The organism is Seohaeicola zhoushanensis (assembly GCF_014656415.1).
Classification (GTDB): domain Bacteria; phylum Pseudomonadota; class Alphaproteobacteria; order Rhodobacterales; family Rhodobacteraceae; genus Seohaeicola_A; species Seohaeicola_A zhoushanensis.
Genome location: NZ_BNCJ01000008.1, coordinates 1 through 56,835, shown reverse-complemented (window position 1 = coordinate 56,835; position 56,835 = coordinate 1). Strand labels below are relative to the sequence as shown.

At 66.6% G+C, this 56,835-nt stretch carries 49 protein-coding genes, 2 tRNA genes and 1 pseudogene; 13 read left to right on the top strand and 39 right to left on the bottom strand.

All coding sequences use genetic code 11. The features are described from left to right. Window positions 1-67: 67 nt before the first annotated feature. Together purN and purM are read right to left on the bottom strand one after the other, a co-directional pair. A complete protein-coding gene (purN, locus tag IE266_RS14495; RefSeq protein ID WP_189680817.1) occupies window positions 68-664 on the bottom strand; it encodes a phosphoribosylglycinamide formyltransferase in 597 nt (198 codons plus the stop codon). Next, the gene (gene purM / locus IE266_RS14490; RefSeq protein ID WP_189680816.1) at window positions 661-1,707 is read right to left on the bottom strand and encodes a phosphoribosylformylglycinamidine cyclo-ligase; all 1,047 of its coding nucleotides are present in this window, start codon (window positions 1,705-1,707) and stop codon (window positions 661-663) included. Before purM ends, purN begins: the two co-directional genes overlap by 4 nt. 146 nt (window positions 1,708-1,853) lie before the next feature. Here purM and IE266_RS14485 point away from each other — a divergent pair. Further along, a tRNA-Ile gene (locus tag IE266_RS14485) sits at window positions 1,854-1,929 on the top strand. Window positions 1,930-2,060: 131 nt separating this feature from the next. Here IE266_RS14485 and IE266_RS14480 read toward each other — a convergent pair. Further along, a complete protein-coding gene (locus tag IE266_RS14480) occupies window positions 2,061-2,405 on the bottom strand; it encodes a hypothetical protein (RefSeq protein ID WP_189680815.1) in 345 nt (114 codons plus the stop codon). A gap of 184 nt (window positions 2,406-2,589) precedes the next feature. Further along, a complete protein-coding gene (locus tag IE266_RS14475; protein ID WP_189680814.1) occupies window positions 2,590-3,909 on the bottom strand; it encodes an ATP-binding protein in 1,320 nt (439 codons plus the stop codon). Between the two features lie 108 nt (window positions 3,910-4,017). Here IE266_RS14475 and IE266_RS14470 point away from each other — a divergent pair, with 108 nt between their 5' ends. Both IE266_RS14470 and IE266_RS14465 read left to right on the top strand, forming a co-directional pair. Continuing rightward, window positions 4,018-4,932 (top strand): MBL fold metallo-hydrolase, encoded by a 915-nt coding sequence (locus tag IE266_RS14470; protein WP_189680813.1) that lies wholly within the window; start codon window positions 4,018-4,020, stop codon window positions 4,930-4,932. A 78-nt stretch (window positions 4,933-5,010) separates the two neighbouring features. Further along, a tRNA-Asn gene (locus tag IE266_RS14465) sits at window positions 5,011-5,085 on the top strand. A 181-nt stretch (window positions 5,086-5,266) separates the two neighbouring features. On the opposite strand, the gene IE266_RS14460 is transcribed toward IE266_RS14465, so the two are convergent. The 8 genes from IE266_RS14460 to IE266_RS14425 form a co-directional block, all read right to left on the bottom strand. Further along, window positions 5,267-7,096 carry an ABC transporter ATP-binding protein gene (locus IE266_RS14460; RefSeq protein ID WP_189680812.1) on the bottom strand — a complete coding sequence of 610 codons (1,830 nt, stop codon included), beginning with the start codon at window positions 7,094-7,096 and terminating at the stop codon, window positions 5,267-5,269. Then, window positions 7,096-8,157, bottom strand: a complete 1,062-nt coding sequence (locus IE266_RS14455) for a threonine aldolase family protein (protein WP_189680811.1) — start codon at window positions 8,155-8,157, stop codon at window positions 7,096-7,098. Before IE266_RS14455 ends, IE266_RS14460 begins: the two co-directional genes overlap by 1 nt. After that, window positions 8,154-9,002 (bottom strand): ABC transporter permease, encoded by an 849-nt coding sequence (locus tag IE266_RS14450; protein WP_189680810.1) that lies wholly within the window; start codon window positions 9,000-9,002, stop codon window positions 8,154-8,156. The genes IE266_RS14455 and IE266_RS14450 overlap by 4 nt, the downstream gene beginning before the upstream one ends. After that, window positions 9,002-9,943, bottom strand: coding sequence for an ABC transporter permease (locus tag IE266_RS14445; RefSeq protein ID WP_189680809.1), 942 nt, complete (start codon window positions 9,941-9,943; stop codon window positions 9,002-9,004). Before IE266_RS14445 ends, IE266_RS14450 begins: the two co-directional genes overlap by 1 nt. Next, on the bottom strand, window positions 9,937-11,664 hold the full coding sequence (locus IE266_RS14440) for a GMC family oxidoreductase (protein WP_189680808.1): 1,728 nt from the start codon (window positions 11,662-11,664) through the stop codon (window positions 9,937-9,939). The genes IE266_RS14445 and IE266_RS14440 overlap by 7 nt, the downstream gene beginning before the upstream one ends. A 53-nt stretch (window positions 11,665-11,717) precedes the next feature. Beyond that, window positions 11,718-13,298 (bottom strand): ABC transporter substrate-binding protein, encoded by a 1,581-nt coding sequence (locus IE266_RS14435; protein ID WP_189680807.1) that lies wholly within the window; start codon window positions 13,296-13,298, stop codon window positions 11,718-11,720. A 48-nt stretch (window positions 13,299-13,346) separates the two neighbouring features. Beyond that, window positions 13,347-14,753: an aldehyde dehydrogenase family protein gene (locus IE266_RS14430; protein ID WP_189680806.1), complete on the bottom strand. Its 1,407-nt coding sequence runs from the start codon at window positions 14,751-14,753 to the stop codon at window positions 13,347-13,349. Window positions 14,754-14,940: 187 nt separating this feature from the next. Further along, the gene (locus tag IE266_RS14425) at window positions 14,941-16,119 is read right to left on the bottom strand and encodes an amidohydrolase (protein ID WP_229864129.1); all 1,179 of its coding nucleotides are present in this window, start codon (window positions 16,117-16,119) and stop codon (window positions 14,941-14,943) included. Between the two features lie 119 nt (window positions 16,120-16,238). On the opposite strand from IE266_RS14425, the gene IE266_RS14420 reads away from it, so the two are divergent. Continuing rightward, window positions 16,239-17,138: a LysR family transcriptional regulator gene (locus IE266_RS14420; protein ID WP_189680805.1), complete on the top strand. Its 900-nt coding sequence runs from the start codon at window positions 16,239-16,241 to the stop codon at window positions 17,136-17,138. 59 nt (window positions 17,139-17,197) lie between these two features. On the opposite strand, the gene IE266_RS14415 is transcribed toward IE266_RS14420, so the two are convergent. From IE266_RS14415 to IE266_RS14315, 21 genes are all read right to left on the bottom strand, one after another. Continuing rightward, on the bottom strand, window positions 17,198-18,475 hold the full coding sequence (locus tag IE266_RS14415; protein ID WP_189680804.1) for a flavin-containing monooxygenase: 1,278 nt from the start codon (window positions 18,473-18,475) through the stop codon (window positions 17,198-17,200). Window position 18,476: 1 nt separating this feature from the next. Further along, window positions 18,477-19,436 (bottom strand): NAD-dependent epimerase/dehydratase family protein, encoded by a 960-nt coding sequence (locus tag IE266_RS14410; protein ID WP_189680803.1) that lies wholly within the window; start codon window positions 19,434-19,436, stop codon window positions 18,477-18,479. 145 nt (window positions 19,437-19,581) lie between these two features. Further along, entirely contained in the window at window positions 19,582-20,562 is a 981-nt protein-coding gene (locus tag IE266_RS14405; protein WP_189680802.1) for a branched-chain amino acid ABC transporter permease, read from the bottom strand. Then, window positions 20,562-21,449, bottom strand: coding sequence for a branched-chain amino acid ABC transporter permease (locus tag IE266_RS14400; RefSeq protein ID WP_189680801.1), 888 nt, complete (start codon window positions 21,447-21,449; stop codon window positions 20,562-20,564). The genes IE266_RS14405 and IE266_RS14400 overlap by 1 nt, the downstream gene beginning before the upstream one ends. A gap of 61 nt (window positions 21,450-21,510) precedes the next feature. After that, a complete protein-coding gene (locus IE266_RS14395; RefSeq protein WP_444544513.1) occupies window positions 21,511-22,692 on the bottom strand; it encodes an ABC transporter substrate-binding protein in 1,182 nt (393 codons plus the stop codon). 67 nt (window positions 22,693-22,759) lie between these two features. Beyond that, entirely contained in the window at window positions 22,760-23,506 is a 747-nt protein-coding gene (locus IE266_RS14390; RefSeq protein WP_189680799.1) for an ABC transporter ATP-binding protein, read from the bottom strand. Then, window positions 23,499-24,248, bottom strand: a complete 750-nt coding sequence (locus IE266_RS14385; protein WP_189680798.1) for an ABC transporter ATP-binding protein — start codon at window positions 24,246-24,248, stop codon at window positions 23,499-23,501. The genes IE266_RS14390 and IE266_RS14385 overlap by 8 nt, the downstream gene beginning before the upstream one ends. Window positions 24,249-24,420: 172 nt before the next feature. Continuing rightward, window positions 24,421-25,029 (bottom strand): TetR/AcrR family transcriptional regulator, encoded by a 609-nt coding sequence (locus IE266_RS14380; protein ID WP_189680931.1) that lies wholly within the window; start codon window positions 25,027-25,029, stop codon window positions 24,421-24,423. A 41-nt stretch (window positions 25,030-25,070) separates the two neighbouring features. Continuing rightward, window positions 25,071-26,663, bottom strand: coding sequence for an AMP-binding protein (locus tag IE266_RS14375; RefSeq protein ID WP_189680797.1), 1,593 nt, complete (start codon window positions 26,661-26,663; stop codon window positions 25,071-25,073). Between the two features lie 326 nt (window positions 26,664-26,989). Then, complete coding sequence (locus tag IE266_RS14370; RefSeq protein WP_189680796.1) at window positions 26,990-28,510, bottom strand: zinc-binding dehydrogenase; 1,521 nt, start codon at window positions 28,508-28,510, stop codon at window positions 26,990-26,992. A 38-nt stretch (window positions 28,511-28,548) separates the two neighbouring features. Further along, window positions 28,549-28,989, bottom strand: a complete 441-nt coding sequence (locus tag IE266_RS14365) for an SRPBCC family protein (protein WP_189680795.1) — start codon at window positions 28,987-28,989, stop codon at window positions 28,549-28,551. Window positions 28,990-29,025: 36 nt separating this feature from the next. Next, complete coding sequence (locus IE266_RS14360; RefSeq protein WP_189680794.1) at window positions 29,026-31,218, bottom strand: flotillin family protein; 2,193 nt, start codon at window positions 31,216-31,218, stop codon at window positions 29,026-29,028. 40 nt (window positions 31,219-31,258) lie between these two features. After that, window positions 31,259-32,089, bottom strand: a complete 831-nt coding sequence (locus tag IE266_RS14355; protein ID WP_189680793.1) for a phosphoenolpyruvate hydrolase family protein — start codon at window positions 32,087-32,089, stop codon at window positions 31,259-31,261. Then, window positions 32,089-34,314, bottom strand: coding sequence for an ABC transporter permease (locus IE266_RS14350; protein ID WP_189680792.1), 2,226 nt, complete (start codon window positions 34,312-34,314; stop codon window positions 32,089-32,091). Before IE266_RS14350 ends, IE266_RS14355 begins: the two co-directional genes overlap by 1 nt. Next, window positions 34,307-35,092, bottom strand: coding sequence for an ABC transporter ATP-binding protein (locus IE266_RS14345; protein WP_189680791.1), 786 nt, complete (start codon window positions 35,090-35,092; stop codon window positions 34,307-34,309). Before IE266_RS14345 ends, IE266_RS14350 begins: the two co-directional genes overlap by 8 nt. A gap of 27 nt (window positions 35,093-35,119) precedes the next feature. Further along, window positions 35,120-36,367, bottom strand: a complete 1,248-nt coding sequence (locus IE266_RS14340) for an ABC transporter substrate-binding protein (protein ID WP_189680790.1) — start codon at window positions 36,365-36,367, stop codon at window positions 35,120-35,122. Next, a complete protein-coding gene (locus IE266_RS14335) occupies window positions 36,364-37,437 on the bottom strand; it encodes a branched-chain amino acid ABC transporter permease (RefSeq protein ID WP_229864128.1) in 1,074 nt (357 codons plus the stop codon). Before IE266_RS14335 ends, IE266_RS14340 begins: the two co-directional genes overlap by 4 nt. Beyond that, window positions 37,434-38,486 (bottom strand): branched-chain amino acid ABC transporter permease, encoded by a 1,053-nt coding sequence (locus IE266_RS14330; RefSeq protein ID WP_229864127.1) that lies wholly within the window; start codon window positions 38,484-38,486, stop codon window positions 37,434-37,436. Before IE266_RS14330 ends, IE266_RS14335 begins: the two co-directional genes overlap by 4 nt. Window positions 38,487-38,492: 6 nt before the next feature. Further along, window positions 38,493-39,815 carry a metal-dependent hydrolase family protein gene (locus IE266_RS14325; RefSeq protein ID WP_189680789.1) on the bottom strand — a complete coding sequence of 441 codons (1,323 nt, stop codon included), beginning with the start codon at window positions 39,813-39,815 and terminating at the stop codon, window positions 38,493-38,495. A gap of 61 nt (window positions 39,816-39,876) precedes the next feature. Continuing rightward, the gene (locus IE266_RS14320; protein ID WP_189680788.1) at window positions 39,877-40,650 is read right to left on the bottom strand and encodes an alpha/beta fold hydrolase; all 774 of its coding nucleotides are present in this window, start codon (window positions 40,648-40,650) and stop codon (window positions 39,877-39,879) included. Beyond that, window positions 40,647-41,483: a fumarylacetoacetate hydrolase family protein gene (locus IE266_RS14315; protein ID WP_229864125.1), complete on the bottom strand. Its 837-nt coding sequence runs from the start codon at window positions 41,481-41,483 to the stop codon at window positions 40,647-40,649. The genes IE266_RS14320 and IE266_RS14315 overlap by 4 nt, the downstream gene beginning before the upstream one ends. Before the next feature lie 218 nt (window positions 41,484-41,701). On the opposite strand from IE266_RS14315, the gene IE266_RS14310 reads away from it, so the two are divergent. Both IE266_RS14310 and IE266_RS14305 read left to right on the top strand, forming a co-directional pair. Continuing rightward, window positions 41,702-42,373 (top strand): FadR/GntR family transcriptional regulator, encoded by a 672-nt coding sequence (locus tag IE266_RS14310; RefSeq protein WP_189680786.1) that lies wholly within the window; start codon window positions 41,702-41,704, stop codon window positions 42,371-42,373. 22 nt (window positions 42,374-42,395) lie between these two features. Continuing rightward, the gene (locus tag IE266_RS14305; RefSeq protein ID WP_189680785.1) at window positions 42,396-42,899 is read left to right on the top strand and encodes a FadR/GntR family transcriptional regulator; all 504 of its coding nucleotides are present in this window, start codon (window positions 42,396-42,398) and stop codon (window positions 42,897-42,899) included. 243 nt (window positions 42,900-43,142) lie between these two features. On the opposite strand, the gene IE266_RS14300 is transcribed toward IE266_RS14305, so the two are convergent. The 5 genes from IE266_RS14300 to IE266_RS14280 form a co-directional block, all read right to left on the bottom strand. After that, complete coding sequence (locus IE266_RS14300; RefSeq protein WP_189680784.1) at window positions 43,143-44,492, bottom strand: acetyl-CoA carboxylase biotin carboxylase subunit; 1,350 nt, start codon at window positions 44,490-44,492, stop codon at window positions 43,143-43,145. 13 nt (window positions 44,493-44,505) lie between these two features. After that, window positions 44,506-45,090 (bottom strand): biotin transporter BioY, encoded by a 585-nt coding sequence (locus IE266_RS14295; RefSeq protein ID WP_189680783.1) that lies wholly within the window; start codon window positions 45,088-45,090, stop codon window positions 44,506-44,508. Window positions 45,091-45,118: 28 nt separating this feature from the next. Beyond that, the gene (locus IE266_RS14290) at window positions 45,119-45,838 is read right to left on the bottom strand and encodes a GntR family transcriptional regulator (RefSeq protein ID WP_189680782.1); all 720 of its coding nucleotides are present in this window, start codon (window positions 45,836-45,838) and stop codon (window positions 45,119-45,121) included. Window positions 45,839-45,906: 68 nt separating this feature from the next. Continuing rightward, window positions 45,907-46,134, bottom strand: coding sequence for an acyl-CoA carboxylase biotin carboxyl carrier protein subunit (locus IE266_RS14285; RefSeq protein WP_189680781.1), 228 nt, complete (start codon window positions 46,132-46,134; stop codon window positions 45,907-45,909). Window positions 46,135-46,155: 21 nt separating this feature from the next. Beyond that, complete coding sequence (locus IE266_RS14280) at window positions 46,156-47,685, bottom strand: acyl-CoA carboxylase subunit beta (RefSeq protein WP_189680780.1); 1,530 nt, start codon at window positions 47,683-47,685, stop codon at window positions 46,156-46,158. A 135-nt stretch (window positions 47,686-47,820) separates the two neighbouring features. On the opposite strand from IE266_RS14280, the gene IE266_RS14275 reads away from it, so the two are divergent. From IE266_RS14275 to IE266_RS14245, 7 genes are all read left to right on the top strand, one after another. Further along, window positions 47,821-49,371 carry an acyl-CoA carboxylase subunit beta gene (locus IE266_RS14275; RefSeq protein ID WP_189680779.1) on the top strand — a complete coding sequence of 517 codons (1,551 nt, stop codon included), beginning with the start codon at window positions 47,821-47,823 and terminating at the stop codon, window positions 49,369-49,371. Window positions 49,372-49,386: 15 nt separating this feature from the next. After that, window positions 49,387-50,973 carry an AMP-binding protein gene (locus tag IE266_RS14270; RefSeq protein ID WP_189680778.1) on the top strand — a complete coding sequence of 529 codons (1,587 nt, stop codon included), beginning with the start codon at window positions 49,387-49,389 and terminating at the stop codon, window positions 50,971-50,973. Between the two features lie 26 nt (window positions 50,974-50,999). Next, window positions 51,000-52,022 carry a TRAP transporter substrate-binding protein gene (locus IE266_RS14265; RefSeq protein WP_189680777.1) on the top strand — a complete coding sequence of 341 codons (1,023 nt, stop codon included), beginning with the start codon at window positions 51,000-51,002 and terminating at the stop codon, window positions 52,020-52,022. Window positions 52,023-52,143: 121 nt separating this feature from the next. Beyond that, on the top strand, window positions 52,144-52,680 hold the full coding sequence (locus IE266_RS14260) for a TRAP transporter small permease (protein ID WP_189680776.1): 537 nt from the start codon (window positions 52,144-52,146) through the stop codon (window positions 52,678-52,680). Beyond that, a complete protein-coding gene (locus IE266_RS14255) occupies window positions 52,677-53,942 on the top strand; it encodes a TRAP transporter large permease (RefSeq protein WP_189680775.1) in 1,266 nt (421 codons plus the stop codon). The genes IE266_RS14260 and IE266_RS14255 overlap by 4 nt, the downstream gene beginning before the upstream one ends. Beyond that, window positions 53,935-54,720: an enoyl-CoA hydratase/isomerase family protein gene (locus IE266_RS14250; RefSeq protein WP_189680774.1), complete on the top strand. Its 786-nt coding sequence runs from the start codon at window positions 53,935-53,937 to the stop codon at window positions 54,718-54,720. The genes IE266_RS14255 and IE266_RS14250 overlap by 8 nt, the downstream gene beginning before the upstream one ends. Window positions 54,721-54,723: 3 nt before the next feature. Beyond that, window positions 54,724-56,145 carry an FAD/NAD(P)-binding protein gene (locus IE266_RS14245; RefSeq protein WP_189680773.1) on the top strand — a complete coding sequence of 474 codons (1,422 nt, stop codon included), beginning with the start codon at window positions 54,724-54,726 and terminating at the stop codon, window positions 56,143-56,145. 84 nt (window positions 56,146-56,229) lie between these two features. On the opposite strand, the pseudogene IE266_RS14240 reads toward IE266_RS14245, so the two are convergent. Next, window positions 56,230-56,778 (bottom strand): annotated as a pseudogene (locus IE266_RS14240) (IS6 family transposase); the annotation flags it as partial. Window positions 56,779-56,835: the final 57 nt, after the last annotated feature.

Below are 56,835 nucleotides of genomic sequence, written 5' to 3'. Positions count from 1 at the left end.
GATGCCGTCTGCCCACGGTGAGGCGAATTCATACGCGAAAGACGGACAGATGCAAACCGATCGCGTGTCAGTCGAGCATGAGCGGGCGGCGGTCGCCTCCGGCGAAGCGGCGCAGTACGGCCGGATAGAGCCGGTGCTCCTGCACCAGGACCCGCGCGGCCAGCGAGTCGGGCGTGTCGCCCTCCATCACCGGCACCCGCGCCTGGCCGAGGATCGGGCCGTCGTCGAGCCGGGCGGTCACCTCGTGCACGGTGCAGCCGTGTTCGCTGTCACCGGCCTCCAGTGCACGCTGGTGGGTGTGCAGTCCCTTGTATTTCGGCAGCAGCGAGGGGTGGATGTTCAGCATCCGGCCCTGCCAGCGCGAGACGAAACCATCGGTCAGCACCCGCATGAAACCTGCAAGGCAGACGATGTCGGTGCCGGCCGCCAGCAGCGGCTTCATCAGCTCATCCTCGAAAGCCGAGCGGTTCTTGCCGAAGGGCCTGTGATCGACCACCGTCGTGGGCACGCCGCGCGCGGCCGCCTTGGCGAGCCCGCCGGCCCTGGCGTCGTTCGAGAGCACCAGGCAGGGTTCGGCCGGATGATCGGCCGTCATGCTGTCGAGCAGCGCCACCATGTTGGAGCCGCCGCCCGAGATCATGATCGCAACGCGTTTGCGGCTCACCCGAGCGTCCCGCGATAGCTGACGCCCTGCCCCTTGGTCACGGTGCCGATGGTGGAGACCGTCTCGCCCGCTTCGGCCAGCAGGGCCGCCAGCGCCTCGGCCCGGTCGGCGGCGACCACCAGGATCATGCCGATGCCGCAGTTGAAGGTCTTGAGCATCTCGGATTCGGCGATATTGCCGACGCCCGCCATCCAGCCGAAGACGCCCGGCAGGGTCCAGGAATCGAGGTCGATCTCGGCGCCCAGCCCTTCGGGCAGGACGCGCGGCAGGTTTTCGGTCAGGCCGCCGCCTGTGATATGGGCAAGGGCGTGCACGCCCCCTGCCCTGACGGCCGCCAGTGCCGGACGGACGTAGAGCTTGGTCGGGGTCAGCAGGTTCTCGCCCAGCGAGCCCTCGCCGAAGGGGCAAGGCGCATCCCAGCCGAGGCCGGAGATTCCGACCAGGCGGCGCACCAGCGAATAGCCGTTGGAATGCACGCCGGAGCTGGCGAGGCCGAGCAGCACGTCGCCTTCGGCCACGTCCCTGGGCAAGTCCGATCCGCGCTCCATCGCGCCGACGGCGAAACCGGCAAGGTCGAAGTCGCCGGCGGGATACATGCCCGGCATCTCGGCGGTCTCGCCGCCGATCAGGGCGCAGTTGGTCTGCACGCAGCCCTCGGCGATGCCCTCGATGATCTGTGCGGCGGTCTCGGTCTCGAGCTTGCCGGTGGCGAAGTAGTCGAGGAAAAACAGCGGCTCGGCGCCCTGGCAGACCAGGTCGTTCACGCACATGGCGACAAGGTCGATGCCGACGCTGCCGACATGGCCGGTGTCGATGGCGATGCGCAGCTTGGTGCCCACGCCGTCGGTCGCGGCGACCAGGATCGGGTCGGTGTAGCCCGCGCCCTTGAGATCGAACAGCGCGCCGAAGCCGCCGAGGCCGCTGACCGTGCCCGGCCGGTTGGTGCGCTTGGCGGCGGGCTTGATCCGCTCGACCAGGGCGTTGCCGGCATCGATATCGACGCCTGCGTCGGCATACGTGACGCCGTTCCTGCCTTCGCTCATCTCGGGGGATTCCTTCTGCCGCGGTGATCGCGCCTGCCTTAACGCAATCGCCCGTCGCCTTCCAGTGAGCAAAGCACGCTAATGCGTGCAGAGGCCGCGGCCCCGCTTGACCCCGCCGCCGCCGCTGCCGTATTGGTCGCCTTGGCGGGCCTGTAGCTCAACGGTTAGAGCAGAGCGCTCATAACGCTTTGGTTGCGGGTTCAAATCCTGCCGGGCCTACCAACTCCGCCGAATTATCCAATTATTTCAATGACCATGTGTCACACGGCGCCGGATCTGCTGTCACGCAGCCGCCGGCAAGGCACGGCAGAGAGGTCGCTGCAGATGCCAGAATGGACGAACGGCGAGCGCGATCACTTGATCTGATAGATCACAGGCCCGCGCACCCCGTCGATTGTCACGGTGCCATCGGCGTTCAGGACCGCCTTCTGGCATTCGGTTCCAACCAGGTGGGCCGGCAGTGCGAGCGTCCGGCAGAACTTGCCGTCCCGGACCGTCCACGCCCCTTCCACGGCAACCTTGAGGTCCTTTCCGACCGCGCCGCTCAGCTTGCCATTGCGGGCGAGCTTGAGCTGGGCGTTTGATGCCAGCAGGCTCTTGCCGGACAGGGCCTTCTTGAGGGCGTCATCCTGAGCGATCGCGGGGGTGACCGAAGCGACGCAAATCGCAGTGAAAAGACAGCGGATTACTACTTTCATGGTGGAATATCCCTTTTGCTGATGACTTGGCGAAACAACAATTGGTCTTGATAGGGTAGATCCCGGACCGGATCGGCACAACAGGTTTTGGTCGGGCGACGGGTTGAGACGCGCCAGAATCCGCCCGGTCCTGCGCGGCCGGCCGTCCGGGTTGCAGATGTCCGGCCCCAGGTCGGGCGCCCCCTCACCGCCCGATCACGATATCGGCGCGCAGCCCGCCCAGGGCTTCGCTCTCGGACAGGCGCAGCAGGCCGCCGTGGGCGCGGGCGATATCGCTGACGATGGCGAGGCCCAGGCCGACGCCGCCGCCCTTGTTCTGGTTGCGCGCGGGGTCGAGTCGCGAGAACGGCTTGACCGCCTCGGCGCGCAGTTCGGGCGGGATGCCGGGGCCGTCGTCCTCGACCCGGATGCGCAGCGACTTGTCGGTGAGCGCGACCGAGACCTCGGCCCGGTTGCCGTAGCGCAGCGCGTTGCCGACGAGGTTCTCGACCGCGCGGCGGATCGCCAGAGGGCGCAGCATGACGCTGCCCTCGCCGCTGGCCTCGACCAGGGTGACCGGCTGACCCGCCCGGGCGGCGTCGGCCACCACCTGACGCACCAGCTCCTTCGGGTCGGTCTTCTCGGGCTCGCCCTCGGCGGTGCCCTTGGCGAAATCGAGGAACTCGTCGATCAGGCGCTGCATCTCGTCGACGTCCTCGACCAGCGGCGCGGCGTCGTCGGGGTCGAGCATGGCGAGTTCGAGCTTCATCCGGGTGAGCGGCGTGCGCAGGTCGTGGCTGACCCCGGAGAGCATCAGGGTGCGCTGTTCGATCTGCCGCTCGATCCGGGCGCGCATGTCGAGGAAGGCGCCGCCGGCGGCGCGCACCTCGACCGCGCCGGCGGGGTGATAGGGCACCACCTGCCCGCGCCCGAAGGCCTGCGCCGCCGCCGCGAGCCGGGTAATCGGGCGCAGCTGGTTGCGCATGTAGAGGAAGGAGATCGCCGTCATCAGGGCGGCGAAGAAGAGCATGGTGACGATCAACTGGTGCGGCGCGGCGGCGGTGACGCGGCGGCGGTTGAAGACGTATTCGATCAGTTGCCCGTTCTCGCGCGCCACCACCGTCACCTCGCGGTTGTCCGGCAGGCGGATCGAGACGACGTCGAGCGCGGTGCCGCGCAGGGTCCGGCGCACGGCGCTGGCCGAGACATCGAACCAGCGCACCAGGTCGGGGGGCACGGTCTCGTCGGGCGGCAGCAGGCGGACCTTGATCTCGAAGACGTCGAGCTGCGGCGCGAGCGCGGCAAGCGCGGCCTCGGGATGGGGCGCACCGGCGACGGAATCGGCGATGTAGGTCATCTCGCGCAGCACCACCCGCGACATCTGCGTGGTGACGTCCTGCAGGTGGCGGTTGGAGAAGGCGATCGAGACCACCAGCAGCAGCACCAGCACCGGAAGCACGAGAATCAGCGTCGCCCGCCCGTAGAGGCTGCGCGGCATGTAGGTTTTGAGCCAGAAGAACGACATGGCCCGACCCTAGCCGCGCACCGGGGCGCGCGGAAAGCGATAGTTTTGTTGTGGAGCGGCGAGGAATGCCTGTAGACCTTGCCGCACAGGCAAGAAGGAGGCCCGCCGATGACCCCGCCCGACGATTTCGACCCGCCGGTAGGACCGGCCGTCACGCTGGAACCGGGGGTGCGGCGCATCGTGGCGCCCAATGCCTCGCCGATGACCTATCGCGGCACCAACACCTATCTCGTCGGCACCGGCGACCTGGCGGTGATCGACCCCGGCCCTGCCAGCCGTCCGCACCTGGAGGCGATCGTCGCGGCGATAGAGCCGGGGCAGAAGATCTCGCATATCATCGTGACCCATACCCATACCGACCATTCGCCGCTGGCCGCCGACCTCGCCGCGCGCACCGGTGCGCCGATCCTGGCCTTCGGCACCGCCCATGCCGGGCGCAGCCCGGTAATGTCGCGGCTTGCCGAGGCGGGCCTCGCCGGCGGCGGCGAAGGTATCGACCATGCCTTCCGCCCGGATGTCACCCTGGCCGACGGCGAGATCGTCGAGGGCGACGGCTGGACGCTCGAGGTGATTCACACGCCCGGCCATATCGGCAACCATATCGCGCTGGCGATGGGCGATCTCTGCTTTACCGCCGACCACGTGATGGGCTGGGCCTCGTCGCTGGTCTCGCCGCCCGATGGCGACCTGACCGACTTCATGGAATCCTGCCGTCGCCTGCGCGCGCGCGACTGGCGCGTCTTCCACTCCGGCCACGGCGCGCCGATAGAGGACCCCGCCGGGCGGGTCGACTGGCTGGTCGACCACCGCCTGGGCCGCGAGCGCCAGATTCTGGCCGCGCTGGAGGCCGGCGCCGCCACCCCCCGCGCCCTGGCCGAGCGAATCTATACCGAGACCCCCCCTTCCCTGATTCCCGCCGCCGAGCGCAATGTCTTCGCGCATCTCATTGATCTCACAGGAAGATCACTCGTCTCGCCCACCGCCGAACTTGCCGCGAACGCCACGTTTTCAAGGCTTTCCTGAAGCGGTGCGAAAATTTGAAAATAGTGGTCAAAAGCCTCTGGACGCCACATGACCCCCTTGCTATATCGCCCAGACCGTTCCGGCGTAGCTCAGCGGTAGAGCAGTTGACTGTTAATCAATTGGTCGTAGGTTCGATCCCTACCGCCGGAGCCAAAATCCCCAAGTAGATCAAAGATTTACGAGCCACCTCTGAGAGGTGGCTCGGGGATGTTTGGCATTGACGGGCTGCAAGCGGGGGCCGGTTTTGCCCTATCGGCAACGCGCGGGCCGGTTCGGCCGCAGGTGCCGGAAGGCACCCCGCCCCGCCCAGGACGAAGTGGCCCAGCCCGAGCCTTCAGAACTCGTCGATCCGCACGAGATGGTCCGGACCCGCCTTGCGATATGATCTCCGCGGCGGTTCGTAGCCCGGCGGTTTCACCGGGTTGCGGAGGTCGCCGAAGGCCGCGGGGGCGCGGTCGCGTGCGACGCCGGGATCGGCGACGGGCACGGCGGCGAGAAGTTGCCGGGTATAGGCATGTTGCGGCGACGAGAAGATGGCCGCGCGGCTGCCGATCTCGACGATCTCGCCCAGATACATCACTGCAACCCGGTGGCTCACCCGTTCGACCACGGCCATGTCGTGCGAGATGAACAGCATCGAGAGCCGATGCCGCGCCTGCAACTCCATCAGAAGGTTGACGATCTGAACCTTGATCGTGACGTCGAGCGCCGAGACGGCCTCGTCGGCGACGATGACCTTCGGACGCACCGCCAGGGCACGCGCGATGCAGATACGCTGACGTTGCCCGCCCGAGAATTCGTGCGGGAACCGACGGGCCATGTCACGGCTCAGCCCGACCTCCTCGAGCAGGTCGCCGACCCGCTGCCGGATCAGTTCACGATCCAGGCCTGCGACGATCATCGGTTCGGCGATCGAACTGCCGACCCGGCTGCGGGGATCCAGGCTCGCAAAGGGGTCCTGGAACACCATCTGGATATCCTGCCGAATCCGTCGCAGCGCGGAACGGCCCAGACCGACCATCTCCTGCCCGCCCAGCCGCACCGACCCGGCCTGGGGCGTGACCAGCCGCATGACCGAGCGGCCGGTGGTGGACTTGCCGCAGCCGGATTCGCCGACCAGCGACAGGGTCTCGCCGGGGCGGATGTCGAACGAGACGTTCTCGACTGCATGGACATTGCCGACCAGCCGCCCGAAGAGGCCGCGCCGGATCGGAAAGCGGGTGCGCAGCCCCTCGACCTCCAGCACCGGCGCCTCGTCGGGGCGCACGGGCGCGACGGTGAAGTCCGGGGTGCTCTGCACGGCGGTTTCGCGGTCGGTGACGTCGAAGGGTCGCGGCGCCGGGCTTTCGGCCATGGACCCCAGGCGCGGCACCGACGAGATCAGCGCGCGGGTATAGTTCTGCCGCGGGTTGGCGAAGATCTCGCGCGTGGGCGCGCATTCCACCATGTTCCCCTTGTACATCACCAGGGTGCGGTCGGCGACTTCGGCGACAACTCCCATGTCGTGGGTGATGAAGAGGATGCCCATGCCCTCCTCGCGCTGCAGCTCTTTCAGCAGGTCGATGATCTGGGCCTGCACCGTCACGTCGAGCGCCGTGGTCGGCTCGTCCGCCACCAGCACGCGCGGCCCGCAGGCCAGCGCCATGGCGATCATCACCCGTTGCCGCATCCCGCCCGAGAAGTTGTGCGGAAAGTCCGAGAGCCTTGCCCGAGCGGCGGGAATGCGGACACGCTCCAGCAGGCGCTCGGCCTCCTTCATCGCCTCGGCCTGGGTAATGCCCCGGTGCAGGCGGAGCGCTTCGCCCAGCTGGAAGCCGATGCTCAGAACCGGGTTGAGCGAGGTCATCGGCTCCTGGAAGATCATCGCGATATCGTTGCCGCGCACGCGCAACATCTGCTCTTCGCTGAGGTGCAGCAGGTCCTGCCCCTCGAACAGCACCTGGCCGCTGGTGCGGGTGCGACCGGCAGGGTTCAACCGCATGATCGACAGCGAGGTGACGCTCTTGCCCGAGCCGGATTCGCCGACAAGGGCCAGGGTCTCGCCGGCATGAAGGTCGAAGCTGATGTCGCGGATCACCTCGGTCCAGCCGGTGAGGCTCTTGAACGAGGTGCTGAGGTCGCGCACCGAAAGCAGGGGCTGCCCCGTATCCAGATCGAAGGCCATCAGCCGACCGCCTCCAGGAAAGCGTCGACATCCACCGGGTGTGTCGCCCAGGAACAGACCATCCGGCAGGCCGGCCGGCCCTCGCTGGTCCGCACGGTGCGCGAGTTATAGAACAGGGCGCCGCGGGCGCGCAGGCGGTCCTGCGCCGCCTCGGGGATGTCGGCGAAGACGATATTCCCGGTGCCCGCCGCCAGCAGCCGGTCGGGGCCGAGACCCTGGCGCATCCGCTCGGCCATCGCGTTGGCGTGCCGGCCGAGATCGAGCCAGAGGCCCTCGTCCAGCCAGCCATGGAACTGCGCCGCGTGAAAGCGCATCTTCGAGGTCAGCTGCCCTGCCCGCTTGCGGCGCAGCTCGAACTCGCGGGCCATGGCCGGGTCGAAGATCACCACCGCCTCGGCGTTCATCATGCCGCCCTTCGCGCCGCCGAGCGAGAGCACGTCGATCCCGGCCTTCCAGGTCATCTCGGCCGGGCTTGCCCCGCTGGCGGCCAGCGCGTTAGCCAGCCGGGAGCCGTCGAGGTGCACGCCCAGGCCCGCCGCCCTGGCGATCCCGGCCAGTGCCGCCACCTGGGCGGCCTCATAGGCTGTGCCGATTTCGGTCAGGTTGGTCAGGCTCAGGGCCGCGCCCTGGACCGTGTGAACCGAGGTCGACATTCCCGCCAGCGTAGCGCGCAGCGCGTCAGGGTCGATCCGGCCCTCCGCGCCGGGCACCGGCAGAAGCTTGGCGCCGGCGGTGAAGAACTCGGGCGCGCCGCATTCGTCGTTGTTGATATGCGCCAGCGGATGGCAATAGACGCCGCCCCAGGCTGGCGACAGCAGAGCCAGCGAGAGCGCGTTCGCCGCCGTGCCGGAACCGACGAAATGCACCGCGGCCTCGGGGGCCTCGAACAGGTCGCGGATCTGCCGGGCGGCGGCGGCGGTCAGCGGGTCGTTGCCGTAGGGCATCGCCATGCCGCGGTTGGCATCCGCCATCGCCTGCATCACCTTCGGATGGACCGGGGCGCCGTTGTCGGAGGCGAAGAAGAGGGTCGGTTCGGTGGTGACGGTATCTTGGAAGGTCATTTCATCTGCCTCGGGTCGAGCATGTCGCGCAGGCCGTCTCCGACCAGGTTCACGGCCAGGACGGTGATCGAAAGGAAAGCGGCGGGAAAGAAGATGATCTGCGGCAGGACCAGCCACAACGATCTGCCGTCGGCCATGATGTTGCCCCAGGAGGGGATGCTTGGCGGAATGCCCGCGCCCAGGAACGACAGGATCGATTCCACGATCATCGCACTGGCGCAGACATAGGAGGCCTGCACCAGCAGCGCGGGCAGCGTGTTGGGCAGAATATGCACCAGAATGATCCGCATCATGCTGGCCCCAACCGCGGTCGAGGCCTCGACATAGGGCAATTCGCGCAGCGACAGGACAGTGCCACGCACGACGCGCGCGATGCTGGGCGTCTCGGCCAGGGTGACGGCGACGATGACGCTGACCAGCGAGCCACGCCAGAGCGCGGTCAGCGCGATGGCCAGCAGCACCGGCGGGATCGACATCATCGCGTCGATCAGGCGCATAATCACCCCGTCGAGCTGCCGGATCGAGCCCGATACCAGGCCGATCGCAAGCCCCGCGAGCGCGCAGAGCGCGGCAACCGAGAGGCCGACGATCAGTGACACCCGCGCTCCGTAGATCACGCGCGAATAGAGATCGCGGCCGACCATGTCGGTGCCGAACCAGTGCTCGGCCGAAGGCGGCTTGAGCCGGTTGACCGGGTTGATCGCGGTGGGATCGACGGTGCCCAGAAGCGGCGCGAACAGGGCACAGATCACCATCGTGCCGAGCAGCGCGACACCAAGTGTCATCCCCTTGTCACGCCGCCAGACCGAGGGCGCGCGGAGCGCGGTTGCAGCAGGACCGCCCATCAGTAGCGGATCCGCGGGTCGATCAGGATATAGAGCAGATCCACGATCAGGTTCACGATCACGTAGCTAAAGGAAAACACCAGAACGACTCCCTGGATGATCGGATAGTCCCGCATCGCAATCGCATCGAGCGTCAGGCGACCAAGACCGGGAATGGCGAAGACGCTCTCGGTCACCACCGCCCCGCCGATCAGCAGGGCGACGCCAAGGCCGATCACGGTGATGATCGGCACGCCGGCGTTCTTCAGCGCGTGGACGAAGAGGATGGTGAACTGACCGGCCCCCTTGGCGCGGGCGGTGCGGATGTAGTCCTGTTCCAGAACGTCCAGCAGCGTTGCCCGCGTGATCCGGGCGATCAGCGCGACATAGAGCGTCGACAATGTCACCGAGGGCAGGATCAGGCTGCGCAGCCACGGCCAGAGGCCCTCGGAAAGCGGCTTGTAGCCCTGTACCGGCAGCCATTGCAGCTCGCGCGCGAAGATGAAGGCCAGGATATAGCCGAAGACGAAGACCGGCACCGAAAAGCCGATGACGGCCAGGCCGACGACCAGCTTGTCGGTCAGCCCCCCGGCCCGCCAGGCCGCGAGCACCCCCATCGGAACGGCGATGACAACCGAGAAGAGCATCGTCATCAGCATGACCGAGACCGTCGGCCCCACCCGGTCGAGGATCAGCTCGCTGACCGGGGTGCCGTGGAAGACCGAAAGCCCCAGGTCGCCCTGCATCACCCGCCAGAACCATTCGACGAAGCGCAGAAGGAAGGGCTTGTTCAGTCCCAGCGCCTCGCGCACCTGGGCGATCTCCTCGGCGCTGGCCCGGTCGCCGGCGATGACGACCGCCGGATCGCCCGGCGCCACGTAGAGGATCGAGAAGATGATGAGCCCGACCAGAACCAGCACGGGGACCGCGGCCAATACGCGGCGAACCACTAGTCCTAGCATGCGATTTTCGCCTCCATTCCGGCAGCGGCCTTGATGTCGTCGGAGATCTTCTCGGCGATCATCAGGACCGGAACATTGATGTTTGCGCAGGGAATGGTCGGCATCAGCGACGCATCGCAGACCCGCAGACCGGAAAGCCCCCGCACCCTCCCGTCCGACGTGGTCACCGCCATCGGGTCGTCGGCCCGCCCCATGCGCGCAGTGCCGCAGGGATGCCAGACGCCGCCGACATTGGCCTTGAGATAGGCCTCCAGCGCGGCGTCGTCGCGCATCAGATGTTCAAGCGAGGGCGCATCGCCCTGCGCCTGTTTCAGGACCAGGCGGCGCATGGCGGGCACGTGATCGACCAGCGGCGCGGCGATGGCGGTCAGAACGCCGTTGCGCCAGGTCGGAGCCAGGAACTTCTTGATGCGCGGCGAGTAGCTGGACGGCAGCGCGGCAAGCACCGTCCCCGCGAGTACCGGGTCCGTGAGCACCGAGGCCGACTGCCGCAATGCCATGCCAAGCCGTTCCAGATCGCGCGGATCGGACAGCATGTCGAAGCGAACCTCGGGCTCGGACATCGGATCGTCAGAGCGCAGTCTGACCCGCCCCGTCGAATAGGACTTGTTCACCCAGGAGAACAGGCTGGCCATCTGGTTGCCGATGGAATGCCAGCCCGCGCGGGCGACGATGGCCGTGTGCATGTCACCCACCGGCGTGTCGGGCCGGTTGGAGGACCAGCGGAGCACGCTTTGAATGTGGTAGTGGTCGCCAGGCGCCATGCGGGCCCCGCGGGCGATCAGTGCGGTGACGCCGATCGAGGGATGCTCCATCAGGTTGCCACCGACGCCGGGCAGGTCGGCTATCGGGGCGATGCCGAGGCCGGCGAGTTCTGCCGCCGGACCGATCCCCGAGCGCATCAGCAGCGCCGGGGTGTGCAGGGCGCCGGTGCAGACGATGACCTCGCGGGCGCGAAGCGTGAACGGGCCGCGCGGCCCCAGCAATTCTGCGCCCTGGGCCACTCCGTCGGAAACCATCAGGCGCAACGCGCGGGTATCGCACAGGATCGTCAGGTTGCGCCGCGCGCGCACGGCCGGGCGCAGGTAGGTCGTCGCCGCCGAAGCGCGCCGCCCGTGTTCGTCGAGGTTCACCGACGTGGGAAAGATCCCGTCCCGCCAGGGCCCGTTCTGGTCGGTCCCGGCGCGGAACTGGCGGGATTCGAGCGCCCCGTGGACGGCGCGCGTGAAGCCCGTGAAGCTCTCGCGGGGGATGCGGCGGACGGGCCATGGCCCGCTGGTGCCGTGAAGCCCGCTCTCGGCGCCCTCGCCCGCATCGGATTCCAGGCGGCGGAAATAGGGGAGCACATCAGGCCAGTCCCATCCCGCGGCGCCGGCGTCGTGCCATTCGCGGTAGTCCTGCGGCGAACCGCGGTTCGATCCGATGCCGTTGATGAGGCTGGTGCCGCCAAGCCCCCGCCCCTGTTCATAGGGAATTTCCGGGGCCGAGGGGGTCTCGCTCAGCCGGGCGCGCAACCCTTCCCAGGTCAGGCTGCGGTCGAAATAGGCGCGGCCGGGATAGGGCGAGGCGACCTGCGCGGGCATGTTTGCCTCGCTCAGGTCGCGCCCGGCCTCGACGAGGCAGACCGTCTTGCCCTCCATCTCGCTCAGGCGCGAGGCCATCACGCTGCCGGCAGAGCCGCCGCCGATGATCAGGTAGTCGTACGTGATGGTGTCGGGCATTGGATCGGTCCAGTGGGAAGGGGCGGCCCTGACGGGTCCGCCCCGGCCTTGGTTCACTTTTCGAGGTTCCAGAACACCGGCATCGGCGTGTCCAGGAAGCCGGAAATCTCGTTGCTGAAGGCAATCGGCGACGAGAACTTGCCAAGCGGTATGATCGGGAGCGACGCCGCCGACAGTTCCTGCATCTCCTCGACGAGCGCCTTCGCCTGTTCGGGCGTGGCGGCCTTGGCCCAGCCGTTGCGCGCATTGACGATGTCGGGGTTGCAGAACCAGCCAACGTAGCCCTCTTCGCAGGCCGCGTTCATGTAGAAATTGCCGATCGGATTGTCGAGTTCGAAGGTGAAGGACCACATCGGGAACATGTTCCAGCCGCCTTCGGCCGGGGTGCCGCGGTTCTGGCGGCGCGCCATCATCGAGGCGAAGTCGGACCATTGGACGTCGACGTTGAACCCGCCTTCCTTCAGTTCGGCCTCGAGAACGGTGGTGACGCCCTTCAGCACCTCGTTGTCGCTCGGGGCGATCAGCGCGATCGGAGTGCCGTCATACCCCGACTCGGCCAGCAGGCGCTTGGCTTCGGCGACGTTGCGCTCGCGGGCCCAGTCCATTCCGGCCTCGGTCTCGTTGCCGCCGCCGCAGGCGAAGAAGCTGAAGCATTCCTTCCAGTAGGTGCCGTCGGTTCCGGCGACGACCGACATGATCGCCTTCTGGTCCACCAGGAGCGCGGCGGCCTTGCGGGCCTCGACCTTGTCGAAGGGCGGCTGGGTGAAGTTGAAGCGCACGAAAGCCATCTGGCCCAGTGTCCCGAGCGGGCGCGCAACGATGTTGCCCTGCGCCTCGAGCACCGGCAGCAGGTCCATCGGCGGCGCTTCGTAGATGTCGGTCTCGCCCAGTTGCAGGGCCGAAACGGCGGTGGTGGCGTCGGGCATGATCAGCCATTCGACCTTGTCGATCTTCACGACCTTGCCGCCTGACAGGAAGCTCGGCGCCTCGGCGCGCGGCACGTAGTCCTCGTTCTTGACGTAGACCATCTTGGCGCCGGGCTTGTATTCGTCCTTCACGAACTTGAAGGGCCCCGAGCCGATGATCTCGGTAACCGGCGTGGTCGCGTCGTTCATCGCCTCCTTCTCGCGCATGATGAAGAGCGCGGCGGCGGTCGGCTTGGCGAAGCCCTGCAGCAGCAGTTCGGTCGGAATATCGGTGCTGACGGTGAAAGTCGTGTCGTCGACGGCCGCCAGCGTCATGCCCATGTCGTCCAGCCGCTTGCCGATCGTGTCACGGCTGGCCCAGCGGTTCACCGATGCGATGACGTCGTTGCTGGTCACTGGGCTGCCGTCATGGAACTTGAGGCCGGGGCGCAGGCTCATCGTGTAGGTCTTGCCGTCGGCGCTCACCGAATAGTCGCCCACCATCTGCGGCTGCGGCTTCATCTCCTCGTCCAGCGAGAACAGGGTGTCATAGACCATGTAGCCGTGCTGATGGGTGATCAGCAGCCAGTTGACCAGCGGGTCGAGCGTCTTGGGCTCGGCCGAGGGGGTATAGCGCACCACGGTCTCGGCCAGCGCGGGGATCGCCGTGCCGATCATCGCGGCGGCAATCGCCGGCGCCAGGAAGGTGGATCTCAGAAAATGCTTCATTGCCTTGTTTCCCTGTTGTGTGTGTGGGCGGTTTGATTGCAAGCGGGATCAGTTCGAGCAGAACGGGCTGGACCAGGCGCCGTACATCTGCACGGTCGTCTTGATGCGCATGTATTGGTCGATGGCCTCGAGCCCGTATTCGCTGCCCATGCCGCTGGTCTTGTGGCCGCTGACGGGGGTGCCGTAGGACAGCGTGTTGACGCAGTTGATCCAGACGACGCCGGCCTCGATGACGCGGCGGGCCGTCTCGGCGCGGGCGATCGAGCCGGTCCAGACCGAGGCGGCGAGACCGTATTCGGTCTGGTTGGCCAGCACATAGGCTTCGGCGTCCGAGCCGAAGTCCTGGATCGTCATGACCGGCCCGAAGACCTCATCCCGCAGGAACGGCGCGTTGCTGTCGGTGATGTCGATGATCATGGGGCGGAAATAGCACCCGCCCTCGACCGGCCGGAAGTTCGGCAGCTCGATCTGCCGGGGCGTCGCGGTCTCGGTCAGCCGGGTGATCCGCGCGACCTGCCCGGGCGAGACGATGGCCCCGATCTGGGTGTCGAGATCCATCGGGTCGCCGATCCGCAGCGCGGCCAGGCGCTCCTCGCACAGGCGGGTGAAGCGGTCGCGCACCGATGCGGCGACAAGCACACGGTTGCACGAGGTGCAGGTCTGACCTTCGTTCATGAAGGTGGTGAAGACGGCGGCGTCGGCGGCGCGGTCGAGATCGGCATCCTCGAAGACGATCAGCGGCGACTTGCCCCCGAGTTCGAGCACGCAGCCCTTCAGGTTCGCCGCAGCGGCCTGGGCGATCCTGCGGCCCGTGGCGGTCGAGCCGGTGAAGCTGACCTTGTCGATCCCCGGATGTGCCGCCAGAGCGGCGCCGGTGGCCCCGTCCCCGGTAAGGATGTTGACAACGCCCGCGGGCAGGCCAGCCTGGGCCATGAGATCGGCCAGCAGCAACGTGGTCAGCGGCGTCAGTTCCGCCGGTTTCAGCACAACGCAGTTGCCGCAGGCCAGGATCGGCGCCAGCTTGGTCACCGCATTGCCCAGCGGATAGTTCCAGGGCGTCACCGCGGCGATGACGCCGCAGGGTTCGTATTCGACCAGCGTGGTGCGCCCACCGGCAACCGGCACGGTCTTGCCCCGGATCTTGTCGGCCATCCCGGCGAAGAACTGGAACATCGCGGCGGCCCGCACCGCGCTGTGCTGGGTATCGCGACCGGCGCGGCCGGCGTCCAGCGTCTCGAGCACGGCGAAGTCGTCGGCCCTCTCGGCAACGGCCTCGGCCACCCGGCGCAGGATCGCCGCGCGGGCCGCGCCGTCCATGTCGCGCCATGCCGGGAACGCCTTGCGCGCGGCGGCCACGGCGCGGTCGACATCCTGCGCCCCGGCCAGGCCGAGATCGAACAGATGCGCCCCGTCGCGCGGCGAGACCGAAGTGAAACCGGCCCTGTCGGCCGCCATGTTCCAGCCCCCGTCGATCCACAGCGTGGCGCCGTTCCTGCAGCCTTCGGGCAACAGGGAAGCGATTGTCTCTGATGGCGCGGCCGGCCTGTGGCCGTTGGCCGGGACTGCGGGTTTGGGAAGATCGCGCATCGTGTTCTCTCGGGCAGATACCGGGCAAGCGGCTGGGTCAGCCTATAGGTTTCCCTTAAGGCCTTGCGGTATGGTTGACGGGTTGATTGTCGCGCAGTCCCTGCTTGGCCACTTCGTGCAGCCAACGCGCGGCGACCGGCAGGATATCGTCGTTGAAATCGTATCTCGGGCTGTGCAATTCGCGGCCGCCTTCGAGGGGGCCGTTGCCGATCCAGACCATCGCGCCGGGGATCCTTTCGAGGAGGAAGGCAAAATCCTCGCCGGCGAGGCTCGGGGGGGTTGCGGAATGCACGGTCGCGCCGATTACCTCTGCGGCGCGCGCGGCCAGCTGCGTCGCTTTCGGGTCGTTGACCGTGGCCGGCGCGCTGCGCCGCAGGTTGACCTCGGCCTTCATTCCGAAGGTGGCGGCGATGCCCTCGCTGATGCGGACGATCTCCTCCTCGACCCGGTCGCGGACCTCGGGCTTGAGCGTGCGCATGGTGCCGCCAAGGGTGACACGGTCCGCCACCTGGTTGAAGGCCAGTCCGGTCTGGAGCGTGGTGATGCTGACCACGGCCGCCTCGAGCGGGTCGACCATGCGCGAGGCGATGGATTGCAGGGCGGTCAGCAGATGCCCCGCCGCAAGCAGGGCATCGCGCGACCGGTGAGGCATGGCAGCATGGCTCGCCGTGCCCAGAAGCTTGATCCCGATACGGCCTCCGGCGGCCATGATCGGTCCGGGCACGGCGGAAATCTCGCCGGCCGGGAGGCCGGGCCAGTTGTGATAGGCAAAGATCGCATCCATCGGGAAACGCTCGAAGAAGCCGTCCTCGATCATCGCCCGAGCGCCGATCGCGCCCTCTTCCGCCGGCTGGAACACCAGCCGCACGGTTCCCGACCAGGAGGGATCGGCGGCGAGCAGGTTGGCGGCTCCGAGCAGCGAGGCCGTGTGACCGTCATGACCGCAGGCATGCATCACCCCGGCGGTCTGCGAGGCATGGGGCAGCCCGGTCTCCTCGTGGATCGGCAGGGCGTCCATGTCCGCGCGCAACCCGATGCAACGGGCCGATCCCGGCCGCGTCAGGGTAGCGACGATACCGTGCCCGCCGACCCCGCGTTCGAATTCGATCCCGAGCCCCGACAGCTCTGCCGCAACGAAATCGGCGGTGCGGGCCTCGGTCGTGGCAACTTCGGGATGTGCGTGCAGGTGGCGTCGCCAGGCGATCATCCGCGCATTCAGGTCTTCGTCGATCATATCGTTCCCGGTCTTCGCCGCGAGGGGTGCGGCCAGTGATCGAACTCAGCCCCGCTTTTGCCGTTTTGGCAAATATGGAGTCTTGCATATCCCATAGGGTAATCCTATGCGTTATCCCCATGCCCATGAACCTGCGCCAGATGGAAGTCTTCCGTGCCGTGATGCGCGAGGGCTCGATCACGGCGGCCGCGGCGAGCCTGAACGTGTCGCAGCCCTCGGTCAGCGAGATCATCAAGCACGCCGAAGTGCGATGCGGCCTCAAGCTCTTCGAACGCGAGAAAGGGCGCCTGCGCCCGACCCCTCACGCCCTGCGGCTGCGCGACGAGGTCGAGACCGTTTTCATGCAGGTGCAGAAGGTCAACCGCCTGATCGACGAGCTGAAATCACAGCGCGACCTGAACCTGCAGCTTGGCTGCGTCTACTCGCTGACGCTGGCGCTGGTGCCAAAGATCATCTCGCGGCTGCACATGGAGCAGCCCAACATCTTTCCCAGGGTCATCGTCGAACGGCGGGACGAGGTCGCGCGCAAGGTCAGCAACGGCCTGCTGGATGCCGCGCTGACCTTTCTCAGCGATACCTACCCCGGAACCGACCTTATCACCCTGAAGCGGGCGCCGCTGCGGTTCCTGTGCCTGCGGAGCCACCCCCTGGCCGACCGCCAGAGCGTGACCCTCGCCGAGCTCGCCGGCGAGACCTTCATCGGCTACCTTCCGCATCTGTCGGTGCAACGCCTGCTGGAACGCAGCTTCGCGCAGCAAGGTCACCGCTTTCGGCCCGTGTTTTCGGTCGAGCAGATGGTCCAGGCATGGGTCCTGGTGCAGGATGCCCAGGGCGTGGCCATCGTCGATCCCTTCAGTCAGCTGGAGACCTTCTTTCCCTCGCTTGCGTCGATCGAAATCAGCGACCTGCCCCTGCTGCCGCTGGAACTGGTGGTCAAGAAGGACGCCAAGCTCAGCCCGGCGCTGGAGACCCTGATCGCCCTCGTGACGCGGCAGGACGAACCGGGAGGCGGCAGATGACCAGTGGCCCGCGCCCTGCCCCGCCTCGGTCCAGGGCCTCCTGAAGGAGCGCCGAGGCGTCAGAGACGGGCGTCGGAGCGCATCTGGCTGGAATAGAGGCGAAAATCGACCTCGAGCGCGTAGCGGTCCGAGGCGAGGTAGGTGCGCCGCTTGTGGTCGAGATGTTCCGCGATCTCGCGCTCCATCTCTTTGCGGTCGGGCAGCGAGAATGCACCGGACAGCAGGCTGGCGATCCACTTGCCCTGGATCTCGACCAGCGGGATCGTGGGGCCGATCGGCTGGACCAGCCCTGCGAAGATCAAGCCGGGATGCGCGGGCGGCACCATGCGGCGGTAGAGGCGGCCGGCCTCCGTGGACGGGTCGAACAGGCTGGTTGCGAGGAACGGGAAGCTGATGCGATAGCCGGTGGCATAGATGATCGCGTCATAGGCGGCCTCGGTCCCGTCCGCGAAGGCCACCTTGTTGCCGCGCAGTTCCGCGACGTCGGGTTTCACGTCGATATAGCCATGCCCGATATAGGGCAGCAGTTCCTGGCTGAGCGTCGCGTGTTCGCGCCACATCGGGTGCTCGGGGCGCGGCACTCCGAAGCGGCGCTGGTCGCCGACGCCGAGGCGGATCAGGCGCGACATGATCCGGCGCGACCATGTGACCGGCAGGCGCAGGCGGCGCACCATGAAGCCCGTCCATTGGTCGATCGGCACGCCCATCAGGTATTTCGGCATGATCCAGGCGCTGCGCCGGGTCGAGACGGTGACATGCTCGGCCCGGCGCGCGATGTCGACGGCGATGTCGACTGCCGAATTGCCGAGGCCCACGACCAGCACGCGCTTGCCCTCGTAGGGCGCGGCGGTGCGGTAATGGTGGGAATGGATGACCTCGCCGTCGAACTGGCCCGGAAACCCGGGCATCCGCGGGTCGGAGAGGTGGCCGTTGGCGATGATGACATGGGCATAGCTGCGCACCTCGCCCGTGGACAGCGTGACGCGCCAGCGCGCGCCGTCCGGCGTCACCTCGTCGACGCGTGTGCGGAAGGTCACCCGCTCGCGGATGCCGTTGGCATCGGCATAGGCCTCGAGGTGGCGCAGAAACTGGGCGTGGCTCAGGAAATCCGGCAACGACGGGTCGATCGGGAAATCGGAATAGCCGAGGTTCGGCCGCGAGGTGTCGATATGCAGCGAGGCGTAACACGAACTCTGGCCGTTGTCGTTCTCGTAGCGCCACATGCCGCCGATATCGCTGCCCTTCTCGAAGATGTCGAAGGTCAGCCCCTTGTCCCGCAGCGCCTTGGCGACGGTCACGCCGGACGAGCCGGCCCCGATGATGCAGATCCCGGTCATGTCAGCCCCCGTTCGCAAGGTAGTCGGCGATGATCGCGTCGAAGCTGTCATCCGGCGCGATCCCGAGCGCGGAGGCCAGAGACGAGACGAAGCGCCGCGGCCAGCCTGCGACGATGTCGGACATCGCCCGATCCGGGTCAAAGGTGATCCGGCCGGTGCCGCCCATGCGGGCCACGGCCGCCTGCATCTCGGCTCCGGTCACGGTGAGGGCCGGGAGGTTCAGGGCGCGCTTGGGCGGAAGGCGGTCGGCCGGCGCCTCGTGCAGGCGGACCAGCCCCTCGACCACCCGTCCGACGGAGACCACCGGAATGGGCATGTCCGCCGGAAGCGGCGAGGCGATGTCCGCGCCGTTCATCGGTTCGCGCGCGATGGCGGCCACCCGGTCCGACACCGCCGGTTGCGGCGCGCCGGGGCGGATCAGCACGATGGGCAGACGCAGCGACCGGCCGTCGATCCGGCCGTGCCGCGAATAGTCGGCGATCAGCAGCTCGTTGATCGCCTTGTGGACGCCGTAGGTCGTGGTCGGGACCGGGTTCAGATCGTCGCCGACCTCCTCCGGCAGGGTGCCGCCGAAAATGGCGATGGACGAGGTGAAGACCACCTTGGGCCGGTTCGCCGCAGCGTCGATCAGGCGGCGCAGGGACTCGACGTTGACCGCATAGGCGCGCGCCGGGTCCTGTTCGGCTTGCAGGGTCAGGAAGGATGCGAGGTGGAAGATGCTGTCGAAGCCCTCGCCCGCCAACGCGGCGACAAATGCGGCGTCCGACAGATCGCCCTGTCGGCTTTCGACCCGCAGCGCGCCCGAGGCCGGCAAGGCGGCCGGAGCGATGTCGGCCAGGCAGATGCTCTCGATACGGCTGCGGCGGCCCTGGCTGTCGGTCAGCTCTCCGGACGCGATGAGCCTGCGGGCAAGGCGCTGGCCCAGGAACCCGGCGCCACCGGTGATCAGGACGCGGCTCACCCTGGCACGGCCAGGCTGTTGATGTTCATTTCGGTGTCTCCTCTTCCCTGAAAAACCATACCCTGCGGTATGTTTTTTCGTCAAGCACAAGAAAACCCGGCCAGGGTTGGCCGGGTTTCATGGTCTGTCTTCCGCAGGTGGTGCCTCAGAGCGGTTTCTTGAGGATCCGCGACAGGACGCCGATGATGCCTTCGCGGAACAGCAGCACGCCGATCACGAAGATGCAGCCCTGGATCACCGTGACCCAGGCCCCCAGCGAGGCCAGGTAGTTCTGCATCGTCACCACGATCGCCGCCCCCACGATCGGGCCAAGCACCGTGCCCATGCCGCCCAGCAGGGTCATCAGCACCACCTCGCCCGACATCGTCCAGTGCACGTCGGTCAGCGAGGCGAGATGGAAGACCTGGCTCTTGGTGGCCCCGGCCAGCCCGGCGAAGGTGGCCGACAGGACGAAGACCATCAGCTTGTAGCGGTTGACGCGGTAGCCGAGCGAGACCGCCCGAGGCTCGTTCTCGCGGATAGACTTCAGCACCTGGCCAAAGGGCGAATGGGTGATCCGGTAGATGAACAGGATGCCGCCATAGGTGATCGCCAGGACGAAGAAGTAGAAGGTCATGTCGTCGTTCATCGGGAAGATCCCGAGAAGATCGTTGCGCGGCACCGACTGGATGCCGTCCTCGCCCCCGGTGAACTTGGCCTGCAGGGCGAAGAAATAGACCATCTGCGCAAAGGCCAGGGTCACCATGGCGAAGTAGATCCCCTGCCGGCGGATGGCGAGAGAGCCGATCACGAGGCCCAGCACGGCAGAGGTGGCCGTACCGGCCAGGATCGCCAGTTCGGGCGTCAGCCCCCAGACCTTGGCGGCATGGGCGCAGACATAGCTCGCCATGCCGAAATAGGCGGCATGGCCGAAGCTCAGCAGCCCGCCGAAGCCCAGCAGCAGGTTGAAGGCGCAGGCGAAGAGCGCGAAGCACAGCACCTTCATGGCAAAGACGGGATAGACCACGAAGGGCAGCGCCAGCAGCACGGCCAGCAGGACGATGAAGATGATCTTCTGATGCCGCGGCATCCCGACCGTATGCGTCATGGCGGGAAGCGCGACCTTGGTGTTCTCGGATGTGGACATCAGGCGTTATTCCCAAACAGGCCTTCGGGCTTGATCATCAGCACGATGGCCATGATCACGAAGATGACGACGGCGGAGCCTTCGGGATAGAACACGCGGGTCAGCCCCTCGATGATCCCCAGGCCGAAGCCGGTCAGGATCGCTCCCATGATCGAGCCCATGCCGCCGATCACCACGACGGCGAAGACGACGATGATGAGATCGGCCCCCATGTTCGGGTTGACCGAGTAGATCGGCGCGGCCAGCACGCCCGCGAAGGCGGCAAGGCCCACGCCGAAGCCGTAGGTCAGCGTGATCATTCGCGGCACGTTGATGCCGAAGGCGCCGACCAGTTCCGGGTTCTCGGTCGCGGCACGCAGGTAGGAGCCGAGGCGCGTCTTCTCGATCATGAACCAGGTGCCGAAGCAGACGACGACCGAGGCGATGATGACCCAGCCGCGATAGTTCGGCAGGAACATGAAGCCCAGGTTCTGGCCGCCCTGCAGCGCCGGCGGGATGGCATAGGGCAGACCGCTCACGCCATAGTAGTTGCGGAACAGGCCCTGGATGATCAGCGCCAGACCGAAGGTCAGCAGCAGGCCATAGAGGTGATCGAGCTTGTAGAGCCTCGATATCATCGTCCGTTCAAGAGCGATCCCGATCGCGCCGACCACGATAGGCGACAGGATCAGGGCCGGCCAGTAGCCGATGCCGGTATAATTCAGCAGCATCCAGGCCCCGAAGGCCCCCATCATGTACTGCGCCCCATGGGCGAAGTTGATGATGTTGAGCAGGCCGAAGATCACGGCCAGTCCCAGCGACAGCACGGCGTAGAACGACCCGTTGATCAGGCCGATCAGCAGCTGCCCCATGAGGACCTGTGGCGGAATGCCCAGAAGTTCGAACATGCGTCTCCCCCTACGACGGATGGTCGGGGCGCGGCAGGCGGTCTGCCGCGCCCCTTGTCGGTTACTTGGCCAGCGCGAAGGCGCAGCCGCCGTCTTCCATCGGGAGGAAGGCGTCCTCGCCCGAGATCGTGGCGATCTGCTTGAGCAGATCCCATTCACCGGTCGATTCAGCCGGGGACTTCACTTCCATCAGGTACATGTCGTGGATCACACGGCCGTCCTTGCGGATATAGCCCTTGCCGAAGAGCGGATCGTCGGTCTCCATCTCCTTCATCTTGGCGACGATGGCGGCGGGGTCGTTGCTGCCGACGGCCTCGACGGCCTTCAGGTAGTGCAGCGTGCCGGCATAGACGCCGGCCTGGACCATCGACGGCGGTGCACCGGCTTCGGCCTGGAAGCGCTTGCTGAACTCGCGCGTGCCGTCGTTCATGTCCCAGTAGAAGGCCGTGGTCATCTGCAGACCCTGGGCCGTTTCGGCGCCCAGCGAATGGACGTTGTTGATGAAGAGCAGCAGCCCGGCCAGCTTCTGGCCCGCCTGGACGATGCCGAATTCGGCCGCCTGCTTGATCGAGTTGACGGTATCCGCGCCGGCGTTGGCCAGGCCGATCACCTTTGCACCCGAGCCCTGCGCCTGCAGCAGGAAGGACGAGAAGTCGGAGCCGGGGAACGGATGCTTGACCGAGCCCAGCACCTTGCCGCCATTGGCCTCGACCACCGCGGTGGTGTCACGCTCGAGCGCATGGCCGAAGGCATAGTCCGCGGTCAGGAAGAACCAGGTGTCGCCGCCCGACTCGGTCACGGCCTTGCCGGTGCCGTTGGCCAGGGCCGCGGTGTCATAGGTCCAGTGGATCGTCGTCGGCTGGCAGTTGGCCCGCGTCAGGTCCGAGGTGGCCGCGCCCGAGTTGATGAAGATCTTGCCGAATTCGGCCGTCACATCGGCCACGGCCAGCGCGGTCGACGAGGTCGGCACGTCGAGGATCACGTCCACGCCGTCCCGGTCATACCACTGGCGCGCGATGTTCGACGCGATGTCGGGCTTGTTCTGGTGGTCGGCCGAGATGATCTCGACGTTGATGCCCTTGCCGGCGGCGTCGAAGTCCTGAACCGCCATGCGGGCCGCCAGCACCGAACCCTGACCGGAAAGGTCGGCATAGACCCCGGACTGGTCGTTCAGCACGCCGAGCTTGACGTCGGTGGCCCAGGCCGGTGCGGTTGCAAGCGCCGTGGCCGCCACGGTCGTCAATGCTATTCTCTTAAACAATGTTATCTCCTCCCTAGGTAACGCGGCCCATATGCGCCGCTTCTGTTCGTCACACGCCCAGATAGGCGTGCAGCTTCTCGATATTGGCGTCGAGCGCGTGGTTCGGGATCATGTCCACCACCTTGCCCTGCTCGACGACATAGTGCCGATCCGCGACGGAGGCCGCGAAACGGAAGTTCTGCTCCACCAGCACGATGGTGAAGCCTTCCTTCTTCAGGGCCGATATCGTGCGGCCGATCTGCTGCACGATGACCGGAGCGAGGCCCTCGGTCGGCTCGTCGAGCAGCAGAAATTTCGATCCTGTGCGCAGGATGCGGGCGATGGCCAGCATCTGCTGTTCGCCGCCCGAGAGCTTGGTGCCCTGGCTGCGGCGGCGCTCCTTGAGGTTCGGAAACAACTCGTAGATCCGGTCGATGGACAGACCACCCTCGGCCAGCTTCGGCGGCAGGGTCAGGTTCTCCTCGACCGAGAGCGAGGCGAAGATGCCGCGTTCCTCGGGGCAGATCGCGATGCCCATCCGTGCGATGTGACGCGCCTGCAGCGAAATCGTCTCCTGGCCTGCCATCCTGACCGAGCCGCGCCGCTTGTCGAGCAGGCCCATGATCGCCTTGATCGTCGTGGTCTTGCCCGCGCCGTTGCGGCCCAGAAGCGTCACGACTTCACCCTGGTGCACGTTGAAGTCCACCCCGTGCAGGACGTGGCTCTCGCCGTACCAGCCCTCGAGTCCCCTGACTTCGAGCAGGGCGTTCGTCGACGCGGCCCCGGTCTCGGCCGCCATCGTTGTCGCGTCAGTCATGTCCGGCTCCGATGTAGGCGTCGATCACGTCGGGCGATTTCGACACGGTGGCATAGTCGCCCTCGGCGAGAACCTCGCCGCGGGCGAGAACCGTGATCCGGTCGGACAGGTCCGCGACCACGGAGAGGTTGTGTTCCACCATCAGGATCGTGCGGCCCACGCTGATCCGCTTGATCAGGGCCGAGATGCGTTCGACATCCGCCTGCGCCATGCCGGCCATCGGCTCGTCCAGCAGCAGCATGGCGGGTTCCAGCGCCAGCGTCGTGGCGATCTCGAGCGCACGTTTTCGGCCGTAGGAAAGCTCGGCCGCGCGGTGGTTCACGAACTCGGCCAGACCGACGCTTTCGATATAGCCGAGGGCCTCGTCGTTATACTCGGCCAGCACCACTTCGGAGCGCCAGAAATCGTAGGAATCCCCGCGCCGGCGCTGCATCGCGATCCGCACGTTTTCCAGTACCGTCAGGTCGTCGAACACCGCCGAGATCTGGAAGGACCGCACCAGCCCCAACCGGGCAATATCCGCCGCCGACATCGCCGTGATGTCGCGTCCGTCAAAGGTGATGCTGCCGCGCGTCGGTTGAAGAAACTTGGTCAACAGGTTGAAGCAAGTTGTCTTTCCGGCCCCGTTGGGGCCGATGAGCGCGTGGATGGTGCCGCGTTCGACCGTGAGATCGACATTGTTGACGGCGACGAAGCCCTTGAACTCTTTTGTCAGGCCGGACGCCTGAAGCATGGCCGTCATGCCCGAAGTCCGGGCACAATGCGTACGGGTCGTTCAAATGTCACGTTTCGACCTCCTCCCCAAGGGTCAAAAAGTATACTCGAGAGTATGTTATTCGGACGGTAGGCGCGGGTATTATCCTTGTCAACATGCCTTTCCTCAGGAGGTACCACGCCCCTGCACTGCCTGTCCATCACTGTCGCGGGCGCAGGCCTTCGACCAGTGGATCGACCAGTTTCCTGGCCAGCGCGGCACGGGTCCGGGCGGTGTCGCTGCCCTTCGGGCGATACCAGTAGATGGTCCACTGAAGGGCTCCGAGAATGACCTTGGCGGTCACATCGACATCCACCTCTCGCAGCGATCCATCGTCGATCGCGCGCCGGATTGCCTGCTTGAAATGCCCCTCGAAGCGGTCCCGGCTGTCGATCAGGGCCTGCACCGTCGCCTTGTGCTCGGGCGTCAATGTATCGAAGCGGTGCATGTGCACGCCCTGCGCCACCACGTTCTCGAAGGTGTGATGCTCCAGCATGGCCTCGGCATGGGCCAGGCACATCGCCTGGAGCACGGCCAGCCCGTCGCCTTTCGTCTCCATAGCCGGGGCCAGGGCCGAGAACAGACGATCCATCCCCTCGCGGTGGACGTCGAAGAAGAGGTCGGTCTTCGAGGCGTAGTGATGATAGATCCGCCCCTTGGTGCACTGCATCTGCGCGGCCACGTCGTCGACCGTCGTCGCCTGGTAACCGTGCCGCATGAAGCACTCGGCAGCGGCGGCGATGATCTCTCTCTTGCGCCAGCCCTTCATGCGCGACACGGGTGTTTCAGGCTTCGATGCCATCGCTTGGTTCAGCCGGCGTTGCGCAGTGCCGGGGCGCCGTCGAACGTGTCGGCGGTGATCCCTTCCGAGCGCATAACGTGCTTCTGCACCTTGCCCGAAGCGGTCTTGGGCAGCTCCGGCATCACGCGCAGGTACCGCGGCACCATGAACCTCGGCAACCGCCCGGACAGTTCGGCCAGCACGGCCGCCGGGTCGATCCGGTGCCCCTCGACAGGCGTGACGCAGATCAGCACCTCGTCCTCGCCATGTTCGCTGGGCACCGCCACGGCGGCGCATTCGCGGATGTCGGGATGCAGCAGCACTTCGCCTTCGAGCGCAAAGGACGAGATGTTCTCGCCCCGCCTGCGGATCACGTCCTTGAGGCGGTCGACGAAATAGAACCGGCCATCGGCATCCTGCCGGAAGCTGTCGCCGGTATGGAACCAGCCGTTGCGCATCGCCTCGGCGGTGGCGGCGGCGTTGTTGTGATAGCCCTTCATCAGCGCCCAGGGCCGCGAAGACCGCACGATCAGCTCGCCCACCTGCCCGCGCGGCAGCTCGATGTCGTTCTCGTCGACCACGCGGCATTCCCACCAGTCGCGCGGCCGCCCGGCCAGCCCCTTCTCGGTGATGCCGGGACCGGCGTGCATCGGGCTCGCGATCTCGGTCATGTTGTAGATGGTCCAGACCTCGGTTCCGAAACGCGCGGCAAAGGCGGGGCCGTCCTCGCCGAAGGGAACGATGAACACCTTGCGCAGCGGGTGGTCCCGGTCGCGCGGCGTGGCCGGCGCCTTGAGCAGGAAGCTCGCCATCACGCCCAGCAGCAGGCAATAGGTGCTGCCCGTCGCGCGCACCGCCTCCCAGAAGCGGTCGGTCTTGAACTCGGCCATCATCCCGATCGAGAAGCCGCGGGCCAGCATCGCATAGACATAAAGCGTCGATCCGCAGTGGAAGATCGGCCCGCAGATCATGCAGCGGTCGTCGTCGCGGACATCGTCGAAGGCGTCCGGCCCCATGGTATAAAGCTGGGTATAGGACGACAGGACCCCCTTCGCCTTTCCCGTGGTGCCCGAGGTATACATGATCGCCTGGGTGTCCCAGGGCTGGATCGGACGCGCCAGCGGCGGCAGCCCCCTGTCGTCGGGCGGGTCGCTCAGGCGACGGCAGGCCAGTCCCGGCAGCGCGGGCCATGGCCCCTCACCGCAGAGCAGGACGGTCTCGACCGATCCCGCGGGCACCTCGGCCAGCCGCGCCGCGAGATCGGGCCGCGCCACGATCACCCGCGCCCCGGCGTCATCCAGCACATGCGCCAGCGGGTTGCCGAGAAGCGCGGTGTTGAGCGGCACGTAGATCGCCCCGAGATAGTTGATCGCGAACCAGGTCACCAGCAGGTCCGGCCCGTTGCCCAGGAAGGTGAGCACCGGGTCGTCCTGACCGACCCCGGCCTCGGCCAGCGCCGCCGCGCGCCGCCGCACCCGGTCGCGCAGGTCGGCATAGGTCCAGGTCTCGCCGCCATCGAAGGCGACGAAGGACGCGTCGGGCCGCTCGGCGGCATAGCGGTCGAGAAGGTTGCGCAGGACGGCTCGATCCGGATCGAGCGCGGCGCTGGTGGCATCGGTCATCGTGTAGTTCCTCCCGCAGAACATACTGGCGGGAATGTTGAGTTCCGTCCAGTCACCTGGTGGGTGCCGGCAGGCAAATGCGAACCAGTCATGCACCAAGATTGAAACCGGACCACCCAATCGGGGCGGACCAGGCGACAACGGTCGTGGCATGATGTTCATGTCGGACCGCTGGTGCCGGTGCCGGGGGGAGTGTGAGAAGACGACGACCTGAATGGGCAAAATGATCGAACAGTTCTGGATTGGGAAGACCGGTTAGTCGCTACGAGCTTTGAACTCGAAAGTCAGATTTGGACCCGATCTGCTGATCACCACCTCGCCGAACCCTACGTGGCCAGCACCGTCGCGCCGATCGTCTGACCTGCTTCCAGATCTCGATGTACTCGGGACACTTCTTCAAGCCGAACCACGTTGGGCTCCGACAGCCTGACGAAACCGCGTTCGATTGCATCGAACAACCGGTCGGCCTGTGTCGTCATCATCCCGCGCCCTTCGATATAATGCCCGTAGTTCGGGCGCGACAATGTGAGCGACTTACTGGCCATCGGGCCGATCGGACGCGAACCGATGTCGCCCGAGGCCTGGCCAAAGGAGACCAGGTGACCGCGAAGAGCGAGCGCCTCGACCGAGATGTCGAAACTGTCGCGGCCGATAGCGTCGTAGACCACATCCGCTCCGCGCCCACCGGTGAGGCGCTGAACCGTCTCCACGAATTCCATCCCGCGGCCGATGACCACCGCCTGCGCGCCGCTGGCCCGGGCGACACGGGCCTTTTCGTCATCCGAGACGGTGGCGATCACCTGTGCGCCGAGTGCAGTTGCCCATTGCGTCAGCAGGGTGCCAACACCGCCGGCGGCAGCATGAACCACTACCCATTCGCCGCGCCGGACCGGGTGGACGTCATGCAACAGGAAGCCTGCGGTCACGCCCTTGAGCAGCGCAGCCGCGGCCTGCGGGGCTGGCAGCCATTCGGGCAGGCGCACGACGAGATCGGCGGACATGGTGCGCAGCGAGGCGTAGGCGCCGGTTGGCGGACAGGCATAGGCGACGCGGTCGCCGACGGAGAGGTGGGTGACGCCGGGGCCAAGACTTTCGACGACGCCGGCCGCCTCCATGCCGGGCACACCGGGCGGCTTCACGAGATCGAAGTAGCCGGTGCGGCAGTAGACATCGATGAAGTTCACACCGATGTGGCTTTGGCGGATGCGGACCTCACCGGCGCCCGGAGGCGGGACCGAGACGTCCTGAAGCGTCAGCACCTCGGGCCCGCCGTGGCGGGCCATCACGACCGCGCGGCCAGGCAGGTGGCCGGCGGAGGCCGCCTGCGGCGCATGTGCGGCGGCAGCGGGCGGTTCGGGATCCGGGGCGACATGGGCGCGGGCCACGCGGAGCGCGACGCCGGCCCCGGCGCGGGTGCGCAGATGGCGTTCAAGGGCGCGCATGCCGGTCCGGTAGATGCCTTCGGCGACCAGCGCCGAGAGTTCCGCGGCCCGCTCCGGCGGCGGCGAGAACTCGCTTTCCCATTGCCAGAAGGTGCGGTCGCTGTCGGTTACCGGCAGCAGGCGGATGGTGGCGACGTAGCCATAGAGCGGCAGCGGCGAGTCGAGCAGGCAGTAGGTCAGTTCGCGGGTTTCGTCGTCGAGGCTCAGCAGTTGCTCGCGCAGGACGCCGCCATCGGACAGCGAGAAGGCGCGGACGGCCCCGACCGTGTCGGCGGGCAGGCCGTTCTCGATGGTGCTTGCCGCGATGGCGGGATGCCATTCGGCATGGCTGTTGAAGTCGCGCAGAACGTGCCAGACCGCATCGACCGGCAGGTCGAGGATCGCGCTTTCACGGACGCGGGCCATGGCTGCCCTCCTGAAGGGTCACGGGGCGTACTCCATGGTCAGCGACCGCCGAAGGACTTTCCGAGCGCGGTGAATGCGGCCTGGAACACGTTCCGGCCGATCTGCTCGGTCAGGGCCTGCTCGCGCTCGGGCGGGCAGTCGAAATCGGCCTGCCATTGCGCGAATGTGACGTTGCCGTCGGTTACCGGGGTCAGCGTCAGTTTCGCCACGTAGTTCTCGACCCCCATCGGGCTTTCCAGGATCGAATAGGTGCAGCTCATGTCGTAGTCGGACAGGGCCAGCAGCTGCTCGCGGATGCGGCCGCCGTCGGACAGCACGAAGTTGCGGATGCAGCCAACCTTGTCGGAGGGCAGGTTCTGCTCGATCCGGCTCTCGGCCACGAAGGGCGTCCAGTCCGGCAGGGCGTTGAAGTCGCGCACGCGCCGCCAGACCGAGGCCGCCGGCGCGGGAATGACGCTGGAGACATAAACGCGGGTCATGGCAGGGCCTGCCCGCGTCCGGCGGCCCGTGCCAGATCAGCGATCACGGTCATCGTCATCGCGCGCGCCGTCCTTCTTCACCGACCGGCCTTCGGCCTTGTCGACCAGCGAGGCCATGTCCTTGGCGTCGCGCAGCACGTCGGTCATGCGACCGAGCGAGCCGCCCTCAATACCGATCTCCTTCATCAGGTTGTCGATCATCGGGGCCTGGACGCGATAGCGCAGGGCCGAGTCGATGACCTCGTCGGTGACGTTCTTGCGGCCGCCCTCCTGTCCGCCGATGCCATCGACGTGCAGGATCTTGATGCCCTCGATCTTTTCCATCGGGCGCACGCTTTCGCGGACGATGCCTTCCAGCCGTTCCAGAAGCTTCTCGCGCAGGCGGGCCTGGCGGGCGTGTTCGGAGAGCGTGTTCTCGCTTTCGTTCAGGGCGCGCTGGCCCTCGGCATCGACCCGGTAGCGTTCGCTGGCGGCAAGTGCCGCGACCTTCTCGGCCTCGGCCCTGGCGAGTGCGGTGATCTTCTGCGCCTCGGCCAGGCTTCGGGCCGCGTTCATCTCGGCCTCGGCCCGGGCGGTGACCTTCAGCGCCTCGCGGGCGACTTCGCGCTCGGTGGCGATGCGTTCGGTCAGGCTGCGGCGCTCGGCCACTTCCTTTTCGCGGGCGGTAAGGGCCTGTTCCTCGGCCTGCACCGCCTTGACGCGGACCGCGGCGGCGGCGGCCAGTGCCGACGAGCGTTCCTGCGACTTGCGCGCCAGTTCGACGGCCTTGTCGATCTCGGCGGCCTCGATGGTGCGGTCCTTGTCGACGCGGGCGGTCGAGATGTCGCGCTCGAAGTGTATCCGTGCCTCGGCAACCGCCCTTTCGGTGGCCAGACGCGCGCGTTCGACCTCTTCCGACATGGCGAGTTCGGCTTCCTCGAAGGCCTGGCGCTTGGCGATCTGCAGCGCATCGAGACGGCGTTCGCGTTCGATCCGGATCTCGTCCATGGCGCGGTCCTGAGCGACGCGCTCGGCTTCGGTCAGCTGGGTCTGGACGATGTCGTTGCGTTGCTTCTCGGCCTCGGCACGGGCCACCTCGACCGCCTTGGCGGCAATGGCAATCTGCCGTTCAAGCGCGTGGATCTCGATGGCCTTCTCGCTGGCGATCTCGCGTTCGCGCCGTTCGAGGTCACGGGCGATGCGCACCTTCTCGAGTTCGAGTTCCAGGTTGATCTGCTCGCGCTCGGTCTGCTCGCGGCTCTTGATCTCGGCCTCGTCGATCGATCGGCGCCGGGCGATTTCGCGGCGCTGGGTCTCTTCCTCGGTCTTGATGCGTTCGTCGGTGATGGCGCGTTCCTGCGCCAGGCGAGCCTTCTCGATGGCCTCGCGCGAGGCGAGCTGGGCCTGTTCGCTTTCCTGATCCTTCAGCGCCCGTTCACGCACAAGTTCCGCCCGCTGCGCGGCGCGGCGCACTTCGAGTTCGCGCTCCTGTTCGAGACGGGCGTATTCCTGGTCGCGCTCGATGTCGAAGACCTGCTTCTGCGCGGCGAGGTTCTGAGTGCGGATCTCGACCAGCGTGCGCTGCTCGATCTCGTTGCGCATCTTGCGCCGGGCCTCGATCGACTCGGTAATCTGGGTCAGACCCTCGGCATCGAAGGCGTTGGAGGGGTCGAAGAATTCGAGCCGGGTCTGGTCGAGGTCGGCGATGGCGACGGCATCGAGTTCGAGCCCGTTGCGCGACAGCGCCTGCGCAGCAAGATCCTTGACGGCATCGGCAAACTGGCCGCGTTCCTCGTGCATCTCTTCCAGCGTCATCCGCGCGGCGACCGTGCGCATGGCCGAGGCGAACTTGCCTTCCAGCAGGGCGATCAGACCATCTTCCTGCATCGTGCGGCTGCCCAGCGTCTGGGCCGCGGCGGCCACCGCCTCGCGCGAGGAGCCGACCTGGACGAAGAACTCGGCAGTGATGTCGACGCGCATCCGGTTGCGGGTGATCAGCGCCTGGGCGTCGCGGCGGGGCACCTCGATGCGCATGAGGTTCATGTTCACCGGGGTGATCTCGTGCAGGACGGGAATGACGAAGGCGCCGCCGTTCACGACCACCTTCTCGCCGAGGAAACCCGTGCGCACGAAGGCCACTTCCTTGGTGGAACGCCTGTAGAGCCATCGGAGTATGTAGACCGCCACCGCGATTGCGATCACGATCACAATCAGCCAGATCAGCAACTGACCAATCATTTCGCCTGACATCTGTGTCCTCCCTTCGTGCGATTGTCCGGGGCTTGGAGCCTCAGAAACTGACCGCCTTGAATTTCCGTGTCTGTTCGGTGAGCGCCACTTCGGTCGGCAGCCGTTCCATCGAGGAGGCGCCGTAGAAGCCGTGGCAGTTGCTGGTGTTCTGAAGCATGTAAGCGGCGTCCTCGGGGGACGAAACCGGGCCGCCATGCACGAGGATGATGACGTCCTTGTTGACCCTCAGCGCCGCCTCGGACCAGGCCTCGACCAGCGCCGGGCAGTCCTGGAGCTTGAGCGCGGTCTCGGCGCCGATGGAGCCGCCGGTGGTCAGGCCCAGATGGCAGACGATGATGTCGGCCCCGGCGCGCGCCATGGCGGCTGCCTCGTCGGCCGAGAAGACATAGGGCGTGGTCAGCAGGTCGATCTCGTGGGCCATGCGGATCACGTCGACCTCGAGCCCGTAGGACATGCCGGTCTCTTCGAGATTGGCGCGGAAGGTGCCGTCGATCAGGCCGACGGTGGGAAAGTTCTGGATCCCGGCAAACCCCATGTCCTTGAGCCCGCGCAGGAAGGGGTCGACCATGCAGAAGGGATCGGTGCCGTTGACGCCGGCGAGGACCGGGGTGTTGCGCACCACCGGGAGGATCTCGCGCGCCATCTCGACCACGATGTCATTGGCGTTGCCATAGGCGAGCAGACCCGAGAGCGATCCGCGCCCGGCCATCCGGTAGCGGCCCGAGTTGTAGATCACGATCAGGTCGATGCCGCCGGCCTCCTCGCATTTGGCCGACAGGCCGGTCCCGGCGCCGCCGCCGACAATCGGCACGCGCTCGCGCTTCATCCGCTGGAATTTCTCCATCAGTTCCCTGCGTTCGAACCTGGGCATCAGGCGGATCTCCTTGCTGGGCTTGCGACCGCGGCGAAGGCGCCAAGCAGCGCGTCCGTGAAGGCCGGGTCGTTGATATTGGCGTTTACGCGCAGCACCTGGCGCCGGGCGGTCTGGCGCACGGTGCCTTCGATGGCGTCGAACAGCGCCTTGTCGGCGGCCGGATCGAAGAAGGCCGCCCCGGGTTTGTCGAGGATCGAGACCCCGCCCTCGGGGATCAGGAAGCGCACCGGGCCTTCCATCATGTTGATCCGCGCGCCGATCCATTCGCCGATGGCGCGGTTCTCCTCGGGCGTGGTCCGCATCAGCGTGACCGAGGGGTTGTGGAACACGAACTGGCGGCCGTTGAAGCGTTCGGGCACCGTGTCGCGCGGGCCGAAGTTGACCATGTCGAGCGCGCCGCAGGAACCGACCCAGGGCAGCCGCGTGTCGATCGCGGCGCCGAAGCGGGTTTCGTCACAGGGGAAGACGCCGCCGACCAGCATGTCGGCCACCTCGGTGGTGGTGACGTCGAGGATGCCGGTCAGCAGGCCGGAGCGGGCGAGTTCCTCCATCGCCATGCCGCCGGTGCCGGTGGCGTGGAACACGAGGCAGTCGTAATCGCGTTCCAGCGATTTCTGCAGCGCCTGGACGCAGGGCGTGGTGACGCCGAACATGGTGATGCCGACGGTCGGGCGCGCGCTGGCGCGCGCTCGTGCCATGTCCTCGCCGCCGGGAAGGCCGGCCAGCATCCCGGCCAGCGCGTGGGCGGCATTGGCCAGCACGCGTTCGGAGATCAGATTCAGCCCCTGCACGTCGGTGACCGAGTGGAACATGTTGATGTCGGAGACGCCGACATAGGCGCGGGTGTCGCCGGAGGCGACGGTCGAGATCATGACCTTGGGCACGCCGATCGGCAGGGCGCGCATTCCGGCGGTGGCGATCGACGTGCCCCCCGAGCCGCCGGCAGAGATCAGCCCGCCGATGCCGCGCTGCGTCGCCATGAAGCGGCCGAAGGCCTCGGCCATGGCGGCGACGGAACGGCCCCGGTCCTCGCCGAACACCGCCGAGCTGCCCTGCGGGTGATAGCCGGCAACCTGCAGCGGCGTCACATCCGCGCGCGATGGCTTCTGCGAGGTCGAGAGGTCGATGGTGCGGACCGCGATGCCGCGTTTCTTGAGGCAATCCGCGATGAAGCGCAGCTCGGGCCCCTTGGTGTCGAAGGTTCCGGCGACATAGGCGGTCTTGCCGAACCGCTCGGCCAGGGGGATGTCAAAGACCTTGCTGGCCAGCGCCTCGGGTTTCGGCGCGCGCTCGGCAATGGTGTCGGCGCGCAGGCTGCTTGCCGGGAGGTGCCAGCGGTTGGGCAGTTGCGACAGGGTTCGGATCGCACCCGAGGCCGAGGGCGCCCCGCCCTCCTCGCCCCGCGAGACGACGTAGACCTCGGCCAACAGTTCCGCCGCCGTCCGGCTGTCGGATGACGGCGGCTCGGCCTCGGCCAGGTCGTCGGCATGGCGTCCGACCCCCAGGAGACGCTGCTGCAGGTCGCGGTCGGCGGCCAGCACGTTGGCGTCGAGGATGCGGTTGATCCGCCCGTTGACCATGATCGCCACGGTGTCCGAAACCGAGGTCGCCACGCCGATGTTCTGTTCGATCACCAGGATCGCCATGTCGCCTTCGCGACCGAGTTGCAGCAGCATCTCGGCGACCTGATCGACGATGACCGGGGCAAGCCCCTCGGTCGGTTCGTCCATGACAAGCAGCCGCGGGTTGGCCAGCAGGCCCCGCGAAATGGCAAGCATCTGCTGCTCGCCGCCCGAAAGCTGGGAACCGCCGTTGGTGCGGCGTTCGTAGAGGCGCGGGAAGGTCTGGTAGACCCGGTCGAGCGTCCAGGCGGCGTCATGGCCCGAGGCGGCGGCGAGGCGCAGATGCTCGTCGACGCTGAGGCTTGGCCAGACCCGGCGGCCCTGCGGCACATAGGCGACGCCGGCCTTGTGGATCTGGTGCGGTTCGAGCCGCGAGAGTTCCCGCCCGTGCAGGCGGATCGACCCGGAGCGCGCCTCCTTGAGGCCGGTGATCGCGTTGCAGAGCGTGCTCTTGCCCATCCCGTTGCGGCCGACGACGCTCATCACGCCGGCGTCGAGGGTCAGCGAGACGCCCTGCACGACATGCGCCTCGCCATAGTAGACGTGCAAGTCGTCGATCGCCAGCGCGGCGCGCGGCGTGGCCTGTCCCGGCTTAGCCATGCCCGCCTCCGAGGTAGATTTCCTGCACGCGGGGGTCGTTCTCGATCTCCTCGGGCGTGCCTTCGGTGAACAGCTGCCCGTTGTGCATCATCGAGACGTATTCCGACACGCGCAGCGCGACGTCGAGGTCATGTTCGATGATGATGTAGCCGATGTGCTTTGGCAGGGCGTTCAGGATCTCGATCAGGTCGCGGCGTTCGGTCGGCGACAGGCCCGCCGCGGGTTCGTCGAACAGGATGAAGCGCGGCGCACCGGCCAGCGCGAGCGCGATTTCAAGCTGGCGCTGCTGGCCGTGCGACAGCGTTCCGACCGTCTTGTCGCGTTCACCGTCGAGGTGAACGGCGTGGCTGATCGATTCCGCCTGGGCCATGGCGCTGTCGGAGACGCGCGGGCGTAGCAGCGAGAAGCGGTTACGCGACACGCCCCGGTAGGCGAGGTAGATCGACTCGCGCACCGTCAGGTTGGTGAAAAGCTGCGAGATCTGGTAGGTGCGGCGCAGCCCGCGGCGGATGCGCTCGTGCACTGCCAGCGTGGTGATATCCTCGCCGAAGAAGCGGATCGACCCGCTGGTCGGGTGGAAATCGCCGGTGATGGTGTTGAACAGCGTGGTCTTGCCGGCGCCGTTCGATCCGAGGACCGCGCGCCGTTCGCCGGGCGCGATCCTCATGTTTATGCCGGACAGGGCCGTCAGGGCTCCGAACTGCCGGCCGACGCCATCCAGTTCCAGCGCGTTGGCGCCGGTTCCCTGCAGGCGCGAGGCTGCGACATTCGTTGCCATGGCGGACCCTGTCCTTTCTCGTCCGGTTTACGGGCAGCTCGGGTTTTCGCGGCTGACGGCGCCCAGCGCGAGGAACTCGTCCGTCGGGATGCCGAGGGTCTGGTTGACCTGCGGCGTGACCTTGATGAGCTTGTTGACCAGCGTGCCGTCGGCGGCCTCGGACACCTCGGTCAGGTACATGTCCGCGATGGCGTTGCGGTTGGAGTCGAGCGAGACCTTGCCGGTCGGCGTCTCGAACGAGATGGTCGACAGCTCCTGGCGCAGCTTGGCGCCGTCGTCGGAGAGGTCACCCCCCACCTTGTCGAGCGCCAGCAGCGCCGCCTTCATGTTGATGTAGTAGGCATGGGCGAAGAGCGAGGGCGACGGAAAGGCGCCATCCTGCTTCTTGTAGGCGGCGGTGAAGTCCTTCCAGGCCTGCGAGTCGTTGGTGTCGGCGGTCGGGCCTGCGGCCGGGGTGCCGATCAGCACGTCGCGCATCCGGCCCTTGGCGGTCAGCACCGTCTGGTCGACGGTGATTGACCCGCCGATCAGCGGCGCCTGGCCGCCGGCATCGTTGTACTGCGACAGGAAGTTGACCGCGTCGGCGCCGCCAAGCGCGACATAGATCGCGTCGACGTCATCCGGGATCGCGGCGATCACCGAGGAATAGTCCTTGTTGCCGATCGGCACCCAGGACTTGGACGGAACCGTGCCGCCGGCCTTGCAGAACTCGGCCATGAAGCCGAAGACCTGGGTGTAGGGGAAGGAATAGTCTTCCGCCACGGTTGCGACTTTCTTGTAGCCGCGGTCGTTGTAGGCGTAGGTGCCAAGGCCCGCCATCCACTGGGCGCCGTCAGTCGAGAAGCGGAAGAAGTTGTCCGCCGGGTCGCGCAGCGTGGTGTCCTGTGCGGCCGAGCTGCCGTTCAGGAAGGTCACGTCGGGATGAGTCTTGGCATAGTCCTTGACCGCGATGCCCTCGTCGCCGGACAGCGGGCCGACGAGGATCTTCACGCCGTCCTGCTCGACCAGCTTGCGCGCGGCACGCACGGCGCTGTCGGGCGAGGCGTCGGACGAGCCCTTGACGATCTCGATCTTCTTGCCGGCCACCATGCCGCCAAATTCGTCGACCGCGGTCATCGCGCCGCGCTCGCTGTCCTCGCCCAGCACGGTGAACGCGCCTTCGAAGGTTGCAAGCAGGCCGATCTTGATGGTGTCCGCCTGCGCCAGCGCAATGCCGGGCGCGGTGAGGCCGGTCGCCAGAGTCAGCGCCAGCAACGTCCTTCTCTTCATGGTCATGTCTTCCTCCCTTTGTTTCCAACTTGTTTCGTGGCGGTTCGGAACGTCCGCCAATCCTCGCGCCCTGCCTGCGGCCTGAACCGCTCCCACAGGCCGAGAATGCCGTCCGGGGATATGAAAACGATCAATAGAAACACCAAACCAATCAGCGTGTTGAACCGTTCGGCCCCGATTATGTCGATTGCGAATGTCTGCATGAGGGTGACGACAACCGCCCCCAGGAATGGTCCTATCGGATGGCGCAGCCCACCGATGATGGCGATGACCAGGATGTTGATCGCCGGCCCGACCGCGATGGTGCCGGGCGAGATCCGGCCGTTGAACCAGACCAGCAGCACCCCGGCGGCGCCTGCGATCAACCCGGCCAGCCACCAGGCGAAGACCTTGTGCGCCGTCACGTTGAAGCCGATCGCGCGCATCCGCCGCGGGTTGTCGCGGATTGCCTGCAGCGTCAGCCCGAAGGTCGAGCGCGCCCCGTAGAGCACCGCCGCATAGGCCAGCGTCGCCATGGCCAGGCATAGGTAGTAGAACGGCACGGGATCGCGCCAGTAGACCCCGAAGACCTCGGGCGCGCGCAGGCCGTTGTAGCCGGGGAAGCCGTTGAACAGGGCATAGTTCTGCTGGGTGAAGTAAAAGCAGGCCGTGGCCACGGCCAGGGTGATCATGATGGTGTAGATGCCTTCGGTGCGCACCGCGATCCAGCCGATCAGGGCCGAGACCAGCGAGGCGATGGCGATGGCGAGCGGCACGAAGACCCACCATGGCCAGCCAAAGCCGTGCACGCCGGAATTGTTGACGCCGAAGATCGCCACCACATATCCCGCCGCCCCGGCGACGGTGATCTGTGCCAGCGAGACCATCCCGCCGTAGCCGGCCAGCAGCATCAGCGAAAGCGAGATCATGCCCAGGACCAGCGAATAGCCCCCGATCTGGGTCAGGAAGAAGTCGCTGGCCATCGCCGGGTAGATCAGCAGGAACAGGCCCAGCAGGATATGCGCGAGGCCAAGCGTCTCGATCCAGCTGCGCGCACCCGCGGGCTTCTGCGCCGGGGAGAGGGGCAGATCGCTCACCGCGTCCCTCCCATGATGCCCTGAGGGCGGATCGCCAGCGTGACGACCATGATGACGAAGGTCAGCACCACGCCATAGGTCGGGAAGTAGACCAGCCCGATCTGCTCGGCGAGGCCGATGATCAGCGCGCCGATCGCCGCGCCCACTATCGACCCCATGCCCCCGACGATCACCACGACGAGCGAGGCCAGCAGATAGCGCACGTCCTCGCCCGGTGCGACCGAGAGCGCCGAACCGCCGACCACGCCGGCAAGCCCGGCAAGCCCGGCCCCGAGCGCGAAGACCACGGCGAAGACGACATGCACGTTGACCCCGGAGGCTGCGAGCATGTCGCGGTCATCGACGCCCGCGCGGATCATTGCGCCGATCCGGGTGCGGTTGACCAGCGCCCACAGGCCGACTCCGATGACGATGGCCGAGACCAGCACAACGATGCGGTAGAAGGGGTAGACCAGCAGGACCTCGGTGCCGTTCGAGCGCACCGCCGTAACGATCGGAAGCTGGACCGCGCCGCTCAGCCACTCGGGCGTCAGGATCTGGTAGGTGGTCCCGCCCCAATAGGCCAGCATCAGGTCGGCCGCGACCACCGAGATGCCGATGGTGACGAGTGTCTGGCGCAGGTCGTCGCCTTCGAGCCGGCGGAACACCAGGACCTGCATGACAAGGCCGACAACTGCCAGGATGAGGAAGCCCGCCGCCACCCCCAGCAGCCAGTATCCGGTCCATTCGGCGAATTCGTAGCCGATGTAGGCGCCGAGCAGATAGAGCGAGCCATGGGCAAGATTGACGTTGCGCATCAGCCCGAAGACCAGGGTGAAGCCGCTGGCGACAAGGAAGTAGAGCCCGGCGAGGGTCAGGCCGTTCAGGATGGCCGAGAGGAACGCCTTCTTCGAGATCAGGATGGCGTTCAGCCAGTCGGGCCATTGTGCGAAGACCATCCAGACGAAGATCGCCGCCAGCACCAGCAGGCCCAGCCCCACCCCCTGCCGGCGGGTCATGCCCTGCCCCTGCGACAGCGGTTTCGGGGTGCTGCGGGACGCGTCGGCCATCGCGGATCAGGCCGTCAGCCGGCGGCGGGCGTCATTTGTGCGCGGCGCCTTGTGGAACTTGCCGTCCTTCATGATCGCCAGGATGCGGTCCTTGTTCTGAAGGATGCGCACGTCGGCCAGCGGGTCGCCGTCGATCAGCAGCAGGTCGGCGAGATAGCCTTCCCGGATCATGCCGAGCTCGTTCTCCATGTTCATGATGTGCCCGCCGTATTTGGTCGCGGCGAGGATCGCCTCCATCGGCGAGAAGCCGAGCATGTTGACGAAGGTTTCGATGTCCTTGGCGTTGGTGCCCTGCGGCGTCCAGGCAAAGCCGTAATCGCCACCGATGCAGATGCGGATGCCGCGCCGGTGCATCTTCTTCATGGTGTCGATGCACATCGCCAGTTCGCGTTCGTAGAGCATCGACAGCTCTGACCCCGGCTTGATCCCCCATTGCTCGGCGTGACGGGCGGTGTTGATCAGCCAGGCGATGCCGGGGGCCACGATGTGGCGGTCGCGCGCGGCCTCGAGCGCATCCAGCGCCTCCTCGTTGGCGAAGGAGGCGTGGTAGATGTTCTGGATGCCGTGCCGGATGCATTGCAGCACCGAGCCCGAGGAGCGGGCATGTGCCGCCAAGACCTTGTTGCGGCAGCGCGCCTCCTGCGCGGCCATGGCGACCTCTTCCTCGGACATGGGCGTTTCTTCCGCACCCATGCCGGTGATCTCTTCGCCCGAGAGGTTGAGCTTGATCGCGTCAACGCCGTATTTGATGAGCGTTCGGACCACGCGGCGCACCTCTTCGGGGCCGGACACCACGATGCCCAGGTTCAGACCCTCGTGCGGGATATGCGAGGGCGCCGAGTCGCCCAGCCCCCCCACGGTGGTGATCTCCGGCCCGGCCGCGAGGTAGCGGGGGTCGGGAAAGCGGCCCTCGTTGATGAACCGCTTGGCCACCACGTCGAGCCGCGGCTTTGCCGCCGCAGCGCCCCGGCCCGCGGTGAACCCGGCGTCGAGCACCAGCTTGGCCATTTCCATGGTGACCAGCATGTGCTCTTCGACCTCCATCATCTGGATCGGATCGATGCCGGGGGCGTTGTTCCACGACAGGTGCAGGTGGGCGTCGATCATGCCGGGCATCAGCGTCGCGCCCATGCCGTCGATCACGGTGGCCCCCGACGATGTATGCGACTGCGAAAAGCGCGCCGCGCCGCGGGTGATCTGCTTGATCCGGTTGCCCTGGACCAGTACTTCGCCCGAATAGGGTTGTTCGCCGGTCGCATCGAGAATGCGCACGTTGGTGAACAGGACGGATCCGCCCTCGCCGTTCAAGCCGCTCGAATAGCCTGCCATTTGCTCCTCCCTTCAGCCGTCCGCCCTCCCGAACGTGCGGCGATCCCCTATTCCACGCCGGTCATCTTCGCCCGACGCTTTCAGACAACAGCCGCCGGCACTCGGCGGGCTTTTCTATCGGTGTCCAGTGGCCGCAGCCGGGCAGGACCACGGCCCGGCCCCGCGCCACCTCGTCGGCCAGCTGGTGGGCCACCGACGGTGGCCCGATGGCGTCGTCTTCGCCGGTCACGACAAGCACCGGCATCTTCAGCGCGACCGGATCGGCGCGGCCCGCGCCGGCCAGCGCCTCGCAGTTCTTCGCAAAACCCTCGGCGTCCTGACGCATGTGGCTCTCGCGCACGAAGGCCAGCGCGGCGGCATTGCCGTCGATCGAGCCCGCGGCAAGGCCGGCAGCGGCGACCTGGTCGGCGACCACCTCCATCCCGGATTCGCGCGCCAGGGCGCCACGGGCACGCAGTCGGTAGCGGGCCGCCTCGGCAGGTTCGATGATCGGCCCGAACAGGGTCAGCGTGCGGGCCAGCTCCGGCCGCGCCTGGGCGACATGCTGTGCGATCAGCGCGCCGAAGGAATGGCCCACCAGGTCGGCCTCGGCGATACCGAGATCGGCGGCCATGCGCAGCATGGCGTCCACCAGCATCCGCAGGTCGATCGGCCCCCGAGGCGTCGGCGAACGCCCTGCCCCCGGCAGGTCGGGCCGCACGACGCGGCGACCGCCGAGCGCGGGCATCAACGGCTGGAAGGAATTCGACGTTCCGCCAAGCCCGTGCAGCAGGATGACTGCGGGGCCCGCGCCGTCCTGTTCGATGCACATCCCGGCGGTGATCGTCGTGGTCATGCGCGGCGTTCCGCGAAGCGGTTCTCGAGCGTACCGATGCCCGAGATCTCGACCCGGACGACGTCGCCGTCGCGCAGGTATTTCGGCGGCTTGAAGCCGATGCCGACACCTTCGGGCGTGCCGGTGGCGATGATGTCGCCTGGCTTGAGCGTGACCCCCGCCGAGATGGTTGCGACGATGGTGGGAATGTCGAAGATGAGATCGCGGGTATTGGCGTTCTGGCGCACCTCACCGTTGACCCAGGTGGTCACGGTGGTGTCTGCGACATCGATTTCATCAGCGGTGACCGCGAAGGGCCCCATCGGGCAGAAGGTGTCCTGCGACTTGCCGATGAGCCACTGGCTGTAGCGGCCCTGCAGGTCGCGCGCGGTGACATCGTTGACGATGGTATAGCCCCAAACGTGGTCCATCGCCTCTTCGGGACGGATGCCACGCCCGCCCTTGCCGATGATGACGGCCAGTTCCGCCTCGTAGTCGATGGCCGGCGATACCTCGGGATCGATCAGCACCGGCGCGCCCGAGGCGACCACGGTTTCCGGCACCTTCGAGAAGATGATCGGAAACGGCGGCAGTTCGCCCTGGGCCGCCGAGGAATCAAAGCCGCTGCGAGAGAATTCAAGCGCATGGGCGTGGTAATTCTTGCCAACGCAGAAGATGTTGCGGTCGGGCCGGGGAAAGGGCGCCTCGATCTCGACCGAGGCCAATGGCAGGGGCGACAGGACGTCGAGCGCCGAAATCTCCTTGCCGATCAAGGCCGCCACGCCGCGTGCGGCCTCGTCGGACGACAGCGCGACGGGCGAGATCGACTGACCATCGGCCGATACGATACCCACACGCCTTTCGCCGGCATGCCTGATGCAGGCTACCCTCATACAACATCCTCCCCATGAACCAATTTTCAATTGGCGCATCCTCGACAAGAGCGTATTGGTCAGTTTCCAACCGATCAAGGGGGATTCTCTTGAAATGCGTGAACCAATATGCAAAATTTCGTTGCAATTGGATCGCGGACAGTGAACCAATTTAAAATTGGATCAAACAGGCGGGCCGGATGACCCTTCAGAAGATTGCGACCCTCGACGCCGACCTGCGCCGCCGGCTTGAGGCCGCCGAATGGCCGCCCGGCACGCTGATGCCCACCGAACGGCAGCTGGCCGGCGAATACGGCGTCGCGCGCAACACGATCCGCAAGATCCTGACCCGGATGGTCGAGGAAGGCCTGATCGAGCGGCGGGTCGGCAGCGGCACGATGGTGCTGGACCGGCCGGACAACCAGTTCGCCGACATCCTCGACCGCTTCCTGGATGCCAGCCCCATCGACATCCTGAACCTGCGCATCTTCATCGAGCCGCACAGCGCCGAGGCCGCCGCGCGAAATGCCTCGTCCAGCGAGCTGGAGGCCATCGTCGAGGCCGACGCGAGGTGTTCCGCCGCGACCGACCTGGAACTCTTCGAGCATTGGAACAGCGAGTTCCACCGCCGGATTCACCTGGCCGCGCACAACGCCTTCCTGACCGACTTGTACGACCTGATGGTGATCATCCGATTCCAGGCCCCGATGATGGAGATCCGGCGCCGCTCGTTCACCGAGGAACGCCGGCTTGCCTATGGCGTCGAACGGGGCAGGATCCTGACCGCGCTGCGCAACTGGGACGGCAAGGCGGCTGCCGAGGCGATGCGCGCGCTGCTGATGTCGCGCCGGCGCAACTATTTCGGCCAGTAGGCCAGGCCCGAGGACGCCCCCCATGACCCTACCGAGCAAGCCCCGCAAGATCATCTCGACCGCCGGGACGACGCGCGAGTTCATCTCGATCCTCAAGCGGCTGACCGGCGCCAGTCCGGCCGATATCCTCGCGGTGCGCCTGATCATCGAGCCGCAGGCGGCAGCGGCGGTGGTATCAAGCGCCAGCGGCGCCGACATCAAGCTGATCCGCGAGGCCCACGAGCAGGCAGTGAACGCAGAGGACCTCGCCGAGTTCGAACATTGGGACGCCGAGTTCCACCGCCGGATCTATGCGGCGACTCGCAACGAATTGCTTATCAGCCTGAACAACCTTCTGGGCGACATTCGCGCCCGCGCCCCCTGGATTCGCCTGAAGAAGAAAGTCATTACCGCAGAGAAGCGGAAGGAATACTGCGGACATCACGAGGAAATCATCGAAGCGATTTCGCGACGCAACTCGGCTGGCGCATCGGAAATGATGCAACGCCACATCTCGGCGATCATCGAGGACCTCTTTCCAAGGTGAGCAGTCTGGACTTGCCCGGCTTTGGTGGAGAGCGCGGCTGCGGGTGCTTTCAGACGGATTCGAACTGCTCTCGGCATCGCGGGAGGACGGCGTCCTTATTGAGCGCAGAGACCGCGCCACTCGGCCGTGAACGGTCAGGCGGGCATTCTGATGTGGGTTGTTCATCCTTCGGGGTCCTCGACTGGAGTGTGGCGGTTGCAGCCCAAACCCGTTCCGGGTGAACAACCCAACAAGACTTCACAGCTATGCCGCCGCAGGTCGCTCGATCGTCCCAGTATCAAAATCACATGCCACGACGTCGGCTCGTTCGAGAAGCGAAACCAGGAAATTCACATTGGTCGTCAGCCCGGCAATCGTCATCGCACCAAGCGCAGCTATGAGACGAGTTCGCGCCTCCTCTCGGTCGCTGCCTTTGGCGATAATCTTCAGCATCAGAGGATCGTAGTGAACCGTCACTTCGTTCCCGGCTACATATCCCGCTTCATAGCGGACGCCGGGCATTTCGGGCAGGTGCAACCCCTCGATCCGGCCGGGCGATGGCAGGAACCGCTTGTCGGGGTTCTCGGCGTAGACGCGCGCCTCCATGGCCGCGCCGGTCGACCGGATGTCGTCCTGCGTCAGCATCGGCGGGGTCTCGGGCGCCATGGCAAGACGCAGCTGGGCCGCCACCAGGTCAACGCCGGTGATCTCTTCGGTCACCGGGTGTTCGACCTGGATGCGGGTGTTCATTTCGAGGAAGTAGAAGCCCTCGGTCTCGGGGTCGTAGAGATATTCGATGGTCCCTGCCCCGCTGTAGTTGATCGAGCGTGCCAGGCTGACGGCCGCCTCGGTCATGGCCGCGCGCACCTTCGCCGACAGGCCCGGCGCGGGGGCTTCCTCGATCACCTTCTGGTGGCGGCGCTGCAACGAGCAATCACGCTCGAAGAGATGCACGGCGCCCTGCGCGCCGAAGCCGAAGACCTGCACCTCGACGTGCCGGGCGCGGGTCAGGCAGCGTTCGAGGTAGAGGCCGCCGTCGCCGAAGACGCGGGCGGCGAAGTCGCGGGTGCGTGCGACGGTGGCAAGCAGCTTGGCCTCGGTTTCGACCCGCTGCATCCCATGGCCGCCGCCGCCGGCAACGGCCTTGACCAGCAGCGGATAGCCGATACGCCCGCCCGCGGCGAGGATCTCGCCCTCGTCCTCGCCCAGCCGGCCGGTGCCCGGGAGGACCGGGACACCTGCGGCTATGGCCGCGTCGCGGGCGTTCTGCTTGTCGCCCATGAGCTCGATATGGTCGGCCACCGGGCCGACGAAGATAAGCCCCGCCGCTGCGCAGGCACGGGCGAAACCGGCGTTCTCGGACAGGAAACCATAGCCCGGGTGCACCATCGTGCAGCCGGTCTCGGCCGCCGCCGCCAGCAGGCGGTCGACGTCGAGATAGCTTTGCCGCGCCGGGGCTGGCCCGAGGCAGATGGCCTGATCGGCCATCGCCACATGCGGCAGGTCGGCGTCGGCCTCGGAATGGACGGCCACGGCAGGAATGCCGACCGCATGGGCGGCGCGAATGATCCGGCAGGCGATCTCGCCCCGGTTGGCAACAAGCAGGCGATGCATGGTGGGCCTATCCTTAACCGCGCAGGCGTTGGACGAGACGGGAAGCGCCGACCACCAGGAAGGCCGCGAGCAGGGTCTTGACGACGCTGGGCCACAGGAAGGGCACCAGCCCGGCGGCCACGGCCTTGGGCCAGCCGATCAGCAGGGAGAGCCAGAGCGTGCCGAGCGCGAGGATGACGAGATGCCCGGCGGTGACGGCAGCGACGGCGCGCGGCAGGTCACGTCCCCAGCCGCGGTCGGCCAGCCAGCCCATGAGCGCCCCGCCCAGAAGGAAGCCGACCAGATAGCCGCCGGTCGGTCCGGCCATGTAGGCCAGGCCGATGCCCTTTTCGGGCGTCCCGGCGAAGACCGGCAACCCCGCCGCACCCAAAGCGAGATAGGCGGCAAGCGTGACGCCCCCAAGGCGCGAGCCATAGGCCATGGCCAGCACCGCGATCACCAGCGTCTGCAGCGTCAACGGCACCGGCCAGAACGGGATCTGCGCCTTGGCGGAGGCAACGATCGCCGCGACACCGAGCGCGCAGAGCGCCAGGGACATGATCGGGCGGCTCGTGAATTCGGCGCGGACAAGGCGGTTGCTGGGATGCGTCGTTGACATGGGGGCAGTTCCTTCTGCGAATGAGGGATCAGGTGCCGGCGTCCTTGCTGGCCTCGATTTCGGCCACGGCGGCATTCTTGGAATCGATGATGAGTTTTTCGACAAGACCACCCGCAGCCTCGGCGTCGCGCGCCTCGACCGCGTCGGCGACCTTGCGCCAGGTCCTGGCCGAAGCGGTGCGACGCTCGGCACGGCGCAGGCCGAGGATGGTATAGCGGATCGTCTGGCGCGACAGCGAGGTCAGCATCTCGCTGAGGCGCGAATTCCCGGAAGACGAAGAGATCGTGTAGTTCAGCGCGTAGCTGAGCGGCAGGTATTCGTCGAGCGTGACGGTCTTGTCGCCGTATTCACCGAGTGCACGGGCCCTGTCGATCACCGCCTGGCGGATGCGGTCATCATCGGACTGGCAGAGGTCGCGCATCGCGAGGCGGCTGAGCACTGCGCGGATCTCGAAGATATCGTTGATCTCCTTGGTGGAGAGCTGCGTCACCTTCGCGCCGCGGTTCGGCAGGATCCGCACGACGCCGTCCTTCTCGAGAATGCGCAGCGCCTCGCGGATTGGCCCGCGGCTGACCTGGAAGAGGTTGGCGAGGTCCTGTTCGCGCACCGGGTCGCCCGGCCCGTAGTCGCCGCGCAGGATGGCATAGCTGACCTGTTCGGCGATCTGTTCGGGCAGGGTCTGGGGGCGTCGATAGCGAACCTCGCCATCGGCACCGGCCGCCCCGGTGAACAATTGCGGAATTTCCATTTCCATTTCGGACCACGCTTGCTCCCGCGCCGCCGTAGGCAGGTATTGGCAACCTCCGGCGCGGGAATTCAGGTTGCAGGGCGCATTGTAACCAGTTCCTGCCCCTCGCGCACGGTGTCCTCGGGGGCAACGTGAATTGCCACCAGAGTGCCGGCTTCGGGTGCCAGGACGGGAATTTCCATCTTCATGGATTCGAGGATCATGATGACATCCTCTTCTTCCAGCACATCGCCTACCGCGGCCTCGATCTTCCAGACGGTGCCTGCGATCTCGGATTCAATGGGGAAGTCGGTCATTTCGATATTACTCCGGGAAAGTCAGAAATAGGTTGGCCAGTTGGCCAGCTCGCGCCGGCCCAGGCCGCCGGTGCGGCGATTGGTATGGGTGGCGATGGATCGGGTCAGGAAGGCGCGGGTTTCGCGCGGGTCGATCACCTCCTGCACGCCGAAGACCGAGGCCATGTCATAGGCCGAGGTCCCGGTGCGGAATTCCTCGCAGGCGGCATCAAAGGCCTCGGGGTCGTCCTTGCGGTTGAGCCCATGCACCACGCTGACGCCGATGCCCGGATCCATGAAACTGACGTCGGCCGTGGTCCAGGCGGCGATCTCGTCGCTGTTCTTGCCGCCCCCCATGTTGAGGAAGGCCTGGCCGTAGCTCTTGCGCAGGATGACCGAGACCTTGGGCACCGAGACCAGCTGCAGCGCGTGCATCATGTTCATGATGTGGGCCGGGGCGCCCTTGCGTTCCCCCTGCACCCCGACCAGGAAACCGGGGGTGTCGACCAGCAGGATCACCGGGATGTGGAAGCTGTCGCAGAGCACCAGGAAGTTGGTGGCCTTGCGGCAGGCGTCCGGGTCCATCGCCCCGCCGCGGATGAAGGGGTTGGTGGCAAGGAAGCCGACCGGACGCCCTTCGAGACGGGCCAGCGCGGTGACGACCGCCTTGCCGAAGCGGTCCTTCAGCGGGAAGTAGGAGTCCTCGTCGACAATGGCTCGGATCACCTTGCGAATATCGTAGGTCTTGGCGCGCTGATCGGGGACCAGGTCCAGCAGCGCCTCGGCGTCCGGGGCAGTCCAGTCGGCCTGCACCGGCGGCAGTTCGCCCGCGTGGGCCGGCATGTAGGACAGGAAGCGGCGGATCAGCCCAAGCGCCTCGTCGTCGGTCTCGGCCACGGCGTCGATCAGGCCGGTGGTTTCCGCGTGAAGGCGCCATCCGCCCAGTTCCTCGGCATCAACCGCCTCGCCGATGGCGAGCGAGGTGACGCGGGCGCTGGAGACGGCGAGGATGCCGCCCTTGCGCATCACCAGGAAGTCGGAAATGCAGGAATACCATGTCGAGGAGCCGAAGCAGGGGCCGAGCACCGCGCTGGCCCAGGGCGTCTCGCGGCGGCGACAGTATTGCTGCGGGTCGGCGCCACCCTGCGACATCGATTCGGCGCCCATGGTGTCGGGGATGCGCGCGCCCGAGCTTTCACCCAGGAATACGATGGGCATGCCCGCCTTGGTCGCCGAGCTCTTGATATAGGCGATCTTCTTGGCGTTGGTGGCCGAGGAGGATGCGCCCTTGACCGTGAGGTCATTGGACACGACCGCGACGTCGCGGCCATCGACGCGGCCGAAACCGCTGACCTTGCCGTCCGCCGGGGTAGTGTCGCGATCGGCCTTGACCGCCGAGCGGGCCAGCAGGCCCACCTCGCGAAAGCTGTCCTTGTCCAGCAGCGCGTCGAGGCGCGAGCGGGCGTTCAGAAGCCCCTGCTCGCTGCGCTTTGCAAGCTTTTCCGCCCCGCCCATTTTCCGCGCGGCCTGCCTGCGCGCATCCAGTTCGCGCAATTGCTCGTCATAGGACATTCCAGCTTTCCTCCATCCTTGCGGTGGACGTTGCCACCGATAATGTCTGATTGTCAACAATCTTATTGACAGCAAAATGAAACGAGGTTTGTATTGACAGGGAGATTGGCGATGCCTGCGCCAATGGGAGGGAAGATGTCCTGGCAACCGGAAGTAGACGAGATTCAGCGCCGCAAGCGGCTTGCCGAAAAGATGGGCGGCGAGGAATCGCTCGCCAAGATGCGCGCCGCCGGCAAGCTGAACGCGCGCGAGCGGATTGCCCTTCTTGTGGACAAGGACAGCTTTCGCGAGATCGGGACGATGACCGGCTCGGCCGTCTATGACGCAGAGGGCAACCTGGTCGACGTGACGCCATCGAACGCCATCATCGGCACCGCCCGCATCGAAGGGCGCAAGGTCCTGATCTCGGCGGACGATTTCTCGATCAGGGGCGGCTCGTCCGAGAGCACGATCTCGGACAAGTGGATCTATGCCGAGCGTATGGCGCTGGAGCTGGGGCTCCCCCTCGTCCGGCTGGTGGACACCGCCGGTGGCAGCGTCAAGCTGCTGGAAAAGCAGCAGTCGACCAAGATCCCGGGCTACGCGACCTGGGAGCAGATCAGGATGCTGGGCGAGATCCCGGTTGTCGGCATCGCGCTTGGCGCCTGCGCCGGGCTTGGCGCGATCAAGGTGGTCGGCTCGCACCTGTCGATCATGGTGAAGGGCCAGTCGCAGATCTTCGCCGCAGGGCCTTACGTCGTGAAGGAAGGTCTAGGGATCGACGTCGACAAGGACGAACTTGGCGGCTCGGCAATGCACGCGCGAGGCAGCGGGCTGGTCGACAACGAGGCGGCGGACGAGGCCGACGCCTTTGCCCAGACCCGCCGATTCCTGTCGTATCTTCCGCCCAACGTGCACACCCTGCCCCCAGTGGTCGCCAGCAACGACCCCGCCGACCGGCGCGACGAGTACCTGCTGGAAGCGATCCCGCGCGAAAAGCGGCGGGCCTACCAGGTTCGCAAGATCATCGCGGCGGTCTTCGACCGTGACAGCTTTTTTGAGATGGGCCGCTATTCGGGCCGTTCCAGCGTGACCGGCCTGGCCCGGCTGAACGGGCGGCCGGTGGGAATCCTGGCCAACGATCCGACCTTTGCGGGCGGCGCGATGACGCTGAAGTCCTCGGCGAAGATCGAGAGTTTCGTCGACTTCTGCGACACCTTTCACATCCCGATCGTCTCGTTGTTCGACCAGCCGGGCATCATGATCGGACCGGATGCCGAGAAGTCGGCGACAATTCGCGCCGCGATGCGCGCGCTGGCCGCCATCGACCAGAGCCGGGTGCCCTGGTGCACCATCATCATCCGTCGCGCCTTCGGCGTTGCCGGGGCTGCGCATGGACGGCTGGGTGACATCAACCTGCGCTATGCCTGGCCTTCGGCGAGCTGGGGTTCGATCCCGCTGGAGGGCGGCATCACCGCAGCCTACCGGCGCCAGATCGAGGCGGCCGATGACCCGGAGGCCTTCAAGCAGCAACTGCATGACAGGTATTCCACCTATACCTCTCCGTTCCGGACCGCCGAGCGGTTCGGCATCAACGACATCATCGACCCGCGCGACACCCGCCCGCTGCTCTGCGACTGGATGGACATGGCCTGGGACCAGTTGCCCCGGATCCTAGGCCCAGCCGCGCGAACGATGCGCAAGTAAGGAAGTACCCGACCGATGAAGATAATCGCAGGCGATGAACTCAGCTGGGCTGCCAGGCAGTATCGCGACCGCGTGGCGCTGGTCTTCGGCGACCGCACCCATTGCTATGACGAGATCGACGAGTGTTCGAACCGGCTGGCCAACGCGCTGCGCGGGTTCGGACTGGAGACCGGTGACCGGGTGGCGGTCCTGCTGAACAACTGCGTGCAAAGCGTCGAGACGGTCTTTGGCGTGACCAAGGCGGGCTTGACCTATGTCGCGCTGAACGCGCGCCATACGGCAATCGAGCACGGCGACATCCTGAACGACTCGGGTGCCTCTGTCCTGATCGCCGGCCCCGAACACAAGGCTGCCGCGATTGCGGCCGCCAAGCTGGCCCCTTCGGTGCGATTTGTCGTCGGCTTCGAGTGGGACGAGCTGTCGGCGCCCTGTCTGGACTACCACGACCTGCTCGCCTCGGCCTCGCCCGACGAGCCGCTGGTCGAGGTGGACGACGGCGAACTGGCGCGGATCGTCTATACCTCGGGCACGACCGGCAAGCCCAAGGGCATCGCCTACAGCCACGCGCGCTTCCGCAACCGGCTCGACAACTTCTTTGCGGCGCTGGAATACCGGCTGGGCGTGGATGACAGCATGATCCACGTCGGCCCCCTCACCCATGCCGCCGGCAATTACCTTATCCCCTACTACCTGCGCGGGGCGCGCAACGTGATCCTGCCGAAGTTCGACCCCGAGACGCTGCAGGCGACCATCGAAAAGGAACGGGTGACGCATCTGCTCCTGGTGCCGACGATGATCATCCGGCTGCTCGACGACATCGAGAAGAACGGGGCGCGCTATGACTTGTCGTCGCTCACCCGGATCAATTACGGCACCGCCTCGACCCCCCGGCACATCGTGAAGAAGGCGGTCGAGACGTTCGGCCCGATCCTGCGCCAGCACCTGGGCATGTCGGAATGCCCGCAGCCGCTGACCGTGCTCTACCCGCATGAACACCTGCTGGAGGGCGAAGAAACCGAGACACGGCGGATCGCCTCCTGCGGGCGGCCGACGATGAACGTGAAGATCTCGATCCGCGGCAAGGATGACACCGCCCTGCCCTCCGGCGAGATCGGCGAGATCGCGGTAAAGGCCGAGGGTGTTGCCGACGTCGCCTATTGGAACCGGCCCGAGCTGCGCGCCGAGACGGTGCGGGAAGGCTGGTTCTATACCGGCGATCTCGGCTGGATGGACGAGGAAGGCTACCTGTTCCTCGTCGGACGCAACAAGGACATGATCATCAGCGGCGGCTTCAACATCTATGCCCGCGAGGTCGAGGACGCCCTGCTGCGCCTTCCCGAGCTGGAGGATGCGGCGGTGATCGGGCTGCCCGACCCCGAGTGGGGCGAGATCGTGGTCGCCGCCGTGGTCGCGCGCGCCGGATCATCGCCAACCGAAGCCGGCGTCATCGACGGCTGCCGGGACTACGTCGCGGGCTACAAGAAACCCAAACGCGTGCATTTCGTCGACGCCTTGCCCCGCAACCTCGCGGGGAAGGTGAACAAGGCCGAGCTGAAGCAGAACATCGAGGACCTGCTCGGACTGGCAAAGGAAACACACTAGCGAACTTGTGTCAGGGAGGACACGACATGATTGGACAGGTTTTCAGGAATTTCACACCCCGCGGCCTCATCGCCGCCGCTGCGATCGGGATCATGGGAGCAATGCCCGCAGCCGCGCAGCAGACCGCGAAGCTATCCTACCACTGGGGCCCGACGCACCCGGCGGCGGTCTTTGCCAACAAGTTCGCCGAACTGGTCGGTGAGCGCAGCAAGGGCGCGCTGACGATCCAGGTGTTTCCGAGCGGCCAGCTCTTCGGGATCCGCGACATCCTGGGCGGCGTCTCGTCCGGGGCCGTCGAGATCGGCGGCGCGGTGGGCGTGGTCAGCTTTCCGACGCTGAACAAGAACTACAACGTGACCAACCTGCCGGGCGTCTTCGAGAGCTTCGAGCAGATCCGCGGCTTCTTTGCCGAGACCGAGGTCGGCAAGGCGATCATGGAGGATGTCACCTCGGCTGCCGGGATCGAGATCATCGGCTTCAACCCGGTCGGGCCGAGCGCGGTGTTCACCACCCGCGAGAACGTGACCGGCATCGAGGGCTTCAAGGGGGTCAGCGCCCGAGTCCTGACCGACGCGGACCGTCCCCGTTGGGAGGCGCTTGGCGCCGGCCGCATGGTCTCGTTGCCGACCGGCGAGGTTTATACCGCTCTGCAAAACGGCATGATCGACACCGTCGCCACCGTGCCGGGCGCGATCAAGGGCTACAGCTGGTGGGATTTCCTGAAGACCGCCCAGATGCCCTACTTCCAGTTCAACGACGCCTATTTCATCGCCAACAAGCCCTGGCTCGACAGCCTGTCTCCGGAACTGCGCCAGATCGTGCTGGATGCCGCCGCCGAGATCGGCGCCGAGGCGACCGAGGCCATCATGGCCGAATCCGACAAGGTGCTGGAGGAATTCGCGGCGAAGGGCGGCACCGTCGTGACCTTCGAGGGCGCGGAGCTCGAGAAGCTCTCGGCGATGGAGCGCAACGAGGTGCTGCCCAAGATGCTGGGCGAGGTCGATCAGGACGTGGTCGACGCGGCACTGGCCTATGTCGGCAAGAAATAACGGCTGACGGAACCGGTTTCCTCCCCCGACTTGGTGGCGGCCGCACCGCTGTGGCCGCCACCCTTTTCCGACATAGACCGTCCCCGGCACGGTAGCCGGCGGCCCATTCCAGGATCCGCGGATGCCCCTTCTGCGCCTCTACATGAAGTTTAACGACGTGCTGGGCATGTTGTGCCTGATCGTCGCCTGCTGCGGTGTAGCCTTCGCGATCATCGCCCTGTCGGCCGCGGCGCTCGAACGGCTGCTGTTCGGTTTCGGCTATGCCATCCTGAACGACCTGCCGCCGCTGCTGATGCCCTGGGTGGTCTTTCCGATGATGGGCGTCCTGCTGCGGGCCGACCGCCATGTCACCGTCGACTTCCTCCCGCATTTCCTGGCCCCGCGCGGACGGCTGTTCCTGAACCTGCTGCTGGGCGCGGTGATCTGCGCTGCAGCGGTGTGGCTGCTGATGGGCGGGCTCGACGCCCTCGCCTTCTTCCGCCGGCTGCGCCAGACCACAGAGACCGGCATCCGCTTTCCGCTCTGGTGGATCTACCTCTCGTTCCCAGTCGGCTTTGCCCTGCTCGCCTGGTTCGCGCTTGAAAAGGCCATCACCGCCCTGGTCGAGCTTCTCACCGGCACCCCGGTCCGCAATCACAAGGACGGCCTCCAGTCATGATCCCCATCGCGCTTGCCTTCTCGAGCATCCTGCTGATCCTGTCGGTGCCGATCTTCCTGGTCTTCGGCATCGGCAGCGCCTTGATCGCCTCGGTCGACCTGAATCTGCCCTGGGCCACGCTGCTGCAGGTCTCCTTCGCGGCAGTGACCAAGCAGATCCTGCTGGCGATCCCACTGTTCATCTTTGCCGGCTATACCATGGTCAAAGGCGGCATCGCCACGCGGCTGGTCAACTTCTGCGTCACCCTCGTCGGCCACTGGCCGGGCGGGCTCGGCGTGTCGATGGTGCTGGCGATGGGCTTCTTCGCCGCCTTCTGCGGCTCGATCCTGGCAGCGATTACCGCCATCGGCACCGTGCTGATGCCGCGCATGGTCGAGGAAGGCTATCCCAAGCCTTTCGTCGTCGTGCTTGCCGCAATGGCCGCGCTGCTCGAAGGGCTGATCCCGCCGAGCAACGCCGCGATCATCTATTCCTCGCTGACCTCTGTGCCGGTCTCGCGCACCTTCGCGGCGGGGATCGTGCCCGGCATCGTGCTGATGGTGATGCTGAGCGCCTATGTCGCCTGGCGCTGCCGGCACATGCCGCGTTCGGCCCGCGCTTCGTGGTCCGAGCGCTGGCAGAGCTTCGTGGCAGCGATCCCTGCCCTGCTCACCCCGTTCATCATCCTGGGCGGCATCTATTCGGGCCTGCTGACCGCGGCGGAATCCGCCGCCGCCGCAGGCGTCTGGTCGCTGCTGATCGGCTTCCTGATCTATCGGGAACTGACCTTCCGGGGCGTGATCGAGGCGCTGGTGGCCACGGCCATCGCCTGCAGCGCGATCTTCGTCATCATCGGCATGGCGACATTCCTCTCAGTGGTGCTGACTTTCACCCAGGCGCCGCAGCACATGATCGATTTCCTGACCCACCTGGGCACCGGGCCGGTCACCTTCCTGATCATGGTGGCGATCACCTGCCTGCTGCTCGGGACCTTCATCGAGGTGGTGCCGATCTTCTATCTGGTTCTGCCAATGACGGTGGCCGCGCTGGCGCCTCTCGCCGTGGATCCGATCCACTATTACATCGTGCTGACCGCCTTCATCGGCCTCGGGATGCTGACGCCGCCGGTCTGCGTCGGCCTCTACACCGGCGCAGCGGTGATCCGGCTATCGCCCGAGAAAGCGTTCAAGGAGCTGCCGGGCTTCCTCATGCTGGGCATCGCCTATGGCCTGCTGATGATCCTGCTGCCCTCGCTGGCGACCTGGTTGCCCGGCCATGTTTGACGCCGGTCTCTCGGTCGAGGAGCCGGTGCGCGGCGTGGTGCTGCTGCGCATTGACCGGCCGCAGGCACTGAACGCGCTGACCACGGCTTCGGCGCATGGCATGATCGAACTCTACACGCGGCTGGCCCTGCGCACCGACATGCGGGCGCTGATCCTGACCGGCGCCGGCGAAAGCGCCTTCAGTACCGGCGCCGATCTCAAGGAACGCGCTGGGATGGACGCCATGGCGGCCCGCGCGCAGCACATGGCGCACCGGCTCGCGTTCAGTATTCGCCGGGGCTTCGACTTCCCGGTCATCGCGGCCCTCAACGGCATCGCCCACGCCGGCGGGGCCGAGCTGGCGCTTTCGTCCGACCTGGTGCTGGCAGTGCCCCATGCGGGGTTCGCCCTGCCCGAGATCCGAAGGGGCATCATGCCGGGAATGGGCGGCACCCAGGCGCTGACCGCCGCTCTGGGGCCGCGCAGGGCGATGGAGCTCTTGCTGACGGGCGACGCGCTTGACGCCGAGACGGCGCTGGCCTGCGGGCTGGTGAACCGCATCGTCGCCCCGGAGGCACTGGTGAGCGAAGCCCTTGCGCTGGCCGAGCGGATCGCCGAGGCGCCGCCCCTCGCGGTCAGCGCCGTGACCCGAGCTGTGCGGGGGGCCGGCCAGGGCGGGGCCGAGGCCGGGTTGGCATTGGAACTGGCCCTGCACCAACGGCTGATGGCCAGCGACGACCGCCTCGAAGGTGCCCGCGCCTTCGCTGAAAAGCGCCGTCCGGTCTGGAAAGGCGAATAACCGATGCGCAGGTTCATCATCCTGGGCGGCGGATTCACCGGCGCGGCCACGGCAATCCAACTCGCGCGCCATGCGACTGATCCGCTCGACATCTGCATTGTCGAACCCCGCGAGACGGTTGGCGGCGGCATCGCCTATGGAGGGAACGACCCTGACCACCGGGTCAATGGCACCCATGAGTTGCTGATCCTCTTCCCCGAGGACCTTGGCCATTTCGCGCGATGGTATGCAGCTGATCGGGGCCTCGAACGCGACCCCGAGGCCTTCTGGCCCGCGACAGGCGTCACCTTTGTGCGCCGCAGCGACGTCAGGCGCTACCTGGGCGGGATGGTGGCCGAATTGGCGAGAGAGAACCCCTCGGGCAGCAGGATCCGCCATCAGCGCGGGCGCGCAGTGGCGGTGGCACGGCAGACCAAGGGACTGAAGGTGACGCTTGAAGACGGCCTGGTCCTCGACGCCGACACGCTGGTTCTGGCGGCCGCGGGGCAGTCCCCTTCGGTTCCGCGCGGGGTCAGCGCCAAGGCGGCCGGGGCGCCCGGCTTCATCGCCGACCCGCTGCGTTCCGGCGCCCTGGACGGGCCGGACCGCGATGCCTCGGTCCTGCTGGTCGGGACCGGGCTGACGGCGGCGGATGTCATCGCCTCGCTGGCCCGGCGCGGCCATCGAGGCCCGATCTGCGCGATCTCGCGCCGGGGGCTGCGGCCGCAGCCACAGGGGGCCGCCCCGGATATTGCCAAACTGGTCGAGCGGCTGGCCCGGCCCATGCCGCGCTTCCTCGAACGCCACGGCAGCAAGCTGACGCTGATGCAGACCTATCGCGCGCTGCGGGCTGACCTTGCCCTGGCCGAGGCACAGGGCGGCGACGCCAAGAGCGCGTTCGACGACGTGCGCGACGCGGCGGCCCGGCTCTGGCCCGGCTACTCGCTGGAGGAACAGGGCCGTTTTCTGCGGCACTTGAAACCCTGGTACGACGTCTATCGCTACCGGATGGTGCCACAGACCGGCGCGGTGCTGGACCATCTGGAAAGCACGGGACAGTTGACCTTCAGAAGGAGCCGTTTCCTGAGGGCAGATCTGGATGGTTCCGAGTTCGTCGTCACAATGTCGGGCGGGTCGGAAGGTGACTGGACGGAAAGGTTCGATGCGATCGTCCTGTGCACCGGACCGCGGACACTGGATCATTCACCGCTGTTCGCCTCCCTGCAGGAGGCCGGGATAGCCCGTCCGGACCTGCTGGGCCTGGGCATCGAGGTGGACGCGGAAAACCGCGTTCACGATCGCGACGGTCGCCCACAGGACGACGTCTTCGCATATGGCCTGCTGACACGCGGCGCCTTCGGCGACATGACTGCAATCCCCCAGATCGCTTTTCGCCTGAACGCAACGATCCCTGCCCTGCTACGGCGGCGTCCGGTACGGTTCTGACTTGCCGGCCGGTACAGGTTCACTTGGTGCTGCCAGACCAATGCAAACCAGTCTCCGAATCGCAGGAGGAAGGCTTCTCCATTCAGCGCAGAGACCGCGCCACTCGGTGAGAGCAGCGGCGCGGTTTGCCTTGAGATGGACTCGTGGGGTGAGGCTGCGCTCCTGGTTGAAATGGTCTGAGACGGGGGCGTGCACGGAAGCGAACTTCTGCAAACTTCGCATCCGCCGGAAGCGAAGCATCGCCCGCTCGCGTCGTCGGAATGGAAGGTGAGAATTCTCGGCACGGTTGTTCGCCCAGCGACCGGTTTCCTGCCGCGCGCCGGCACCAATGTCCCTGAGCGCGGCGTCGTAGGATCGAAGACGATCCGTTACGATTGCCTCCGGCCGGCCATGCTTACGCATCGCTTTCTTGAGGAATTTCAACGCGGATTTCTTGTCCCGCGTCTTCGTTACGAAGCTTTCCAGGACTTCGCCCTCATGGTCGACCGCCCGCCAGAGGTAGTGCCGCTCGCCGTTGATTTTCACGAACACCTCATCAAGATGCCAGCGCCATCGACTGGATCGCATACCTTCGATCCGCCGTTTCCGGATCTCAGACGCGAACATCGGACCGAACCGATGCCACCAGAACCGTGACCTAATGGGATGAACTGCCTTCCCACCAACGCGCTGCTACCGTGACGGGCATTG

What these genes read in the sequence shown, in the direction of transcription:
- purM (WP_189680816.1), bottom strand. Translation starts at nt 1,707, where the DNA reads ATGAGCGAAGGCAGGAACGGCGTCACGTATGCCGACGCAGGCGTCGAT.
- IE266_RS14480 (WP_189680815.1), bottom strand. Translation starts at nt 2,405, where the DNA reads ATGAAAGTAGTAATCCGCTGTCTTTTCACTGCGATTTGCGTCGCTTCG.
- IE266_RS14475 (WP_189680814.1), bottom strand. Translation starts at nt 3,909, where the DNA reads ATGTCGTTCTTCTGGCTCAAAACCTACATGCCGCGCAGCCTCTACGGG.
- IE266_RS14470 (WP_189680813.1), top strand. Translation starts at nt 4,018, where the DNA reads ATGACCCCGCCCGACGATTTCGACCCGCCGGTAGGACCGGCCGTCACG.
- IE266_RS14460 (WP_189680812.1), bottom strand. Translation starts at nt 7,096, where the DNA reads ATGGCCTTCGATCTGGATACGGGGCAGCCCCTGCTTTCGGTGCGCGAC.
- IE266_RS14455 (WP_189680811.1), bottom strand. Translation starts at nt 8,157, where the DNA reads ATGACCTTCCAAGATACCGTCACCACCGAACCGACCCTCTTCTTCGCC.
- IE266_RS14450 (WP_189680810.1), bottom strand. Translation starts at nt 9,002, where the DNA reads ATGGGCGGTCCTGCTGCAACCGCGCTCCGCGCGCCCTCGGTCTGGCGG.
- IE266_RS14445 (WP_189680809.1), bottom strand. Translation starts at nt 9,943, where the DNA reads ATGCTAGGACTAGTGGTTCGCCGCGTATTGGCCGCGGTCCCCGTGCTG.
- IE266_RS14440 (WP_189680808.1), bottom strand. Translation starts at nt 11,664, where the DNA reads ATGCCCGACACCATCACGTACGACTACCTGATCATCGGCGGCGGCTCT.
- IE266_RS14435 (WP_189680807.1), bottom strand. Translation starts at nt 13,298, where the DNA reads ATGAAGCATTTTCTGAGATCCACCTTCCTGGCGCCGGCGATTGCCGCC.
- IE266_RS14430 (WP_189680806.1), bottom strand. Translation starts at nt 14,753, where the DNA reads ATGGCGGCCGACAGGGCCGGTTTCACTTCGGTCTCGCCGCGCGACGGG.
- IE266_RS14425 (WP_229864129.1), bottom strand. Translation starts at nt 16,119, where the DNA reads ATGATCGACGAAGACCTGAATGCGCGGATGATCGCCTGGCGACGCCAC.
- IE266_RS14420 (WP_189680805.1), top strand. Translation starts at nt 16,239, where the DNA reads ATGCCCATGAACCTGCGCCAGATGGAAGTCTTCCGTGCCGTGATGCGC.
- IE266_RS14415 (WP_189680804.1), bottom strand. Translation starts at nt 18,475, where the DNA reads ATGACCGGGATCTGCATCATCGGGGCCGGCTCGTCCGGCGTGACCGTC.
- IE266_RS14405 (WP_189680802.1), bottom strand. Translation starts at nt 20,562, where the DNA reads ATGTCCACATCCGAGAACACCAAGGTCGCGCTTCCCGCCATGACGCAT.
- IE266_RS14400 (WP_189680801.1), bottom strand. Translation starts at nt 21,449, where the DNA reads ATGTTCGAACTTCTGGGCATTCCGCCACAGGTCCTCATGGGGCAGCTG.
- IE266_RS14390 (WP_189680799.1), bottom strand. Translation starts at nt 23,506, where the DNA reads ATGACTGACGCGACAACGATGGCGGCCGAGACCGGGGCCGCGTCGACG.
- IE266_RS14385 (WP_189680798.1), bottom strand. Translation starts at nt 24,248, where the DNA reads ATGACGGCCATGCTTCAGGCGTCCGGCCTGACAAAAGAGTTCAAGGGC.
- IE266_RS14380 (WP_189680931.1), bottom strand. Translation starts at nt 25,029, where the DNA reads ATGAAGGGCTGGCGCAAGAGAGAGATCATCGCCGCCGCTGCCGAGTGC.
- IE266_RS14375 (WP_189680797.1), bottom strand. Translation starts at nt 26,663, where the DNA reads ATGACCGATGCCACCAGCGCCGCGCTCGATCCGGATCGAGCCGTCCTG.
- IE266_RS14370 (WP_189680796.1), bottom strand. Translation starts at nt 28,510, where the DNA reads ATGGCCCGCGTCCGTGAAAGCGCGATCCTCGACCTGCCGGTCGATGCG.
- IE266_RS14365 (WP_189680795.1), bottom strand. Translation starts at nt 28,989, where the DNA reads ATGACCCGCGTTTATGTCTCCAGCGTCATTCCCGCGCCGGCGGCCTCG.
- IE266_RS14360 (WP_189680794.1), bottom strand. Translation starts at nt 31,218, where the DNA reads ATGTCAGGCGAAATGATTGGTCAGTTGCTGATCTGGCTGATTGTGATC.
- IE266_RS14355 (WP_189680793.1), bottom strand. Translation starts at nt 32,089, where the DNA reads ATGCCCAGGTTCGAACGCAGGGAACTGATGGAGAAATTCCAGCGGATG.
- IE266_RS14350 (WP_189680792.1), bottom strand. Translation starts at nt 34,314, where the DNA reads ATGGCTAAGCCGGGACAGGCCACGCCGCGCGCCGCGCTGGCGATCGAC.
- IE266_RS14345 (WP_189680791.1), bottom strand. Translation starts at nt 35,092, where the DNA reads ATGGCAACGAATGTCGCAGCCTCGCGCCTGCAGGGAACCGGCGCCAAC.
- IE266_RS14340 (WP_189680790.1), bottom strand. Translation starts at nt 36,367, where the DNA reads ATGACCATGAAGAGAAGGACGTTGCTGGCGCTGACTCTGGCGACCGGC.
- IE266_RS14330 (WP_229864127.1), bottom strand. Translation starts at nt 38,486, where the DNA reads ATGGCCGACGCGTCCCGCAGCACCCCGAAACCGCTGTCGCAGGGGCAG.
- IE266_RS14325 (WP_189680789.1), bottom strand. Translation starts at nt 39,815, where the DNA reads ATGGCAGGCTATTCGAGCGGCTTGAACGGCGAGGGCGGATCCGTCCTG.
- IE266_RS14320 (WP_189680788.1), bottom strand. Translation starts at nt 40,650, where the DNA reads ATGACCACGACGATCACCGCCGGGATGTGCATCGAACAGGACGGCGCG.
- IE266_RS14310 (WP_189680786.1), top strand. Translation starts at nt 41,702, where the DNA reads ATGACCCTTCAGAAGATTGCGACCCTCGACGCCGACCTGCGCCGCCGG.
- IE266_RS14305 (WP_189680785.1), top strand. Translation starts at nt 42,396, where the DNA reads ATGACCCTACCGAGCAAGCCCCGCAAGATCATCTCGACCGCCGGGACG.
- IE266_RS14300 (WP_189680784.1), bottom strand. Translation starts at nt 44,492, where the DNA reads ATGCATCGCCTGCTTGTTGCCAACCGGGGCGAGATCGCCTGCCGGATC.
- IE266_RS14295 (WP_189680783.1), bottom strand. Translation starts at nt 45,090, where the DNA reads ATGTCAACGACGCATCCCAGCAACCGCCTTGTCCGCGCCGAATTCACG.
- IE266_RS14290 (WP_189680782.1), bottom strand. Translation starts at nt 45,838, where the DNA reads ATGGAAATTCCGCAATTGTTCACCGGGGCGGCCGGTGCCGATGGCGAG.
- IE266_RS14285 (WP_189680781.1), bottom strand. Translation starts at nt 46,134, where the DNA reads ATGACCGACTTCCCCATTGAATCCGAGATCGCAGGCACCGTCTGGAAG.
- IE266_RS14280 (WP_189680780.1), bottom strand. Translation starts at nt 47,685, where the DNA reads ATGTCCTATGACGAGCAATTGCGCGAACTGGATGCGCGCAGGCAGGCC.
- IE266_RS14275 (WP_189680779.1), top strand. Translation starts at nt 47,821, where the DNA reads ATGTCCTGGCAACCGGAAGTAGACGAGATTCAGCGCCGCAAGCGGCTT.
- IE266_RS14270 (WP_189680778.1), top strand. Translation starts at nt 49,387, where the DNA reads ATGAAGATAATCGCAGGCGATGAACTCAGCTGGGCTGCCAGGCAGTAT.
- IE266_RS14265 (WP_189680777.1), top strand. Translation starts at nt 51,000, where the DNA reads ATGATTGGACAGGTTTTCAGGAATTTCACACCCCGCGGCCTCATCGCC.
- IE266_RS14260 (WP_189680776.1), top strand. Translation starts at nt 52,144, where the DNA reads ATGCCCCTTCTGCGCCTCTACATGAAGTTTAACGACGTGCTGGGCATG.
- IE266_RS14255 (WP_189680775.1), top strand. Translation starts at nt 52,677, where the DNA reads ATGATCCCCATCGCGCTTGCCTTCTCGAGCATCCTGCTGATCCTGTCG.
- IE266_RS14250 (WP_189680774.1), top strand. Translation starts at nt 53,935, where the DNA reads ATGTTTGACGCCGGTCTCTCGGTCGAGGAGCCGGTGCGCGGCGTGGTG.
- IE266_RS14245 (WP_189680773.1), top strand. Translation starts at nt 54,724, where the DNA reads ATGCGCAGGTTCATCATCCTGGGCGGCGGATTCACCGGCGCGGCCACG.